Below are 54,275 nucleotides of genomic sequence, written 5' to 3'. Positions count from 1 at the left end.
GGCTTCACGATATGTCGCGAGTGGGGAGAACTCAAGATATGTCGCGTAGTTTCGGGGGTGGTTCAGGGAGGGACCGGGGTTCACCCCGAGTCGGCCCCCCCCCCCGGCCCGGGGGGGCGGGGGCCCACCGCACGGGATTCCACCAGCCCTGTGAGACCCTCCCGAGGGGGTGTCACAGGGCCTCCCAGTCCCGTGCCACCATCCCTAACCTGGGGGTATGGACAAGAAGACCGTGCGCGAGTTCCTGGTCAGCAGGAGAGCACGCGTGACACCGGAACAGGCCGGCATCCCCGCCTACGGCGACGACCGCCGGGTCCCCGGGCTGCGCCGTGAAGAGGTCGCGATGCTCGCCGGGGTCAGCATCGACTACTACACCCGCCTGGAGCGCGGCAACATCGGCGGCGCCTCCGAGAGCGTCCTGGACGCGATCGCCCGGGCCCTGGAGCTGGACGACGTCGAACGCACCCACCTGTTCGACCTCGCCCGCGCAGCCGCCCGGCCCCGCACACGCCGTCCGGCGCCCCCGGTCGGCGCGGTTCGCCCCTCGGTCCAGCGGATGCTCGATTCGATGGACACCCCCGCGATCGTCCACAACGCCCGCCAGGACCTGGTCGCGGCCAACCGGTTGGGCCGGGCCCTGTACGCGCCGCACTTCGACACCGACCGGCGTCCGCCCAACATGGCGCGGTTCATCTTTCTGGACCCCCGTGCCCGGGACTACTACGTCGACTGGCCCCTGGCCCGCCGCACCACCGCGGCGATGATGCGCCTGGAGGCCGGGCGAAACCCACTGGACGGCGATCTCACCGCGCTGATCGGGGAGCTGTCGGCGTGCAGCACCGTCTTCGCCCAGGACTGGGCCCGCCACAACGTCCACAGCCACCGCACCGGCGTCAAGTCCTTCCGGCACCCGGACGTGGGCCTCGTGGAGGTCAGCTTCGACGTCTTCGAGCCGTCCGGCGAGGAGAGGTTGTGGTTCGTCACCTACACCGTCGAACCGGGCACGGCCTCGGCGGACGCCCTCGCCCTGCTCGGCACCCTCGCCGCCACACAGGAGGGGACGGCCCCCGAGCGGGACGGCGACACCGACACTGACCCCGCACGGGCGCGGGACCGCCGGACCGACCACGGTTGACGAGGGTGTGCCGGCGGCTCCGATCGGGTCCGTGAGGCCCCGGACCTCCCGTCGCGGAAGACGGAGGTCGCCGTCGCGCCGGTCGGTCCGGGCGACGCCCTCCCGGCCCCCGGCCCCCGTCGTGGAGCTTCCGCATGAATGAGCGGCGACGCCGCCACAGGCAGCGGAAGCTCCCCCCGACGGCACGGCAGAGTGCGGGGTGGGGCGGCCCGGTAGGCGCCCCACCCCCGTGCGGGCGTCGCGCGGACCTCGTCCGCGCCGTGCTCAGAGGGCCATGTCCTCGGCGAAGACCCGGAACCCGGTGCGGTCGGTGTGCATCCGCCACAGCGTGTCCGCCAGCACACCGGGGTCGTGGGTGGGGTGCCCGGGCGTGATCGCCCCGGGGATGATGAGCTGCCCGACGTGGATGTCCTCCGCTTCCAGCACCTCGTTCATCATCCGCGCGTAGGCGCCCTCCCCGGCGAAGGCGATCGAGGTGCCGGCCACGTTCGGGTTGGGCCGGGCGCCGCTGCCGCCGTTGACGAACAGCACCGTGCCACGCCCCAGGAACCGCATCCCCTGGAGGACCTGGTGGACGGCGGTGAGCGGACCGTAGATCGAGAACTCCACGGCTCCGGCCAGGTCGGCGGCGGTGGTCTCCAGTACCGGCCGCAGGAACTCCTTCTGCGGCAGCGGACTGTAGGCCAGGACCTCGACGGGTCCCAGCTCCTGCCCGGCCCGGTCCAGCGCCGACGCGAGCGCGGCCGGATCCCGGACGTCGGCCGCGTATCCGCGGGTCGTCAACCCCTCACCGGCCAGGTCCGACGCGAGCGCGTCGACCCGCTGCTGGTTGCGGGAGATGAGGGCGATGTCGAAACCCCCCGAGCCGAACCGGCGGGCGACGGCCGCGCCGAGTCCGCGGCCGGCTCCGACGATGGCGATGGTGGTCATGGTTCGTCCTTCCAGGTGTTCTGGTGCCGTGTGTCTGTGCATGCGGGACGGGCGCCCCCCGATGGTGGGAGCGCCGTGGCGCGGGGTTGTGGGTGGCCGTTCGTCGCGCGGTGATCCCGCGCCGTTCCGCACCGACCCCCGACGCGCGGCGGTGGGCCGGGTCCCGTGCGGGCTCTGACCGGTGGACCCCGCAGCGGGGTCACAGCGTCAGGAGCGTCTTGACGGCGCGCCGTTCGTCCATCGCCCGGTAGCCCTCGGCGGCCTGGTCGAGGGGCAGGCTGAGGTCGAAGACCCTGCCGGGGTCGATCTCGCGGTCCCACACGCGCCTGATCAGGTCGGGCAGGAACCGGCGCACCGGGGCGGGACCGCCGTGCAGGTGCACGGCGGAGAAGAACAGTTCCTCGCCGGGCAGTTCCACGTCGTGCGCGACACCGACGTACCCCACGTAACCTCCGGGGCGGGTCGAACGGACGGCCTGCATCATCGACTCCTGCGTGCCGACGGCCTCGATCACGCTGTGGGCGCCCAGCCCCTCCGTGAGTTCCCGGACCCTCTCCACGCCCTCCTCGCCGCGTTCGGCGACGATGTCCGTGGCCCCGTAGAAGCGGGCGAGGTCCTGCCGGTCGGCGTGGCGTGACATCGCGATGATCCGCTCCGCGCCGAGCTCTCGGGCGGCGAGCACCCCCATGAGGCCGACCGCCCCGTCCCCGACGACCGCCACGGTCCTCCCCGGGCCCGCCTGGGCGGCGTCGGCGGCGAACCAGCCGGTGCCGAGCACGTCCGACGTGGCGAGCAGCGAGGGGATCAGCTCCGGACCCGGTTGCCCGGGCGTGGCGACCAGGGTGCCGTCCGCGTGGGGGATGCGGGCCCGCTCGGCCTGGGTGCCGATCGACTGGGCCACGAACGACGCGTGCACGCACTTGGACTGGTAGCCCGACCTGCAGATCTCGCAGGTGTTGTCGGAGATGACGAACGAACCGACGACGAAGTCACCGACCCCGACGTTCCTCACGGCCGAGCCGACCTCCTCGACCACGCCGACGTACTCGTGGCCCATCACCTGGCGGTCGACCGGTTCGACCCCTCGGTAGGGCCACAGGTCCGAACCGCAGACGCAGGTCGCGGAGAGCCGTATGACCGCGTCGGTCGGCTCGATGATCTCCGGGTCCTCGCGGTCCTCGACCCGAACGTCCCCGGGCGCGTACATCACGACACCGCGCATGGTTCCCCCTTCGTCCAGAGCCTGCGCGGCGGGCTCCCTCTCCGAGGGACGGGCCGCCCCTGGGGACCCGCCGTCCGACCACGGTAGGCACCCGACCCCGGGTTGTGGGAGGTTCTGCCACAACCCCTGACCGTCCATTGGGGCACTCGGCGCGCCCTGTTGGCGTGCCCGTGCCCGGCGCGAGCCACCGGCCTCTCTCACGGGCCACGGGCGTTCCGGTGCTTGGGGCGCCACCTCGGGGGAAGGACGAGGAGCGTCACCGAACCCCCCGGACGGCCCGTATGCGCGCTCGCGCTCTCCCCTCCCGGCTTCTCGGCGCCGTCGACCTCCTGGTCGCCGCGGCGATCCCCTTCCTCGTCCTCGCGGTGCTGTGCGCGAGCTCCTGGCTGGACGCCTACGGCGAGGGGACGCCGACCCGCGTCCTGGGCCTCCTGCTGGGACTCGTGGGGTTCTTCGGCGGTTTCTTCTCGCTGATGCTCTACCTGCGCTTCGCATCGATGGTGGAGTTCTTCTTCGCGGGCCTGGTCAGTTTCATGGTGCTCGGGGGCGCCTACGCGATCGCGGACCGGATCACCGAGGACGCCCTGCTCAACCGCGGGGTCGCGGTGACCTGTGAACTGCTCGACGTCGCGTCCCGCACGATCACGACCACCACCCACGACGCCGACGGCACCACCTCGAGCAGCACCCGCACCGTGTACGACCACACCCTGGACTGCCCCGGAGACGGACCCACGGCGATGACCCTGGGGTACGGGGCGGGAGCCGAGGGAGAGTCCGTGGAGGTCGCCTACGACCCGCGCGCCCGTATCGACCCGGTCCCCTCGGACTCCCTGCCGACCGGGGCCCCGTCCCCGTGGCCCTGGTGGGTCCTGTCGGCCGCCGCGGTCCTGCGCGTCGGCCACGTGGCGGCGTTCCTCGTCCTGTCCCCCCGCTCCCGTCGCCGCTGACACGCGGGAACGTCCCCGCCCACCTGGGCGGGGACGTCCGTCGGGGGCGGTACGAGCCGCCGCCGAACCGCCGCCGTGGCCGGGCTCCGGAGAACGGGAGGGCGGCGGCTCCCGGGGGCGGGAACGGGCTGGACGCCCTAACGGCCCTCACCCGTGCGCGCGGGGCGGGTACGTGTCATCGCATCACGCTCTTGATGAACGAGGACAGGATCTGCTTGCCCGCGGCACCGGTGATCGACGTTCCGGAGGTCGCGTTCGAGCCCTCGCTCCGCCGGCAGGCGAGAACCGCACGGGAGGTCGAGGGCCCGTAGAAGCCGTCGATCCCGGAGGTGCCGACCGGGAAGCCCGCGGCCACGAGCAGTTCCTGGAGGAACTTCACGCGTTCCCCGGAGTCGCCTTCCCTGAGTCCGATCATGTCCATCTCCTTCTCCTTCGGTGGGGGGCGGGGGAGCCCCGCGGTGTGGTGTTGTCGCAGGTGTGGGTTGCCCGGGGGCACGCGCCCCCGGATCCGGGCGGCTCGTGGTCGGGGGTGTGCGCGTGGGCCGTGCCGCCGATGGGGCCGTCGTCGTCCGTCCCGGCGCGGTTCGGCGCGGCCGTGTCGACCTCGTCACGCGGCGTCTCCCGGCCGCGCGCGAGTCTGTGGGACATGGGACCTCCGTGGGGGAGTGGGAGAAGGAGAGAGGGCACCGCGTGTCGCGACCGGTGACCTGGCGTTCTCGTACCCCGCCCGGTGCGTCGGGGCACAAGCGGGTGGCCTGGTGAGAGGCACCGGGTGGCCAGGTCACGGGCAGGGGTGAGGCGTCGGTGCCGCCGCCGAGCCGCGGGTCCCCTCTGCGAGCGTCCGCTCCGGGGCGGCCCCGCGGGGCCGCCCCGGAGCGAGGGGGCACCGGTCCCGGAAACCCGTTCAAGATCCGATCAACACCGGTCCGGGACGGCCGCTGTCAGAGCGGCCCGCACGGTGCCAGTCCCGGCGTTTCGACCGTCACCCCTGTGCGGAGGACCTTCGGACCCCGGCCGACGGGACCGCCGCACCCGGCGAGTGGCGTGCCCGGAACCCCCGTCAGCGCCGTGCCCGCCTCCGGCTCGCTCACCGCACGCGACCCGCGTCCGCCCTGTCAGAACCGCGCCACCCCGCTGTCAGCCCCGCCTCCTTTCGTGGTCCCGTCCCGATCACCCACGAAGGGGAGACACACCATGTGGACCGGACCGCTGCGCGCCGCCGAGCGTGAGTTCCTGCGACTGGACCTGGACCTGCGCGAGCTCGTCGCACTGCTCGAACCCTGCACCGACATCCGCCCCTCGACCCTGCTGGAGGTACGGGAGCTCCTGCTCTCGGGCACGGTCGCCCGCCAGGTGTGCGACGGGCTCTGGCGGCGGGTGCTCACGGACGCGCGCCGGTCGGAGGAGTGGATGCTCGCCGCCATCGGCCTGGCCATGCCCGGGTTGAAGGCGTGCGCGCGCCGACTGTGCGAGGGACTGGACAGCCGGGGGAGCGAGGACGTCCAGGCGGAGGTCCTGGCGGGCTTCATCGGCGCCGTGCGCGAGATCGACACCACCTGGTACCGGCTGCCGTGGATGCTGCGCTGCCGGGCCCGGCGTTCGGGGCTGCGCGCCCGCAAGGACGCTCTCGCGCACGCGGTGGCGGGGCCCGGGCGGGACGTCTGCGCCGACCGCCCGTCCGGCCACCCCGACCTGGTACTCCAGGACGCCGTCCGCCAGGGCGTGATCAGTGAGCGGGAGGCGTCCGTCATCGGCCGCACCCGACTGGAGGGGGTGCCGCTGACCCGGGTCGCCCTGGAAGGCGGAGCACCCTACTGGAAGCTCGCCAAACGGCGCTCCCGCGCCGAGAAACGGCTGGCGGACGCGGTGCGCTCCGGTCAGGTCGCCTCCCGATCACCGGTCCCGGCACCGGCCTGAAGGCCCCGCCCGGGTCAAGGAACCCGGGCCCCGGTCCCATCCCGCCCCTCCGTCGGCTTCCTTCCCAGTGGAGCACCGGACAGGAGGGCCGGGAGGGCGACTCCGCGGAGAACGGCCCGGAGAAGGCGCCCTCCGAGGACAGGGCCCGGCGCCCTCGCCCCGGGCGGCCGTGGTGGCCGTCGCCCTCCCCGGCGACCCCGCCACGGCCGACCAGGCCGACGTGAGCGCGTACACCGCCCACACCGACGGGGTGTGCCCGCCGCTTCGCCCCGCCCACGACCCTCACCCGCCGAGACGACCCGAGCCGCCAGGAGGCGACCCGCTGATGGCCACCATCGAACTCACCGCACGCGACCTGCGCATCCTGGAAACCCTGCACCTCCACCGGGTCCTGACCACCCCGCAGGTGGGGGAGCTGTTCTTCTCCGGCACCGCCTCGCGCGCAGCCCAGCGCCGCCTCCTCGGTTTCGTCCGGAACGACCTCGCCGAGCGCTTCACACCCCGCCACGTCGGCTGGAACGCCCCCTGCCACTGGGTCCTCGGACCGGAGGGCGCCCGTGTGGTCGCCGCACAGTACGGCCTCACCCCGCAGCAGATCGGCTACCTGCCCGACGCACACCTGCGCCTGGGAGCCTCCTGTCAGCTCGGCCACGCCACCGGCCTGTCCCAGACCTACGTCCGCTTCGCCACCACCGCCCGCGCCACACGGGGCGCCACGCTCCAACGCTGGTGGTCCGGGGCCCGGTGCCGCACCGTCTGGGGGCACCGCGTCCACCCCGACGGCCACCTGCGCTGGAGGCAGGACGGGACCACCCTGGACGCCTTCGTGGAGTACGACACCGGAACGGAGACCCTCCTCCGCCTCACCGAGAAGATCAGCCGCTACCGGGACCTCGCCGTGGAGACCCGGCTGGCGTCCCCCGTCCTGTTCGTCGTCCCCGGACCGGGACGCCTGACCGCCCTGTGCCGCACACTGGACGGCGGCCCGCGGGTCCCGATCCACGTGACCACGCACAGCCAACTCGCCTACCCCGGCCCCACCCGACCCGTCTGGCGCAGGGCAGGCGACCTCACAGGTGCCGTCCGCCCGCTCATCGACCTCACCTGACCGATGATCGCGCTGAACACCGGGATCACGGTGCTCCTGAAGGCCCAGGTGTCGGTGATCGGCGCGGTCGGCACGGACGACGAGGAACGCGCATCGGGCGGAGTCCGACCACGCGGCCGGCCACGCCATCGCGGCGGACGGGACGAGAGCCGGGAACGACCCGAACGCCCACACGAACAGTGACAAGGGGCGTTGGGGCGGTGACACGGAGTACGAAGCCGTGCTCGGGGTATCCCCACTACTGTCCCCCTGGTGGGCCGAGCACGGCGTGGACGGCGACGACGACGGTGAAGCCGACCCGCACAACGCCCACGACACCACCTCCTCCACAGCCGTCGAACCGTGCACCGGCCACCCCCGGGCCACGGTGGACTTCCGCGACGAAGAACAGCTCGCCGACGCGCTCTCGCGCCACAACCCCTGGGACACCACGTTGAGAACGTCCTGGTCGACATCGCCGAACACGAGGAGTACGCCACCACCGCGAGCGGAGGGCACACCGTGAGCGGATCCGGCAGCACCAAGGGCAGGACCGCCGCACAATGGGCCCTCGAACAGGTGGGCAAGCCCTACGTCTGGGGCGGGGAGGGCCCGGACGGGTTCGACTGCTCCGGCCTGACCATGAAGGCCTGGCACGCCGCCGGGGTGACCATCCCGCGCGTCACCACCGACCAGGTCGACGCCGGGACCGAGACCTCCCCGGACGCACTCGCCCCGGGGGACCTGCTCTTCTACGACACCGGAAGCGGCCCGGCCCCCTCCCACGTCACGATCTACGTCGGCGGCGGAAGGATGGTCAACGCCCCGAGCGCCGGAAAGAACATCCGCGTCGAACCCGTCGACGGCCCGTACTACTCCGCCCGCTTCATGTCCGCCACCCGCCCCGGCTAGGTCGTGTTTTTTGCCTCCTTCCGGGCTCGTGTCCGCCAGGCTTCCTCTCGCTACGCCTCTGCGCTCGTGAAGCACAACCAGGCTGAACATCGCACATCGTCTTGCGAGAGATCGCCCGGACGGCCGCTCGCCGACCCGGAAGCCTCCTAAAAAACACTCCCTAGCGGAACAGCCCCCTGCCGACCCGCGGTGGACCCGCCCTCCCGAGGGGTGCGGAGCGTCGAGCCGGTCGGGGCGCTCCTGGTCAGCCGTGGTCCGCGCGTCCCCCAAGGTGCTGCGCGAGGAAGCGCACGGCGGCGCTGAACAGGGTGATCTGGTTCTCCGGGTTCACGAAGCCGTGCCCCTCGTCATGGAAGAGGAGGTACTCGACGTCGACGCCGCGGGCACGCAGGGACTCCACGATGTTGTCGGACTCGGCCTGTACCACGAGCGGGTCGTTGGCGCCCTGGGCCACCAGCAGCGGAGTGCGGATCCGGTCGATCCGGGTGATCGGCGAACGGGCGAGCATGTCCGCCTCCTGTTCGGGGACCTCGGGGTCCCCGACGTAGCGGTACCAGTTGTTGACCAGGCCGGGCCGGACGAACTCCGGCTGGGTCCGCAGGTAGTTCGCCAGGTCGGAGATGCCGACGACGTCGACGGCCGCGGCGAAGCGGTCTGGAGTGAAGGCCGCCCCGACCAGCGCCGCGTAGCCGCCGTAGGAGCCGCCGACGATCGCCACACGGTCGGGGTCGGCGTAGCCCTGCGCCACCGCCCAGTCCACGGCGTCGATGAGGTCGTCGTGCATCTTGCCCGCGAACTCCCCGATCGCGGCCCTGGCATGGGCCTTGCCGTAGCCGGTCGAGCCGCGGAAGTCGACCTGGAGAACCGCGTACCCGCGGTTGGCGAACAGTTGGACGGCCGGGCTGAACCCCCAGGCGTCCCGGGTCCACGGGCCGCCGTGGACCAGCAGCACCAGCGGCAGACCGGAGGGGTCGATGCCCACGGGCAACGTCAGGTACGACGGCAGCGCCAACCCGTCCCGCGCGGTGACCGTCACCGGTGTCATGGGCGCCATCGAGGCCGGATCCAGGTGCGGGAAGGGCCGGAACAGCAACCGGGACTCCCCGGTGGAGTGGTCGTAGAACCAGGTCGCCCCCGGATCGCGGTCGTGGTTGAAGGAGACGACCCACCGCCGGCCGTGCTCGTCGCAGGACACATCGGCCGGCTCTCCGTCGGACAGCTTCTCCAGGTTCGCCAGGACCTCGGCGAAATGCGGGTCCAGGGCGTGGATGACCTGTCGTTCGCCGAGGTAGCGCACCCCCAGCAGTTCGCCCCGGTGGTCACGGATCAGCGGTTCGGGCCGGGCGGGATCGACCTGGGACCGGGTGTCGAGGTCGAAGGCCGGATGGCTGTCGACCTCGGTCTCCTCACCGGTGTTCAGATCCAGTCGGGCCAGGCGGGTGCGGTCGGTGCCACGGTTGGAGCCGATCCACATACCGGTCCCGTCCGGTGTGATCTGGAACGGGTAGACGCCCATCGGGTAGTCGGCGCCCTCCCACACCACCACCTGTCGCAGATCCCCGGTCGCGGGGTCCGACCGGGAGAGGTCCATGTCGCCCTCGGTGGTCATCCGGGCGGAGAACCAGTCACCTTCACCGGCCTGGAACCACACCTTCCCCGGGCCGGGGCTCTCGACCAGTGTCGAGAGCTCACCGGTGGCCACGTCCAGCTCGTGGATGTCGAACTCCCCGGCCACGCGGGCGTTGAGCGACAGGGTCACCTTCCCCGGTCGGCCGAGGGACGCCTCGAACCCCAGGACCTTCGCTCCGGGGAAGGGGGTGAGATCGACCGCCGCGGCGCTCAGATCGTCCAGGTCGACCCGGTGCAGGTGCCAGTTCTCGTCACCGGCGTCGTCCTGGGTGTAGAGCAGCCGGCGCGGGTCGTCGGTCCACGCGTAGCTCATGACGCTGCGGGTCTCGTCGGCGGTCACGCACCGCGGCTCGGAACCGGGGTCGAGGTCCTGGACCCAGACGTTGAGCCGGTTCCTCCACGGCGCCAGAAAGGCGATCCGGGCGCCGTCCGGCGAGATCGACGCGCGGCTGCGCGCCGGCGGGTCGAAGAAGTCCTTGACCGTGTGGAGGTCGGGCAGCGCCATGTCGTGCCTCTTGTTCGTGTTCGGGGACGCGGGCCGGCGCGTGGTCCGGGTGGGGCCCCGTCGTCACGGCACACTCGGGATGCGGGCGCTGTGAGGCAGGCCCCGCGGCCCCACCGGGTTCGCAGGGGACGGGCCCGGCGGTGTCGCGCGTTGTCGGTCGATTCAAGCCGTCGACGCGCTCATCGGTCAGTGGCGTCGCGTCACCACTCCGCGATGACATCCCTCCGTGGCAGGTCATGACGTGGTGTCACTGGTGGCCGGATCCATCTGGGCGGACCGTCGTCGGGGGACACGGCCGTACGCCCCGAACGCCGGGCGCGGACCGCGTGGGGGCGGCGGAGGGACCTGGAAGGGCCCTCCGCCGCGAAACCGCCGTGCCCGCCGCCGGCGGTCAGCTCATGAGCCCGGTCGTCCGGCGACGGCGGAAGCGGTCCGGCACCGACGGTTCGCCGCGTCTGCCCGCGGACGGGGCGGCCTGCAGAGGCCTCACCGCGTCCCGACGTCGTGGGCGGTGCCGTCGGCGACGGCCCGGAGCTTGTCCGGGTTGGCCACGTTGTGGACGGCCGTGATGCGGCCGTCCGCGTCGAAGTCGAAGGTGACAGTGGCGATCACCCTGCCCGAACCGCTGAACACCATGCCCGGACCGCCGTTGACCTCGACGAGGTCCGCGTGCATGTCGGCGGGTTCGACGCCCTGGTAGGTGACCGTGCCGATGGCCGCGAACCAGGACGCCACTGTCCGTGCCCCCACGACCGGACGCATGGCCTGGCGGACCTTCCCCCCGCCGTCGGTCCACAGGGTGACGTCCGGGGACAGCAGGTCCATCAGGGTGTTGACGTCACCGCCCGTCGCGGCGGCGAGGAACCGCTCGGTGACCTCGCGCTGCCGCGACCGGTCGGCGGTGAAGCGCGGCCGCCTGGCCCGCACGTGCTCGCGGGCACGGTGTGCGGCCTGCCGGACCGCGGCTTCGGAACGCTCCACCGTCTCCGCGATCTCGGCGTGGCTGAAGTCGAAGACCTCCTTCAGCACGAACACCGCGCGCTCGAGCGGACTCAGCGTCTCCAGAACCACCAGCACGGCCATCGACACCGACTCGGCGTTCGTCAGCGCGTCGTCGGTGTCGCCGGTGGTGAGGATGGGCTCCGGAAGCCACGGCCCCACATAGGTCTCACGCTTGTGGCGGGTGGAGCGCAGCCGTTCCAGCGCCAGGTTCGACACGATCCGCGCCAGGTACGCCTTGGGGTCGGCCACCTGCGAGCGGTCGGCGGCCGACCACTTGATCCAGGCGTCCTGGACCGCGTCCTCGGCGTCGGCCGCGGTGCCCAGGAGGCGGTAGGCCACCGAGAACAACAGCTTCCGGTGCTGGTGGAACACCTGCTGGTCGAGGTCGGACAGGTGGGTCACAGCGCCTCCCCGCTCCGGGTGAAACGGCCGCCGCGGGGCCAGAACGCGCCCGAGACGGGCATCTTCCTCATACGTCCGTACGTCGGCCAGGGGGAGGCGGTCACCGTCTCCTTGTACCAGGCCGCCGTACGGCCGGTCAGGTGCAGGCGTCGGGGGCTGTCGTCGGGGCGCGTGAACTGCACGACCGCGTCATGGCGTCCCAGGCTCACCGGTGTGTGGTAGTAGCCGAAGCGGAACGGCTTGGGCGGCCTTCCCTCCAGCGAGCGGACGATCGACACCGCGGCGTGCACACCGGTCGGCATGCCGCCCTGGCAGGTGCCGTGCATGACGCCGTAGCCCTGGCGGATCGCGGCCGCGTCGCCGACGGCGTAGACCTCCGGATGCGACACCGACCGCAGTGCGGCGTCGGTGGCGATGCGGCCGTGCCCGTCGACGGTCAGCCCGGCGGCGGCCGCCAGCGGCGACACCCGCGTGCCGCTGGTCCACAGGACCACGTCGGCGCCGATGGTCTCGCCGCCCGCCTGCTCGACCGCCCCGGGCAGCACCTTCACGACCTCGACCCCGCTGAGCACCCGGACACCCAGCCGGTCGAGCGCGCCCTGAAGATACGCCCGGGCCTTCGCGTTCATGGCCGCACCGGGCTCATAGCGGCCCAGCAGCACGACGTCCAACTCCGGGTGCCGTTCAGCGATCTCGGCGGCCGACTCGACGCCGGTCAGGCCGCTGCCGCCGACCACCACCGTGCCGCTGCCGAGCCGCGCCAGCCGGTCGGCCAGCATTTCGGCGTCCTGGGCGCTGTTCAGGGTGTACGCGTGGTCCTCGACGCCCGGAACCGCCGCCGTGTCGGCCACGCTGCCCAACCCGTAGACCAGCGTGTCGTAGTGCAGGACCCGGTCGTCGTCGATCCGCACCGTCCTCGCGTCCGCGTCCACCGCTGTCACCCAGCCGCGCACGAACCGCGCGCCCGTGCCCTTCAGCAGCTCCGGGACGGTCAGCTCGGCGAGCTGCTGACCGGTCGCCGCCATGTGCAGCCGCAACCGCTCGGTGAACCGCTCCTGCGCGTTCACCAGGGTCACCTCCACATCCTGGCGCTGCCCGACCCGGGCCGCGCACTGGATCGCTGCGGCCGTCCCCGCGTAACCCGCCCCCAGGATCAGAACGCGGTGGGTGGTCGCCGTGTCGGCCTCGTGCCGTGCGCTCATCGCTGCGCCTTCCTTCGTTCTCCGTTGACGACCACCAGATGCAAGCTGCCCCCGTCTCCGTGACATCAGATCGATGTGATGCGCGACACGGTTGAGGTCGGTGGGATCGCCGACGGCCGCCGAAGGGGCCGCGGGCCGGGAGAAAATGGGCCTCGGGCGGTCCCGCTCGACCACGTCGACCACGTCGACCGCGGCGAGGTGTGCGAGGCGGTCGGACGGCACCTTGTCCGACAGTGTCGGCAGGGCCTGGCGGAGCTCGCTGTAGGAGCGGTCGCCGCGCAGCAGTTCGCGCACCACCAGCGCAACGGCCCTGGACAGCCGAGGGCGTGATCTCCACGGGGCAGGTGGGGGTGGGCTCCACGACGGCCGCACGCGGATCCTCGCGACCGCGGCGATGCCGTCGCCACCGTGTGATCGGGGGGGGTCAGCCGTTCGGGCCGGCGCTCCCGGTGCCGGGGCGGATCGCGTCGACCAGCATGCGCACGAGTTGCTCCCCGCCGACCGTCCACTTCTCCTTCGCCAGGTGACCACTGAGCTCCAGTCCCGCGATCCCGTGCGCGCTCGCCATCACCAGGGCGCCGAAGCGGCGGGCGTCGGGTTCACCGACCAGGTCGGCGACGATGGTGAGGAACTGGTTCTCGAGGCGGCTCGCGGCCTCGGCGGCCTCCGGATCGTCCGCCGGAGTGCTGAACATCAGCGCGTACAGGTGCGGTTGACGGCGGCCCACCCCGATGAGCGTCAGCAGGGCGCTCTCGAGCCGTGCGCCCGGAGTCGCGTCCAGGTCGGCCCGCAGCTGTTCCACCTCGTCCGCCGCCGAGTTCCAGGCGTCGACGGCGAGTTCGGTCAGCAGATGCGCCTTGTCCCGGAAGTGCCCGTACGGTGCGCCGCGCGAGACTCCGGCACGGGCACCCACCGCGCGGAGCGTCACCGCGTCGGGTCCCCCCTCGTCGAGTAGCTCGGATGCGGCACGCACGAGGGCGGCCCGGGTCGCTGCAGCTGCTTCAGTTCGCGTCACCACGGCACGATTCTAGTTGACAGTGTCATGTGAGTGCCCCACAGTGGTTCATATGACACTGTCACATAAGAATGAGATCATGGTCGTCTCCGGCACTTCGACGGGCATGGGCGCCGCAACGGCCCGCGAGCTCGCCGCTCGCGGCTACCATGTCCTCGCCGGCGTCCGCCGCACACCCGACGCGGACGCGATCCGGGCCGACGGCATCGAACCGGTGATCCTCGACATCACCCGGCCCGACCACGTCGAGGCCCTCGTCGACCGCGTCGCCTCCGACCCGGGCCGCCGCCCGCTGCGCGCCCTCGTCAACAACGCGGGCATCTCGGTCAACGCACCGGTCGAAACCCTGCCCCTGGACGAGTGGCGACGCCTGTTCGACGTCAACCTGTTCGGGCACGTCGCCGTCACCCAGGCGTTACTGCCTTTCCTGCATCGGAGCCGCGGCAGGGTCGTCAACATCAGCTCGGTCGGCGGACATGTCGCGATGGCCGCCTACGGCCCCTACGCCGCCACGAAGTTCGCGCTCGAAGCGGTCAGCGACTCGCTCCGCCGTGAACTCGCCCCGCACGGCGTGCAGGTCGTCGTCGTGGAGCCCGGCGCCGTGAAGACCGACATGGCCGACCGCGGTGCAGCCTCCACCACCGGTGCCGCCGAGACGATGAACCCCGAACAGCAACAGCGCTACGGCGCACTCGTGAGAGCCGTCCTCGCCCATACCGCAGCGCACATCGGGACCGGCTTGTCGGCAGACGAGGCCGGGGCTGTCATCGCGGGGGCCGCCACCGCCCGGCGACCGCGCACGCGGTACACCGTCGGCCGCGACGCCGCCCTGCTGACCCGCCTCACACGCGTCCTCCCCGATCGCGTGCTCGATCGGGTCCTCGCAGCGAGCCTCCGGCGCTACTTCCCCGCAGGCAGCGCCTAGGAATCCGTTCGCCGGGCCGTCCGGGAGCCGACCGTTCGCGGTGCATCACCAGGTGTGGACTCTGCGGGGCGGGCGGCCGTCCAGCCCCGTACCCCCGTTTCCCACCCGCGTCGACAGCGAGGAGGGCCAGGCGGATCGGTCCGATCGAACGGGCGGACCCGGGCCTCGGCAACGCCTGGGGGAACTCGTCGGGAAGACCTCGGTGGGTCACCGCGGACGTCACCAGTCGTCACCGTACGGTGGCCTTCTGTTGGTCAGTCACTCGGGCCTTGTTCAGCGATATCCAGAAAGGTTGCTTCCCGCCGGTCCCCCCGACCGTTCTTGACTCCCCCGCATATCCGGAGGCAACCGCATGCCAACGACACATCCACGACATGCGCGGACGCGGCGTGCCCTCAGGGCACGCCGCTCCTTTCGCGCCGCGCTGACGGCTTCGATGGCCGTCGTCATCGCCGGCACCGTGACCACGGTTCCCCCCTCGGCTTCGGCAGCGCCGTCGGAGAGCTGGGACGACACCGCCTACCGCGGCGGGATCGAGGTCGTCCGCACTCCGGAGGGCGCCGCCGACGACTCGGTGGTGACCGGCCGGGTGTTCGTGGACGCCGACCGGAACAGCGCCGACGACAGAGGCGAGGCCGGCCTGGCCGGCGTCGTGGTCACCAACGGCCGCGAGGTGGTGCGGACCGACGACCAGGGCCGCTACTCGCTGCCGGCGTTCGACAACATGACCGTGTCCATCACGCAGCCCTCCGGCTACCAGGTGCCGCTGGACGAGTACAACATCCCGCAGTTCCACTACAACCACCTCCCCGAGGGGTCCCCGGAACTGCGCTACGGCGGTATCGAGCCGACCGGCCCGCTGCCCTCCGCGATCAACTTCCCGATCGTCGAGAGCGACGAGACCTCCGCCGCCGAGCAGAGCTGCGTCATCGCCGGAGACCTGCAGACCTACACCGAGCAGGAGGTGGAGTACGCGCGCGCCGGAGCCATCAAGGACCTCTCCGAGCGCCACGACTACGCCGGCTGCGGCACCCTGTTCGTCGGCGACGTCGTCGGTGACGACCTGTCGCTCTACCCCGACATCAAGGACCTGGTCAGCGAGACCAACGGCCCGGCCCGCTTCCTGCCGGGCAACCACGACCTCGACTTCGACGCCCCGAGCGCCGAGCACTCCTTCGACACCTTCCGCGCGCAGCTGGCACCGGAGTACTACTCCTTCGACGTCGGCGACGTGCACGTCATCGCGCTGAACACCGTCGACTACCCGTGCACCGCGGCCGAGGACAGCCCCGAGGGCATCGAGGAGCACTGCGCCGACCCCGAGGGCTCACCGTCCTACAACGGCCGCATGGACGACGACCAGCTCACCTGGCTCCAGCACGACCTGGACAACGTCGACCGCGACAAGCTCGTCGTCGTCGCCGGCCACATCGGCCTGCTCAACTACGCCGACGAGAGCTCCCCGGTGCACCAGGTCGACCAGGTCGACCGCGTCCACCAGCTGCTGCGGGACCGGCGCGCCGTGGCGCTGTCCGGCCACAGCCACAGCATCGAGAACCTCAAGACCGGCGACGACGTCGCAGGCTGGCGCGAGCTCTTCGGCGTCGAGGGCCTGCCGTTCCCCCACATCACCGCGGGCGCGATCTCGGGTGACTGGTACTCCGGCGAGGTCGGCGAGGACGGCTACCCGACGGCCATCGGCCGCGACGGCGGCCGTCCCGGCGTGGTGACGCTGGACATCGACGGCAACGAGTTCCAGGAGCGCTACACCGTCACCGGTGAGTCCGACGACGTGCAGACGCAGCTGGGCATCAACAGCCCGACCTACCGCGAGTGGTTCGACGAGCGCCGGGAGTGGAACGGCAACCCGGTCGGAGAGGCCCCCGAGCTGGACGAGCCCCTGGTGGTCGACCGCTCCGACCTGGCCGGCGGCAGCTGGCTGACGACCAACTTCTTCTTCGGCTCCACCGGATCGACGGTCGAGGTCAGTGTCGACGGCGGACCCGCCGAGGAGGCCACGCGCACCCAGCAGATGGAGGGTGAGGCCGTCAACGTCGGCGCCGAGTACTCCGACCCGTACGCGGTCTCGCAGCAGCTGGTCCACGGCGGCACCCTCGGGGACCGGACGATGCACCTGTGGCGGTTCGACCTGCCCAGGAACCTCCGCACGGGGCAGCACACCGCCGAGGTGACCGCGACCGACTCCTACGGCCGCGAGTTCACCGACGTCCTGGAGTTCGAGGTCGTGGGACGGAGGTAACCGCACTGCTCCGCCCCTCCCGGCCCACGACCGTTGTCAGGGGCGCCCGGCCCCGGACGCGTGAGCAGCGCCGGTTCGTCGCGGAGGATCGGCCGCGGTGCGTGGGCGGACGGATTCCGGGAAGTTCCCCGTGGGCCCCCAGGAGGTGGTCCATGCTGGTGGACATGAGTCATTCCCCGTCTTCCGGCCTGCCCGGTCTGGTGCGGAACACCGCTGTGACCGTCGCCGTGCTGGTCGGCTGCGCCTGCTCCCCGTCCCAGGAGGAACAGAACGCGGCCGTCGCCGAGCCGGAGCCCTCCGCCAGTGCGAGCGAGACCCCCTCCCGGTTCACCGAGCTGACCCCCGACGCCACCACACGGGCTCAACTCGACGAAGGGCTCAGCGTGGCCGTGCAGAACTTCGAGCGCACCCACGACGCCCGAGGGAACCCTGCCCTGGTCTTCGACGTCACCCTCACCAACACCACCGGCCAGGAGTTCGACTCCTCTCGCGTCGCCGTGCACGCCTTTCACGGCCCCGAGAGCGAGGAGGGGTCCCCGGCGATCATGGAGTTCGACGACAACGGCGCGGGCCGCTCGGCCTACTTCGAGCAACTGATCCCCGACGGGCAGGAGGAGACCGTCACCTACGGGTTCGTCGTGGACGCCGACCATGAGGAGTTGATGGTCCTGGTCGCCCCCGAAGGCATCGACCCGGTGTTCCTCAGCGGTCTCCTCCCCACCTGAGCAGTCACGGACGTGAGCCGGGTTCCGGCTGGCCGACGCCGGTGCCGGTGCTGTGTCGCGGTCGTTCGGGACCGGGCAGGACAGCTACTGCGCGGTCTGCCGTTCGACCGATTCGAGCCCCGAACCCCTGAATCGCCAGCCCCACCAGGGTGTCCGCCTCGGCCGTTCTCCGGGTGAACTTTTCCGGCCACCTCCACGACCAGGGGCATGGACGTGACCTTCTCGTGAAGAACCGCATTGGCTCGACGCGGAACAAGGTCAGCTCAGGTGTGCGCCGGACGTGGAATTCCAGGCCTCTTCGCAACATCAGGACCAACATCCGCCAGCGCACGACCAACTTCTCCAACAAGACCTACAACACGGTCCGCAGCATCTACCGGCGAGTCCCCCACCGCGACAAGATCCTCAACTTCGCCACAGGTGCTCAAAGAACCGTCAGAATATATGTACCGCCAGTCCTGGTAACCGAATGGGTGTTCACAAAGGTCGGTCTTCCTTCGATGGAGGAAGCTGCTGCCCGGGCAGGCGTCGATTCGGAGTCCGGGGTGTTCGGGGTCTTCTCGGCGGTCTTCGGGAGGACAGCAAGGACGACGCTGTTTCGTGTGCCTCGGGCAACAGCTTCGTCAGGGGCACACGGGTCCTGATGGCCGACGGCTCCCAAAAGCCGATCGAGGACATCAGGATCGGTGACCTGGTATGGGCCTCCGACCCCGAAACAGCTGAGGAAGGGCCGCGTACGGTTCTGGCCACCATCGTCGGCGAGGGGGTTAAGACCCTGGTCGAGATCACCGTGGACACCACCACGCAGATCGACGCCGCAACCCTGGATCAGGCGGACCTGCCCGACGTCCCGTCTCAACCTGGGCCGACAGTGCTGGGCGACGCAATCATCGCCACCGACGGCCATCCCTTCTGGGTGCCTCTTTTGGGTGAGTGGGTCGATGCCGTCGACCTTGTTCCCGGGATGTGGTTCCTCTCCTCCGAGGGAACTCTGGTCCAGGTCACCAGTACCCGGGTCTGGACCGAGCCGGAACGGGTCCACAACCTCACGGTCCAAGACCTCCACACCTACTATGTGCTGGCAGAGACCACGCCAGTCCTTGTTCACAACTGTGGTGAGCGGATATATGAGGCGGGTGGTAAGCATGGTTCTGTATCTCGGGGGAGTTCTCGTGGTGAGAACAGTGCCGAACCTCGAGACGGTCAAGGGTCGCTGAATAACTCCGCGCAGATTAAGCCCACAGCCCCGCGCCGAGTGGGGATCGATCCATCCAATGGGGATCCTGTTATTCTAGACCGGACACGCGAGGTGCCTTGTGGTTGCACTACGCCTGGCGGAACGAATGAGGTATATCATGGCCACGTGCGAACGAATATCTCCACGGATCCAGGCATGGCAAGGGCGCAGTCGGTACTGCGAAGGGCAATCAAGTCGGGGTTGATTGATAGGCCATGATGACTAGTGAAGAACAGGATTTGGAAAATTGGCGTTTGGCCATGATGACTGACCTCGAAAGCTCGGATATTGAACTGGCCACCAGGGCGCTGCTTGCGCTCGCGTATGACGATTCTGACCGCAGGCGGGTTGAGGTTGTTTTGCTTGACTGTCTCTCTCGTGATGCAGATTTCCAGATTCAGGCCCTGGCTGTAACCTGCATGGGGCACCTGGGGAGAATTCATCGCGCCATAAGTGTGGATGTGGTCCATCGCCTGGAAGGGTTGCTTGAAGATTCCGCGCTTGGTGGTCGGGCGGAAGATGCGCTTGATGATATTCGAGCGTTCGTGAAAATGGGGAATGTCTAGATTTCGGCTTGGTTGGTTTCGATGGGTGAACTGGTGGTGTTGAATGGGTTGTGTTAATTGATTTGGTAGGTGGTGTCGAAGCGTTCGCTCGGAATAGGTCTCTTGGATGCCGCGGACATGGTGGCCGCTGAATGCTGATTGCGGTTGTTTTTCCGGCCACGACCGGCTGTATCTGAGCTCTGTGGGTTCGCTGGGCATCGTCGTGAGGGCGGGTGGGGCTGGCTATCGCCGGTGCTGTTGCGGGGGCGGGGCGAGGCCGGTGTGGGCGGCGCAGAAGGCCAGGACGTCTGTCTGCAAGTCGAGTGAGCGGTCCAGGGAGCGCGGCCCGTGGCCGACACCGTCCTCGCACCGCAGCACCACCGGTCGGTCCGAGGCGGTGGCGTGCTGCAGAGCCGCGGTCATCTTGCGGACATGCATGGAGTCCACCCGCGGATCGGTGCGGGGGCATGTCAGCAGCACGGCCGGGTAGTCCGTGCCCGGCCGGACCCGGTGGTAGGGCGAGTAGCCGAGCAGGGCGGCGCACTCGTCGGGGTCCTCGGCGGTGCCGAACTCCTGCCGCCACAGGTGGCCGATCCCGAAGCGGTCGTAGCGGAGCATGTCGGTGACCGCGTCGGAGCACACGGCGGCGGCGAACAGTTCCGGGGCGCGGGTCAGGGCCGCGGCGACCAGGAAGCCGCTGTGCGAGGAGCCGCGGATCGCGAGCCGGTCGGAGTCCGTGTGCCCCTGGTCGATGAGCCAGCGTGCGGCGGCGAGGAAGTCGGCGATGGCGTTGGGTTTGTCGGCACCGCTCCCGGCGGCGTGCCAGGCGGTCCCTCCCTCGCCCCCGCCGCGCACGCTCGCGATCGCGTAGGCCCCGCCGGCCGCGACCCAGGCGGTGATGGCGGGGGAGTACGCGGGCGGGGTGGAGGCGCCGAAACCCCCGTAGGCGGTCAGCAGGGTGGGCAGCGGACCGGTGCGGCCTGGCGGGGTGATCAGGTGCATGCGGACCGGGGTGCGGTCGAAGGAGGGGTAGCCGACCTGCGCGACCCGGGGATGTTCCCGGACCCCCGTCCGAACCTCCGCCCGGCCTGCCGACCGAGCGGCAGACGGTGTGCCCCGGGTGTCGCACTCCGGCGGGGTGTCGGGGACGCAGCGCCGTGTTGCGAGGTCGAAGCGGTGCACGCAGGGCGGCGTCGTGAAGTCGGTGTAGGTGAACCAGGCGCTGGAGGCTCCCTCCGGGGGCGCGGTGAGGCGTGCGACGTGGCCGTTGCCCGGGGCGGCCACCTCCGCGAGCAGGTCGCCGTCGCCGGTGTGCAGGCGTAGTCCGCTCACCCCGTGGCGGGAGTGCGCGGTGAGCAGGCGCAGCCGGCCTGTGCCGGGCTCGGTGAGCGTCACGCAGGCGGAGAGGACGCTGCCGGGTTCCTCCGCGACGACCGTTGTCCATGCTCGCAGGTGCGGGTCGGCGGGGTCGACCGCGCACAGGCGTCCGAAGGGGGCGCCGTGGTCGGTGACGGCGTAGACGCGTCCGTCGGGTGCGAACTTGAGCACCGCGCGGCTCGCGTCCCCGGTGCCGTCGAAGACCAGTGCGGGCCGCAGGTCCTGTTCAGGGTGGTGCGGTGCCCGCGCCAGCCACAGGCGGTTGCCCGACGTCGCCCCGGGTGAGGCCGACAGCATCAGGTGGCGCCCGTCGGGGCTGGTGGTGACCGAGAGCTGGGGCAGGTCGGTGGTGAACAGGACGGGGTCCCGCCCGGGTGCGGTGCCGACGCGGTGCAGACGCAGTTGTCGTCCTGTTCCGCCGCGGGGGGTGTGGACGTAGAGGAAGGCGGTGTCGTCCGCCAGCCAGGCCACGGGGGTCTGGCGTCCCGGATCCAGGGGTCCGTCGACCACGTGGCCGGTGGACACGTCGACGACTCCCAGTCGCGGGCGCTCGTCCCCCTGGTACGACATCTGGTAGGCCACCAGTTCCCCGCTGGGGGAGGGGCGCCAGGCGTCCAGGGTCGTCGACCCGCTCGGGTCTCCCGCGAGGGGGTCCAGCAGCGTGCGCGCGGGGCCGCCCGGTTCGGCGGTCATCAGCACGGGCAGGGGCCGGCCTGGTGGGTGCCGGAGGAAGAACCGTCGCCCGCGGCGCCAGACCGGGGGTGAGACCGCGGACAGGGCGTCGGTCCGAGCCGTGGCCGAGCGCAGAAGTGCCTGCCAGGCAGAACGGTGGGGCCAGGTCGCCGCGCGCGAGGTGTACAGCCGAGCCTGGTGCTCCAGCCAGGCCTCGCACTCGGGGCCGTTGCCGTCCTCCAGCCACCGGTAGGGGTCGGCCACGGCGTGCCCGTGCAGGTGCTCGACGGCGGTGTCCCGGCGGGTCGGCGGAAAGCCGGGGGAGGGGAGGGCGGATGCGCTGGTCATGGGGACGCCGACTTCCGAGGGAGAAGCCAAGGGCTCCCGGTGCGTCCCGGGGCCTCTACGGTGCGGAACCGGAAGCCCTCGTCCTGCACGCCCTCCATCAGCTCCGGGCGCCAGTCCTCGATGTCGATGATCTCGTCGGTCAGGAGTGGGGGCAGCAAGGATCCGGGAAGTTCACTCATGAGACACCTCTCCACTCGTGGTGGCTGTCGCCACTCGGAGTATGGGGAGAGGTGTCACCCGTCACCAAGGGGGCGCGCCGACTCGGACGGTTCGGGGTCGAGGAGCATCGGGACAGGAATCCGGGCCAGGGATCCCAGGTCTGCTCACCACCGACCGATGCAGGTGAGGACCTGCCGCCACATCCTGGAGCGAACCTCCCGCCCCCCCAAGGTCCCGCCCCGTACCGTCGTTGTCGAACCTGACCACGGAGACAGGGCGCCTGCCTGCTTCTAGACAGTCGTCTGTTCAGTCCTCCCCAGCGAGGGCCAGGCCACCACCGCGAGGAGCCCCACTGCGCCGGCCGCGATCCAGAACGGGACCAGCAGCCCCACGTACTCCGCCAGGAACCCGCCCGCGAGAGCCCCCAGTGCAACACCCCCCAGGTCGGCCACCATGTAGGCGCTGCCCACCCGGCCCAACAGGTGGTCGGGGGTGAGGCGCTGGCGCACCGTCGTGGCGGCGATGCCCCACACCATGGTGTGCACACCGAACAACCCCATGATCCCCCCTGCCACGACACCGTCGGTGGCCAGGGCCAGAGCGGCGTAGGTCCCGGACTCCACCAGCAGTCCCACACGCAGGATCCATCCACGGCCCACGCGCTGTTCCAGCCATCCGTACATCCACGAGCCCGCGATGCCGCCCACCGCGCCGGCGGAGATGAAGAACCCGAATCCCGTGTCGGACAGTCCGAGGTGTTCGCGCGCGTAGAGCACCCAGATCGCGAAGGCCCCCACCCCGGTGAGGTTCATGACCAGGATGCACCCGCACAGGGTGCGCAGCCCGGGCGTGGTCCAGACGAAGACCAGCCCGCGCGTGATCTGCGCCCGGAGTGTGGCCTGCTCGACCTCCTCTGTTTCGGGGGTGGGCGTGCTTACCTGGGAGATGCGGGCGGTGAGCAGACCCGCGAGCGCGAAGGCCATCGCGTCGAAGGCGAAGGGCAGGGCCCACAACACGGCGAAGGCCAGTGCACCCAGGGGCGGGCCGAGGAGCTGGTTGTTCAGGGAGAACGTCAGCGCCAGGCGGGTGTTGGCACGCCCCAGCGACGCGCGGTCGACCGCGCAGACCAGGATCGCCCCGTAGGCGGTGTCGGCCAGGCTCTCGCCCACTCCCATGAGGAACAGAGCGGAGTAGAACAGGCCCCGGTGCACGTCACCGGTCAGCACGGTCAGGGCCAGAACGCCCAGGACCGCTGAGCGTGCGAGGTTGGCCGCCACGAGCACGGCCCGGCGGGGAAGGCGGTCGACCAGCGCTCCGGCGAAAAGCGCGAACAGCAGCTTGGGCAGCTGCTGGACCACGACGGCGGCCGAGACCGCGACTGCGGAGGACGACAGGCAGGCGGCGAGGAGCGGGCCTGCTGCGAGCAGGGCCCCGTCGCCGAGGTTGGTGATGGCCGAGGCGGACCACAGGCGGGTGAAGTCCGGCCCCAGCGGGGGCAGGTGCCTGCGGCGGGCACGACGGAGAAGGGACATGGAGGTGACTCCCCAAGGCATGACGAAGGCGCCGATCGGCGCATGGACGGGACAGCACGATCAGGTGCTGTTCGGCCTGCCTCGGCGGGGGAGCCGCGTGATGTGGAGGTGGAGGGCCTGAGGCCTACAGGGAGGGCTCCCGGTGCCGGGCGGGCTGAGCGATCGGGCGCGTGGCGGTGATGCGCATCGGGGTCCTTTCAGGAGTCGGTCGTGCCCTGCCGCGGACGGGGGCGCATGTCCGGTGAGGAGCACGTTAGGAGAAAACCGCTGGGGGAGCGACGGGTTTTCCAACGGCTCTTCGGAGCGTGGTGCGCAAGCGGCCCCACCCCACGTCGGTCCAGAACGGAGGACGCGCCCCTGACCCGGCGCGACATGCGACGAAAGGCCGCTGAAAGCACAGTCGGTGATGCTGTGAACGCACCGAGGAGTCGGAGATCCACCCCCACAGAGTCGGAGATCCACCCCCACAGCAGAGTGCCCAGGAGGGACGCGGTGATCAGATCCGAGTTCAACACCGACGACCTGCCCGCCGAGGATCGCTTCGATATCTGGCGTCACCACGTGGTTCGGGCTCCGACCCCCATGGACGCGACCAGTGACCGGATCGTCGACTTCCATGTCTCCCAGCGCGACCTGCACCTGGACGCCGCGCGTGTGTGGATGATGGGGCTTCGCGCGCTGACCCTCCACCGGACGCCGCACCTGATCAAGCGCTCCGACCCGGAGGCGTACAACATCTGCCTGATTCGGAGCGGCTCGCTCGACCGTGGTTGGGGAGGGCAGGAAGCGACCTATGGCCCGTACGACATCCACGTGAACGACTCCTCCAGGCCCTTCGACCTCCAGGCGCCGGGCGGCAAGGGGCTCGTCATGAGTGTGGGGGTCGACATTCCCAAGAGAATGCTGTCCCTGCCCCAACGGCAGGCCGACCGGATGGACGGTCTTCGGCTGTCGGGACGTGAGGGAATCGGCGCCCTCCTCGGCGTCTTCCTGACCCAGTTGACCGAGAACCCCCGGGCCTACACCGCCTCTGACGGGCCCCGGCTGGCACTGCCCCTGGGCGACCTGGTGTCGGCGCTGTTCGCCCACACACTGGAGGCCGAGAAGACCCTCGTCCCCGAAAGCCGCACACGAAGCCTCCTGCTACGCATCCGGGCGTTCGTTCACGAACACCTGCACGAACCGCACCTGACGCCGAGCACCATCGCCGCAGCACACCACATTTCCGTCAGCTACTTGCACCGCCTCTTCCAGCAGGACGACATCACGGTCTCCGCCTGGATCCGGCAGCAGCGCCTGGAACGCACCCGCCGAAACCTGGCCGATCCCACGCTGTCCGAGGTGCCGATCCACCTCATCGCGGCACGCTGGGGCTTCAGCCATCCCGCCGCGTTCAGCCGAGCCTTCCGTGCGGCCTACGGGATCGCTCCGAGGGACTACCGGCACCGGTTTCACGGCTCGGAGGGGCGCATCGAGTAGAGGGACAAGGTGAGCCGGGCGACGCCGGTGTTCCCCGGTGGCCAGAGCTTCCGAGCACCCGTGAGGCCGGGGGGTGAGAAGGGCTGCTCCAGGTGGGGTGGAGTTCTGGGCAGGCCACCGGCTCCGACGCGACGCTCGCGGCTCAGCCGCGCCCCGGGGCTCAGCACTGTCTGAACTGGCCCCGGTGAGAGGAACGCATGTCCGTGTCCGCCGCCCGCCCGGCCGTCACGGACGACCGGGCGGCCAGGTCGCTAGGAGGGTTCGGCAGCGGTGGTGCTGCGCACCTTCACGGCGGTGATGGTGCGCCCGCTGGTCTCGGCGACCTCGGCCTCCCAGCCGCCGAAGGAGATCTTCTCCCCGGGGGCGGTGGGGATGTGGCCCAGGATCGCGATGAGCAGACCGGCGACGGTGACGTAGTCGCCCTCGGGGGGATCGCTCAGCTGCAGGTCCAGGTCGGACAGGTCGTGGACCGGGTAGGTGCCCGGCAGCGTCATGGTGCCGTCGTCGTTGGAGACCACGGTACGGATGTCGGAGTCGGTCTCGTCGTAGATCTCGCCGACGATCTCCTCCAGGAGGTCCTCCAGGCTGACGATGCCGTCGATGCCGCCCACCTCGTTGACCACCACGGCCAGCTGCTGGTGCTCAGCGGTCATCCGGCGCAGGGCCAGGGAGACGACCAGGGAGTCGGGCAGCAGCATCGGCTCCCGGGCCAGCTCGCCGGCGGCGCCCTCACCGCGGACCAGGTCGGACCAGTGCACGACGCCGACGACCTCGTCGAGGTCGTCGTCGGCGACGACGGGGGCCCGGGAGTGGCCGTGCTCGGCGAGCATGCGGGCGGCCTCCTCGGTCGGGGTGCGGGCCGGGATGGTGAAGACGTCGCCGCGCGGGACGACGACCTGGCGCAGCCGCCTGTCGTCGATCTCGAAGGCGCCCGAGATGATGGTGCGCTGCTCGCGGGTCATGCCGCGCTGGGTGGCGAGCATCTCGCGCAGTTCCTCCTCGCTGACCTCCTCCTTGGCGGCGGTGGGGTCGCCGCCGGTCAGGCGCACGACCAGGTCGGTGGAGGCGCTCAGCAGCCACACCACGGGGCGCGAGAGCATGGCCAGCAGGTTCAGGGGGCGCGAGACGGCCAGGGCCCAGGTCTCGGCGCGCTGCATGGCGATGCGCTTGGGCGCGAGCTCTCCGAAGACCAGGGTGACGAAGGTCAGGACGACGGTGACCAGGACGATCGAGACGGGTCCGGCCGCGGAGCCGAGGAAGCCGAGTGGTTCGACCAGGGGTTGGGCCAGGGCCACGGCCGCGGTGGCCGAGGCCAGGAAGCCGGCGAGGGTGATGCCGATCTGGATGGTGGCGAGGAAACGGTTGGGGTCCCGGGCCAGGCGGGCCACGGCCCTGCCGCCGGGTCCCCGCTCGGCCAGCTGCTTGATCTGCCCCTCGCGCAGGGTGATCAGGGCGATCTCGCTGCCGGCGAAGATGGCGTTGGCCAGCACGAGGACCAGGACGAGGCCGATTTGAACCCCGTAGTTCTCCATAACTGCTGTTGTCTCCGATGCTGGTGATGTTGTGCTTACCCGGATTCGGGTCGCACCAGCCTCCCACAACCGGTCGCCGAACCCCAGGGACGGACCGCGCGCACCGCACACGGCCGCTCCCGGGGCCCTCCTCGAACAGGTGCCGTGCGCAGACCGGGTCCGGTGCCGGGCCCGCCGGGCCCAGCCCGCCGTCGACCGGGCCGCGGCCCCCGGACGCTCAGGGGGTCAGGTGCGCGGCGAAGTGCGCGCGGAGTTCCTCGAAGTGCCGTTCGGCCGCCTGCGGGTCGTACATGGAGGTGTCCGCCATGGAGTACCCGTGCGGGGCCCCGCGGTAGACATCCTGGTCGAAGTCCAGCCCGGCGGCACGGGCCGCGTCGGCGAGGACGTCCATCTGCTCGGGCGTCATGGAACGGTCCTGGTCGGCGTGGCGCAGCAGCAGGTGCGCCTTCGCGGAGCCGAGCCACAGGTGGGGGCTGTCCGCGTCGTCGGTGACGAGCCCTCCTCCGTGGAAGCCGCCGACCGCGGCCACGGAGTCCGGGTGGTCCCCGGCGGCACGCAGTGCGAGGCGAACGCCCATGCAGTAGCCGACGACACCGACGGGTCCGTCGACCACCCCGTCCGCGGACTTGAGGGCGTCGAGGTAGGCCGCGGTGTCCGAGCGGGAGAGATCGCTGGTCAGGGCGTTCATCCGGGGAACAGCTCCGGCGAAGAACCTCTCGCGGGCACCCGGTTCGCGCAGGTCCTCGTGGGGGGACGTCTCGTCGGCGCTCCCGGATCGGTGGAACGTGTTGGGGGCGAGCACCGTGTAACCCCAACTCGCGATGCGGTCCGCCATCTGGCGGATCTGCGGGCGCAGGCCGATGGCGTCCATGTAGAGAAGGACCCCGGGGAACTCCCCTCCCGCGCCGTCGGGGCGTGCCAGCCAGGCCTCGACCTCTCCCGCTTCGGTGGCCACCGTCGTGTTCGTCATGTTCAGGCCTTCGTTCGTCGGTCTTCCGCCGCTCGCCGGGCGCGACTGACAGCGTATGTTCTGGTCCCGTTCCCGGGGCGCCTGGTCGGTCGCGGGCACGGAGGAGCCGGACGGCAGGGCCCCGGCGGGCGGTGATTCCGCGCGCCGGGGCCCTGCGGTGCCGGGTTCGGCCGCCGGGCGGTCAGGTCCTCCAGGCCCCCGCCGCCGCGGACCGCACGACGTAGTCCTCGAACGTTCGGGGTGCGCGCCCCAGCACGGTGGCGACACCGTCCGACGTCTCGGCGATCTCCCCGCGCTCCATCAGCACGAACATCTCGGCGACGTGGCGGGCGTCGCCCTCGTCCCATCCCGCCTCGACCATCGCCGCGGTGTACTCGGCGGGGGAGACCTGCTTGTAGGCGATGGGCAGTCCGGACGCCCGGGAGATCAACTCGACGGCCTCGGCGAACGTCAGACCGCGGGGCCCGGTCAGCTCGTAGATCCGGCCGGCGTGCCGGCCCGGCTCGGACAGCACCGCGGCCGCGACGTCGGCGACGTCCTCCAGGTCGATGAACGCCTCGGGGACCGTCCCGGCCGGGAGCGCGAGCTCACCTGCGACCAGCGGGGCGTGGAAGAGGTCCTCGTCGAAGTTCTGGTTGAAGTTGGACGGCCGCAGCACGGTCCACTCCAGCGCCGAGCCGCGCACGGCGTCCTCGGCGGAGCGCATGTCCAGACCGAACGAGGAGTCGCCCCAGGTGTCGGCGCCGTGCCCGGAGAGCAGGACCAGGCGTCGCACGCCGGAGGCCTCCGCCCGCGCCACGAACTCGTGCACCGGTCCGGGCACGGACGGGGGCACCACGTAGACGGTGGTGACGCCCCGCAGAACAGAGTCCCAGCCGCCGGGGTCGGACCAGTCGAAGCGGGCCCTGCTGGACCGGGAGGCGGCGCGCACCTGCGTGCCGCGCAGCCGCATGCGGGCGGCGACCCGTCGGCCGGTCTTGCCGGTGGCGCCGAGGACGAGAGTGGTGTCGTTGCTCATGGAAGTGATTCAACGGCACCTGCTCGGACGAATCCATGGGTGAGAAACCGGATCGCCTTTGTCATCGTCTAACCTCGGTGGGATGGACGCATTCGGTGACCTCTTCCGCGGGCTCCGGGCCCAGGGCTCGTTGTTCGGCAACACGATCCTGTCCCCGCCCTGGGCGCTGCACTTCGTGGACGGCGCACCGCTGACGCTGTGCACCGTCCTCGGCGGATCGGGCTGGATCGTGCCCGAGAACCGCCCGCCCGAACTGCTCCGGGCCGGCGAGACGGTCATCGTGCGGGGCCCCGAGCCGTTCACCTTCGTCGACGAGGTCGGTACCCGGGCCGAACCGATCGAGTGCGGAGAGCACTGCGCGACGCCCGACCAGGGCGGGACCCGGTACCGTCTCGGCTGGAACGACAGCACCTGCGGCGACCCCGGTGACGGCGCGACGACGCTGATCGTCGGCGCCTACCCGGTGCGCGGCGAGATCAGCCGCAGGCTGCTGGACGCGCTGCCCGTCGTGCTGCGCGTGGCCTCCGGCGGCGGGACCGACGCCGTCCTGGACCACCTGGCCGCCGAGGTCGCCGCCGACACCCCCGGCCAGCAGGTGGTCCTGGACCGGCTGCTGGACTGGATGCTGGTCTGCGCGGTGCGCGAGTACTTCGACCGGCCCGGAGGCGAGCCCCCGGCCTGGTACGCGGCCCAGCGGGACCCGGTGGTCGGTGACGCGCTGCGCCTGCTGCACGCCGAACCGGCGGCGCCCTGGAAGGTCTCCTCGCTGGCCGACCGGACCGGGGTGTCGCGTTCCACGCTGGCGAAGCGGTTCGCCCACTTCGTGGCCGAACCGCCGCTGACCTACCTCACACGCTGGCGGATGACGCTCGCCGCGGACCTGCTGGTCGAGCGCGAGGGGGCGACCGTCGCCGAGGTCGCCCGCGCCGTCGGCTACACGGACGCGTTCGCGTTCAGTGTGGCGTTCAAGCGGATCCGGGGCGTCAGCCCGAGCGGGTTCCGGCGCCCGGGCACTGTCGTCCCCGAGCAGCCCGTCGGCCCGCCGCTGCGGCCTCCGGGCGCCGTGCCGGCCGCCGTTCCCGTGGTCGGTGCGCGGTCCTGATCGCCTCCGGCGGCGGTTCCCGGTAGCCCGGACGCGCGAGGTCCCCCGGGGATCGGGTCGGCGGGACCGCGCCTGCCCAGGAGTGCCGCACCGGGGATGACGGCGGCCTGGTTGCGCGGGCGGGGCGGAGCGAGACTTCGTGCGAGGCGGTGGGGGCGTCCCCACCGCGCCGCACGAACGGGAGGACCGCCATGGGCTCCGCGTCCATCGCACAGAACGCTGACGGGGCACGCACGCTGGAGGAGATACGCCGCCGGTCCGACGACCCGCGCAGGCGCATTCTGTTCACCGGCGCCACCGTGGTCACCATGGATCCCGGGATCGGGATCCTGGAACGTGCCGACGTCCTGGTCGAGGGGAACACGATCGCCGCCGTGGGCTCCGGGCTGGAGGCGGGCGACGCGGTCGTGGTGGACGCCGCGGGAACGGTCGTCACCCCCGGGTTCGTCGACACCCACCGGCACGCCTGGCAGTCGCAGCTGCGCCGCTCCATCCCGGACGTGGACGACCTCGCGTCCTACGTCACCACCGCCCTGGCCGGGTACGCCCCCGTCTACGAGCCCGAGGACATGTACGTCGGCACCAGGCTCGCGGCACTGTCCGCGATCGACAGCGGCATCACCTGCATGCTCGACTTCTCGCACAACTCCCGCACCCGCGAGCACTCCGACGCCGCCGTCCGGGCCCTGCTCGACACCGGCATCCGCGGGGTCCACGCCGCCATGGGGCCGCACTTCGGCGCCTGGGACCGGCAGTGGCCGGAGGACCTGACCCGGCTCCGGGAGCAGTTCACGGACGGCTCGGGCCGGATGCTGACCCTGCGGGCGGGGGCGCTCGCCACCGGCGACATCGGCGGACCCGCCCTGGCCCACGGGCCGGACCTCGCCCGGATCGCCCGGGACCTGGACATCGGCGTCAGCGTGGACGCGGTCTTCGGAACCCCCTCCTCCCAGGCGGTCCTGGAGTGGGAGGAACAGGGCCTCCTCGGTCCGCACCTCACCCTCATCCACGCCACCGGCCTGACCGACCGGGCGTGGAAGGCGATCGGCGCCACCGGGACCACGGTCTCCCTCGCGCCGACCTCCGACGCGCAGATCGGCCTGGAGACGGCGGTTCCCGCGATCGACGAGGCCCTTGCGGCGGGCGTGCGCCCGGGTCTGAGCATCGACGTCGAGGTGGCCCTCGCCGGGGACATGTTCACGCAGATGCGCACCCTGCACACCGTCCAGCGCATGCGGGCGGTCAACGCCGCCTACGGCACCGACGCCGAACCGGCACGGATCGGCGTCCACGACGTGCTGGACTTCGCCACCCTCCAGGGCGCGCGCACCAACGCCCTGGAGGAGGTGACCGGCTCGCTCACCCCCGGCAAGCGGGCCGACCTGCTGGTGATCCGTGCGGAGGACCTGAACAACATGCCGCTCAACGACCCGGTCGGCACGGTCGTCCTGGGCTCGGACGCCCGCAACGTCACCGCCGTCCTGATCGACGGCGAGCCCCGCAAGTGGGACGGACAGGTCCTGGACGTGGACCTGGCGGCTCTGCGCGCCCAGGTCCGGGACTCGCGCGACCGCCTGCGCGAGCGGATCGGGCACTGACCCCGCCCCCTCACCGACTTCCCACCGCCCGACGAGGACAGAAGGACAGAACATGGAGAACACCGTGAGCACCACCGCCCCGGCACACCCGAGCAGGGACGACGCGACGCTGGCCCAGGTGCGCGCCCCCGGAGGCCGACCGCTGCTGCTGACCGGCGGTACCGTCATCACGCACGATCCGCAGATCGGCGACTGGGAGCGTGCCGACGTCCTGATCGGGGCGGACCTGATCGTCGGCGTCGGCCCCGGCCTGCTCACGGCGGCCGAGGACGACGGGATGATCGTCCTGGACTGCGAGGGAACGGTCGTGCTCCCCGCCTCCGTCGACCTGACGGGGGACGGAGGGAGCGGCACACTCGCACCGGGCACGCCCGCGGACGTCGCCGTGATCCGGATCGCGGACGCGCCCGGCACTGCCAGGGGAGCCGTTCCGGCCCGGGGCGGCCACCTCGACCTGCTGATCACCGCGGGCAGGGTCCGCCGCTGGAACGGGCTCGACCTGGAGGGAACCGACCCGGCTCCGACCACCGAGGGGGAACCCGCCCACGACTCCGACCACCCCTACGCGGGCCTGTGGGTCGATGAGAACGGGTTCATCCGCCAGGAGCTGCTCCCCGACGGGCGCTACGACGAGGCACGAGGCGCCCGCGAGAGCGCCTACGGCGGCCGGTACTGGATCAGCGGATCCAGGATCGACTACCTGGACGACCTGGGCTTCTGGGCCTTCGGTGAGTTCCGCGACGGCGTGCTCCACCACGCCGGGTACCGGTTCACCCGGCGCTGACCGGGCCGGCCGGCACGCGGGCCCGGCCCGGGGTCACGCACATCGCAGCCCCGGGCCCTTCCCCGCCACGCGCGAAGGTCCCATCCGGGCACCGGGTGGGACCTTCGTTCGCGGGGACGGTCCGCAGAGGGGAGTGGTGCGGAGGACGTGTCCGCGACAGCCGCCGGATCACCGGGCACCGGGCCGTGACCCGGTCCGCGGGGAGCCCCTGATTCCGGAGCGGTGCCGCGACGCCGTGGGCGTCGGCCGCGGTGGGGTCGCCGTCGACCCGGGGGCCGTGATCACGGGGACGGTGAGGCTCGGGCTTCGTGTGGGTGACGACACGACGGGCTTCCGAGGTCGGCACGCACTCGTAAGGTTACGGCTGTAAGTTCAAGCCGTGCGGGCGGGGCGGTGTCCGGGTGCGGAGCGGGGTCGGTCCTACGCGTCGGGGACGAGCACGACCTTGCCGACGACGGTGCGGGACTCGGCGAGAATCATCGCCTCCGCGGCGTCCGAGAGGGGGACCCGGGCGCCGACCTGTGGTGACAGGGCGCCCTCGGCGAGCAGGCCGAGCACCTGGGTAAGGTCCTCGCGCAGCCGGGCACGGAAGGCGTCGGCGCGGCGCAGTCCGGCCCAGAAGTTGTAGAAGCGTGCACTGCGGCCGTTGGGCAGGGCGTGCCACAGGCCGAGCCGGCCGAACAGCTTGAGCACGGGCAGCTGGGAGCTGCCCTCGACGTCCCTGGTCGACGCGGTTCCGTAGGAGACGAGCGTGCCGCCGCGTCGCAGCAGGCGCCAGGACCGGACCAGGCCGTCGCCGCCGACGTGGTCGAACACCGCGTCCACGCCGTTCGGTGCCAGAGTGCGGATCTTCTCGTACATGCCGTCGTCGTGGGAGTCGACGGGGGTGGCGCCGAGCTCGCGCACGGCCTCGTGGTGGCGCTGCGCCGCGGTGCCGATCACGGTGATCCCCGCGTGCCGGGCGAGCTGGAGCAGCGTCGTGCCCACTCCGCCGTTGGCGCCGAGGACGACGATCGTGCCGCCGCGCGGCACGGCGGCCATGCGGTGCAGCATCTGCCAGGCGGTGATGCCGTTGACGAGCAGCGTCTCGACGGCGGCGGGGTCCGTGCCGTCCGGCACGGCGACGAGGTCGCGGGCGTCGAGGTGCAGGTGGCTGGCCCAGGCGCCGGTCTTCGTGACGGCGGCGAACCTCCCTCCGACGAGTGCGGTGTCCACGCCCGGCCCCGCGGCGGCGACGGTGCCGACGACGTCGTAGCCCGGGACGAACGGGAACGGCGGCTGGTCGAAGTACTTGCCCCGGCGCATCTGCTGCTCGGCGAACGACACCCCGGTCGCCTCCATGCGGAGCAGGACCTGGCCGGCTCCGGGGGCGGCCAGGTCCTGTGTGCGCACCTGCAGGCCGGCGGGCTCGACCTTCCCCGGCAGGAGGATCTGGGTGGCCTGGGTGGTGGCGGTGTCGGGGTTCATCGGGGCTCCTCGCGGGAAATTCTTGCTAACGACTGTAACCTTACGACTGTAACTCTGTTGGTGCAAGCGGCCCCCAGAAAAACTCACAGCTGTAAGGTGACACCATGAAGGATGCGAAGGATGCAGTGGCGCCCCGCACGCGGAACCGCCGTGGCGAGGGCGGACGCCTGCGCGAGGACATCGTCGACGCCGCGGTCGCCCTGCTCGACGAGACGGGCGACGAGCGCACCATCACCCTGCGGTCCATCGCGCGCCGTGTCGGGATCGCGGCGCCGTCCATCTACCCGCACTTCTCCGACCAGCCCTCCATCATGCTGGCCGTGGTCCGACGGGCGTTCGCCGAGCTCGAAGTGGTGCTGCGCGCGGCCGTGCGCGACGCGGGCGAGGGGCCCCGCGAGCGCCTGTACGCCGTGTGCCACGCCTACCTCGACTTCGCACGCGCGCACCCCGAGCGGTACCGCACCATGTTCGGCGGCCTGTGGATGCCGACGCTCGCGGACACCGCGGTGACCGAGAAGGACCTCGTGACGCTCGGCGACGCCAACCTGCGGATCCTCAGCGAGGTCCTGACCGAGTGCGCGGAGTCCGGGATCTCCACGAGCACCGACCCGGGGACCGACACGTTCGCTCTGTGGCTCGGCTTGCACGGGCTCGCCCACCAGCGGTCCGTCTCCCGCGTGTTCCCCGGCCCGGACGACATCGGCGACCGCATGATCCCGGCGTTGGCCCGCCTGCGCGAGGCCTGACCCCGGGCCCCCGTCGGAGCGTGTGCGGAGCAGCTCCGTGTACGGGGTCCGCCCCGGCGGGAGCGCGGTCCGGGCGGACCCTCTACCCCTGTTCCGGGGCGTCCGGGGCGCTCTCCTGCTCGCCCGCGACGCCGCCGAGAAGCCCCGACACCCGTTCGGCCTCGGCGGCGAGGAGCCCCCACCTCGGTGATCCTGTCCCCGCCCAGGCGGAACGAGGGTCCGACGATGCTGAGGGCGGCGATGATCCCGGTGGCCGCGAGGATCGGGGAGCGCGGGGGAGCCCGACTGGCGCTCGGACGACTATGCGGGCGCAGGTCGCAGGGTTGACGGGATCGGTCGAACGTGGTGCCCCGTGCTGAGGCCGACCCGAGCACGGAGGTGCCCCGGTTTTCCGGGGTCCGGGCGGCGGTGACGCGGCGGACGGTGCCGCCGATGCTGGAACAGCCCGCCGCGCCCGCCGCCGTCAGTCCGGCGGGTCCAGCGGTGACATCGCGGGGGAGTAGTTGAACAGCCGCAGCCTGGCCGCCCCCGGCTCGGTGAGCGAACCGGCCCGGGGATCGAGGTCGACGATGCTGAGACTCGCCGGGTGGCTCGGTACCGTGCGCGCCGGGTCGAGTCCGACGGCGGCCGTGAGGAAGGCCCGCGCCGGCCCGCCGTGGGTGACGGCCATGACCTGCTCGTGCCCGTGGGCCGCAGCCTCGCGCACCGCGGCGTCGATCCCGGCGAGTACGCGCTCGGTGAGCTCGGAGAAGCTCTCGGCCCCCGGGGGGTGGAACCGGCCCGCGCGCCACGCGGCGTACACGCCGTCGTCCTCCTCCCTGATCTGCGCCGAGTACCGTCCCTCCCATCCGGCCAGGTAGGCCTCGTTCAACCGGGGGTCGCGCGCGTCCGCCCGGACGCCGAGCACCTCGGCGGTCTCCCGCGTGCGGCGCAGGCCCGAGGTGACGACGTACCCGGGGGCCAGGTAGCCGACCGTCTCCGCCAGCGCGGAGACCTGCCGCCGTCCGGCCTCGGACAGCCCGACGTCCTGCTGTCCCTGGAGGCGGCGCTCCTCGTTCCACGTGGTCTCGCCGTGACGGACCAGAAGCAGGCGCGTCATCGGTTCTCCCCTGTGTCCAGCCGCTCGCCGGCGGCGTCGAAGTACGCGTCGGGCTCCGACGGCAGGCGCACACCGAGCCCGTCGCCGGGCAGCAGACCGACCGGGGTGTCACGGGACACGTGTGCCCGCGTCCCGTCGGGGAGGTCGACGCCGATGACCCACCTGTCGGCCATCGGGACCTGGTCGGCGAACGTCGCCGCCACGACCCCGGGGCCCGTCGCCTCCTCGGAGGCCGCGAGCGAACTCGCCCGGTACATCGCCCTGACGACCCCGTCCCCGTCCCCGTCCGCGGCCACGGACGGCGCGGCGCCGCAGTCGACGCCGTACGCCCGCAGCCGCCCGTCGTGGACACGGCACTCGACGATGTTGGCCGGGGGAGTGCCGATGAACGTCGCGGCGAACGCCGTGCGCGGGCTCTCCAGCAGTTCCCGCGGAGTGCCGAACTGCTCGATCCGGCCGTCCTTCATGAGGGCGATGTGCGTGGCCATGGTCATCGCCTCGACCTGGTCGTGCGTGACGTAGACGCTCGTGGCCCCGGTGGAGCGGTGGACGCGCATGAGCTCCCCGCGCGTCTCGACCCGCAGCCTCGCGTCGAGGTTGGACAGCGGTTCGTCGAACAGCAGCACCTTGGGCTGCGGCGCGATCATGCGGGCGATCGCCACACGCTGCTGCTGCCCGCCGCTGATCTCCCCCGGATACCGGTCGGCGAGCTCCGCGATCGCCAGCAGCGACAGCACCTCGTCGCCGCGGGACCGGCGGTCGGCCCTCGACCACTTCGCCACCGTCAGCGGCCACTCGATGTTCTGGCGCACCGTCTTGTGCGGCCACAGGGCGTAGGACTGGAAGACCAGCCCCGCCTCCCGCTCGGCGGGGGCGACGAGCTCGGTGCCGTCCCCCCGGGCGATGACGCGGTCCCCGAACCGGATCTCGCCCCCGGTCGGGTTCTCCAGGCCCGCGAGCATCCGCAGGGTCGTCGTCTTCCCGCAGCCGGAGGGACCGAGCAGGACGAGGAAGGAGCCCGCCGGGACGTCGATCGAGATGCCGTCGACGGCGGTGGTGCCGCCGAAGTCCTTCCTGAGGTCGGTGATGGCCAGGGAGGCCGAGGACGCTCCGGAGCGCATGCCGGTCCTTTCCGCTCGGTCGGTGTCGGTCGTGGGGGTCATGAGTTCGAGTTCCAGGGCTGGGCTGCGCCTTCGAAGCGCCGCGCGAGGATGGTCGCCGACACGGAGATCACCGCGATGACGACGGTGACCGCGTTGGCCGACTGGGTGAAGTTTTCCGAGGAGTACTGGTAGGTGAGGACGGCCAGGACCGGCATCGCCGGGGTCGCCAGCAGCACGACCAGGGAGAGGTCGCGCACCATCTGGACGAACACGAGCACCCCGCCGGTGAACAGGCCGCGGGCCGTCAGCGGTGCGATGACGGCGCCGATCCGGCGGAACAGCCCGGCCCCGGCCAGCACCGCCGACTCCTCGACGTCCCTCGACACCTGGCTCAGGGCCGAGGTGCCCGACCGGACGGAGAACGGGATCGTCGCCGCGACCCCGGCCAGCACGAGGATCGCGAACGTCCCGTACAGGCTCGGGAGCGGGCCGATGGGTGCCCCGAACTGCGCGATGAACGCGGCGCCCAGCGCGATGCCGGGGATGAGGAACGGGACGAACGAGACGACGCCCAGCGTCCCCGGCAGCCACCTCGGGCCGTTGGACCGGGTGATGACGTAGGAGACGAGCAGGCCGAGGACGCCCGCGCAGACCGCCACGGTCACCCCCAGGAGCACGGTGTTCCAGGTGGCCTGGAGGATCTGCGGGTTGTTCAGGATGCCCCGCTGCCCCTGGGCGAGCGCGGGGTCGGAGTCGCCGATCCAGTAGTGGAGGGTCAGCCCGGACGCGAAGTCGTTGGTGCGGCGGGTCAGCGAGCTGAGGACGAGTACCAGCCCGGGGACGACCGTGGTGAAGGTGACCAGCACCCACGCCGCCGCGGCCACCGGCCGCCCCCACACCCCCAGTTCGATGCCCCGGCGGCGTCCGCCCTTGCCGGTGATCGTCGCGAAACTGCGCCTTCCTCCGGTGATCCGCGTCGAGGCGTACATGATCATCGCGGCGACGAGGATGAGCACGATCGACAGCACGTAGCCGCGTGAGACGTCGCCGGTGGAGATCGCCCCGTAGAGCCGGGTCGAGAGCGTGTGGAACCGGACCGGCAGGCCGAGCAGGGCGGGCGTGACGAAGTTGGAGACCCCCTCGGCGAAGGCGAGCAGTGCGCCGGAGACCACCGCCGGGGCCACGACCGGCAGGGCGATGTCGCGGGCCACGCGCAGGGTGGAGGCCCCCGTCAGTTCGGCGGCCTCCATGAGGTCCCCGTTGACACTGGCCAGGGCCGCCGCGATGAGCATGAACGACAGTGAGAAGTAGTGCGCCGTCAGGGTCGCCGCGATCGGGACGGGACCCCAGGCCAACCAGTCGGGGACGCCGATCCCGAGGTTCACGAGGATGCCGGTGGAGCCGCCGATGAGGTCGTTGCGGAAGACCGACTCCCACGCCAGCGCCAGGGCGAAGCTCGGCAGCGCGAACGGGATCGTCGCCAGCAGGCCGAGGACTCCGCGCCCCGGGATGCGGGTCATCACGACGACCCAGGCGAGGAACCCGCCGATCACCGTGGAGCCGACGGCGGTGGCGGTGCCCAGGAGCACCGAGTTGCCCATCGGCCTCCACAGGAGGTTCTCCGACATCGGGCTCGCGAAGACGTCCGTCCACGCCTCGCGGTTGCCGTCCATCAGGGTCGTGTTGACCAACCCGGCGAGCGGCGCGACCACGAGGACGGCGAGGACGAGCAGGGTTCCGGCTCCCAGCACCACGGTGGGCTGCCGGAGGGTGGTCCGCACACGGGCCGCCGTGCGGCCGACCGTGGTGCGGCGGGGGGCGGGTGCCGTCGTCATGGCGTCCTTTCGCTGACGGGGGTGTCGGTCGTCGGCTCTACAGGGTCAGGAGGAAGTCGGACACGTCGTCGCGGATCTGCGCCGTCTCCTCGGGGTCGATGTCCCAGGCGGAGAGCTCTTCGAGGGAGACCGCGCCCTCGGGCGCCGTCATGTCGGTGCGCACCGGGTAGTCGCCGGGCACGTAGAAGGGGTCGAAGGCCGCGCCCCCGGTCTCCGAGTCGTCACCCATGAGGAAGTCCGCGACCAGGCGGCTCGCGGCGGGGCTGCCGGAGCCGTTCACCATGCCGATGTAGGCCGGGAAGGTGATGCCCGGCGACGGGGCCGTCTCCAGGGAGGCCTGGAGCGCCCACCCCTCCTCCTCGTTGTCCCGGCGGTCGGAGTACGAGGTGAAACCGACCGGCGGGTCGTCCTGGCCGGTCGCGCCCACCGCCGCGTTGACGTTGTCGGTGTCGTCGACCAGGACCAGCCCGTTGGCGTAGAGGTCCTTGATGAACTGCTGTCCGGCGTTCTCGACGCCGTCGTCGAGGACGACCTCGGACCCGAAGAGCTCCAGGTGGGCCTCCGCCATCGCGTCGGACCGGCGGACGATCTCCGTCACGAGGTCGAGGTAGTCGCCGCGCACGCCGGGGTCGACCATGACGACCCTGCCGTTCCACTCCTCCTCGGTCAGCTGCCACAGGTTCTCGACCGGGGTGCCGTCGGGGTGGGCGTCCTCGTTGTACATGAGGATCTTGGTGGAGAGCCGGTTGGCGAGCAGCGGCTCGCGGTACTCCTCGGGCACCGTCTCCGCGACGCGCTGCGGGACGTAGTTCTGCAGGATGCCGCCCGCGACGAGTTCGGTGATGACGACCGGGGCGTCGGAGATGTAGGCGACGTCCGCCGACGGCGTCCCCGCCTGGGCCTCGGCCAGCAGTCGGGTGATCTGCTCGGAGGAGGAGATGTCGTGGCCGATCAGGTCGATCCCGGGGTAGGCCGCCTCGAACTCCGCCTCGACGGAGGCGATGCGCGAGGTGAAGGAGTAGACGGTGACCGTCCCCTCCTCCACGGCGAGTTCGACCAGTTCGTCGTGGGTGGCGCCGTCGAGTTCGTGGGGGCCGGACGCCGCGTCGGTGGCGGGAGCCTCGGGGGCGCCGCCGCCGCAGGCGGCGAGGGTCGCGGTGAGGGTGAGGACGGCGGAGGCCTTGAGCATTCCGGGGAAGCGCATGACAGGTCCTTTGTGTCAGTTCTCGCGCAGGTGGGGGGAGGGGGACGAACCGGGCCGCGGCGGTGCGGCGGCCGGTGGCGTCAGTCGAACTCGGTGAGGAGGTCGTCGAGGCGGTCGAGGGCGGAGAGGACGGTGTCCGGGTGGCGCTGGGCGATGGTGAGCACGATGGCGTTCGCGATCATCATCGGGACGCTCAGGGAGGAGAAGCCCTCCTGGTGGCCGCGCGGGGCGGACAGCACGGTGGTCGGCGCCGGGTCGAGGGTGTGGAGGGTGTCCGTGACGAGGACGGACCGGGCGCCCGCGGCGGACGCGCGGGCGTAGAGGTCCGTGAGGTTGCGCGGGGCACGGCGGAAGGCGAAGGACACGACGACGTCGGACTCCGACATCGCCAGGACCCGTTCGGCCACCTCGCGTCCGGGGCCGACGAGGTTGACGGCGTGCATGCCGAACCGCCGCAGCCGGCCGTCGAGCAGTTCGGCCAGGACCCCCGCGTTGCCGCGCGCGAAGAGGTAGACCACCCGCGCGCCGACCAGGAGGTCCGCGACCTCGTCGATCTGTGACTGGTCCACGTGCCTGCCGACCGCCGCGAGCGATTCCAGCTCGGTGGCCAGGAGGGTGTCCAGGACGCGACCCTGTCCGCGCAGCTCAGCGCGGAACCGGTCGCCGGCGCCCTGGAGGCTGGCCTCGTGGGCCTCCCGCAGGTCCTCCCGCAGGTCCAGGTAGCCCTGGTAGCCCAGGCGCTGTGCCAGACGGGTGGCAGCCGCCGGGTGGACGCCCGCCCGCTGGGCGACGTCGCCGCCGCGCCACAGCGGAGCCTCCGCCGGGTGGGCGAGAAGCTCGTCGAGGAGGACCCGGTCCGACCTGGTCAGCTGGTCGCGGTGCTCGTTCACACGCTCGTGGAAGTTCACACCGGTCACGCTACAGCAAGATTAATTGCACAGACAGACTGCTGTGCAATTTAAGTTGCAGTTCATGGGCCCTTCATTCCCCGGCCGGGCGCCGTCCGCCGATGGCGTGGCGGTGACGTGCGGCAACGTCTGTCCGGGGGCGTTCTGCCGCGTGCGGGGCCGCCTTCCTGGCCGGCGCGCCGGCGGTCGAGCCCCTGGAGGTGGGCGGCCTCCAGGGGTGCGGCGGCGTCAGGAGCCGGACGTCGAGGAGCGCAGGGCCTCCGCGAACCAGGCGAGGTAGGGCAGCGGGTCGGTCTCCTCGGCCGCGTTCCCGTTGATCACGGCCACCAGGGACAGGTACCGGCCGTGCGTCTCGTCGTACCAGGCGTGCCCGGCCGCGTACGGGCCTTCCTCCTCCCTCATGAACTCGTCCGCGAGGAGGAAGGCCGCGGCCAGCCGATCGCGCAACCGCGCGGTGTCCTGCCCGTCGGCGAGGGTGGCGGTCACCGCGACGAAACGCTCCGTGATCCCCTGCACCCGCGGGGACCGGGCGGCCTCGCCGGCGTGGTGGGCGGCGATGAGTTCCTCCGAGATCGCCGCCCCGTCCGTGTGGATGAGCTCCTGCGCCGGTTCGGACGCGATGAACCGCCCGGGGCCCGTGGAGTAGCCGTCCCTCAGGTAGGCGCGGACCGCGTCGCGGAACTTCGCGTCGCGCAGCAGGTCGGCCAGCTCGATCCACGCCTGGAGCTGTGCGGCCGTGGGGTCCTCGTGCAGGCGCGGCCGCATGGTCCGCAACCGGTCGACGAAACCGTCCGGCACGTCCAGGCCCTCGCCCACCTCGTTCCAGAAGTCCTCGACGGTCCGTTCGCGTTCCTCGTCCGGCATCGACACGAGCCGGTGCATCAGGTCGGCCTGTGCGGTCGTGCCGCCCTGCTTGATCAGCGCTCGCAGTACCGCCTGCCTGGCCCGCAGGACGTGCTCCTGGCGCTGGACCACCTCCAGGTGCGTGGTGAGCAGGTCCTGCAGGTTCGTGCCGCCCCGGAGCAGTCGGCGGATCTCGTCCAGGCCCGTGTCCAGGTCCCGCAGGGTGCGGACGAGTTCCAGCCGGGCGATGGCGTGGACGTCGTACAGGCGGTGGCCCGATTCCGTCGTGCCCGTGGCCTCGACGACCCCCTCGTCGGAGTAGAACCGGACGGTGCCGACACTCAGGCCGCTGCGGTGCGCGGCGTCTCCGATGGAGTACAGCTCTTCTTCGTTCATGGGGCAACTATGGGATCTCGAGCGACTGGAGATTCAAGTCGTCGGTGCCGTCGACACCGCTCGTGCGTGTCGTCGACGAGATCGGCCGTCGGGGCGAGACTGTCGCCCCTGGTCTTCGTCCCGCTCGCGGTGATCCCCTCCAACCTGGGCCACCACCGCCCGCCCCGGTCCCGCGTCGGTCCGGCCACGCCGGCCGGCGGTGCGGACGGCGCCCCGGGTACACCTGCGACTCACCTCCCGGCGCCGTTGGCCGGCCGCAGCGACTTGATCGCCTTCATGGGGAAGCGCGAGGAGACCCGCTGGATGAGGGGGATCGTCAGGACGTGCTCGGTGAGGAAGGACTCGTAGGCCGACACGTCGGTCACGGCGATCCTGGCGAAGTAGTCGGGCGATCCGAACAGGCGGTACAGCTCCAGGACCTCCTCGAAGGAGGCCATGGCCTCCTCGAACCCCTCGACACCGGCCCGGTCGAACCTGGTGAGCTCGATGTCCAGGAGCACCTCGAACCCCTGGTCGAGCGCGGCGGGGGAGATGTCGGCGCGGTAGCCGAGGATGACCCCCTCGCCCTCCAGACGCTGCACGCGCCGCAGGCACGGGCCCGGCGTGAGGCCCACCCGGTCGGCCAGGACGACGTTCGGCAGCCGGGCGTCCTGGCGAAGCTCGGCGATGATTGCGTGATCTATCTCATCCATGGCCAATGATTGCATGTATGTAAGGGATTCCGCTCGGAGCGGCAATCGCGTGCCAGTAACTCTGTGACAACGTTGCCTCATGACCGAACACGTGCTGACAAGCGCCGAGCCGTCGCGGCGCACCGAGGTCGCCGCGGGGGTCCACGCCTCGTTGGCGGCCGGACTGGGGATGTTCCCGCTGGGAGTGGCCTTCGGGCTGATGGTGGTCCAGGCGGGTCTGCCCTGGTGGGTGGCCCCGGCGTTGTCGATCGCGGGTTTCGCCGGGTCGTTGGAGCTGCTCCTGGTCGGCATGATGGCCGCGGCCGCGCCGTTGGCCGTGATCGCCCTGACCACGTTCCTGGTCAACTTCCGCCACGTGTTCTACGCGTTCTCCTTCCCGTTGAACGTGGTGCGCCACCCGCTGGCCAGGGCGTACTCGGTGTACTCGCTCGTCGACGAGGCCTACGCGGTCACGGCGGCGTCCCCCGGGCGCTGGACCTCCTGGCGGCTGCTGTCGATGCAGATCGCCTTCCACGCCTACTGGGTCGGCGGCGGGCTCGCGGGGGTGCTGCTCGCCTCCCTGCTGCCCGGCTCGGTCGAAGGGCTCGAGTTCGCGCTGTGCGCCCTGTTCGTCACCCTGACCCTGGACGCGTGCCGGACCCGCGCCCAGGTCCCCTCCCTGCTGCTGGCCGGTGCGGCCTTCAGCGCGGCCTCGGTCCTGGCGCCCGGTTCGGCCCTGTTCGTCGGGCTGGTTCTGTTCGTGGCCGCTCTGGCCGTGCGCTACGCACTGACCGTCGGGAAGAGAGGGTCCGATGCCTGAGACCTGGTACATCCTCGCGGTCCTGGCGATCGTGTTCACCATCACCCTGGCGTTGCGGGCGGTGCCCTTCGCCGTTCTGGGGCCGCTGCGCGACTCGGCCTTCGTGGCGACCATGGCGCTCTGGATGCCCGCGGGCATCCTCGGCATCCTCGCCGCGAGCACCCTGCTCAGCGCCTCCGGCCCCGAGGGCGGGCACGTCTTCCAGGCCTTGGCCGCGGTGGGGGTCACCGCCGGGGTGCACCTGGCCTTCGGGCGGCGCACGCTGCTCAGTGTTGGACTGGGGACCCTCACGTTCATCGCCCTGGTGAACCTTCTCTGACCAGGTCGGTGTTCTGCTCTCCCCTTGCCCCCGGGACGCTCCTGCCGATGGACGGGGCCCGGGCCGTGGTGTCACGGGGGCCGGGGCCGCCCGGGCTCCTCACACCTGCTCGGCCAGGATCTCGGCGAACAGGTCCGGGCGCTGGAGGGGGATGCCGTGACCGCACCCCGGAACGGAGATCATCCGGCTGCCCGGGAGAGCGTCGTGTATGTCCCGGGCGGAATCGCGCATCAGCGTGCGCTCCCGTTCCCCGACCATCACCAGCGCCGGGTTCTCGAAGCGTGACCAGCCGGCGGGGAGGGTGAAGCGGATGTTCTCTCCCACGGAGGCGAGCAGGGTCGCACGGCTCACGAGGGCGCTGTCGCGGACGTAGTCGTCCAGGAGTTCGGCGGGGACGAACAGCTCCTTCGCCTGGAGCCTCGCGAACCACCGCTGCCGTGCGAGCGGCGCGGCAGCGGAGAGGAGGCCCAGGGTCGTCCCCGGGAATCGGAGAGGCCTGGCCTGGGCGCTCACGACGACCGCACCGGTGACCAGGTCCGGCCTGGTCGCCGCGAGGAGGGTCGTGAGCTGCGCCCCCAGGGAGAACCCCGCGACCAGCGCGCCCCGGGGCGCCCGCTCCTCCAGGACCTCTGCCAGGGCCCGGGCGGTCTCCGCGTGCGACCGGTATGTCTCGCCCGCGCTGTTCCCGTGCCCGGGGAGGTCGGGGACGATCACGCGGGCCGCGCCCCCGAGCCGGTCCAGCGTCGGACGCCACATCCACCCCGCGACACCGCCGCCGTGTAGAAGTAGGACGGGAGGGGCCTGGGGGTCGCCGTTCTCGAGGACGTACATGGCCACATCCTTCCAAACGTTCCCCGCTCGCCGGTACCCGGTGCTCCGCCCCTGCCGACCGCGAGACCCGGCTCAGGTCCGGGTTTCCTCCACCCGGTGGGGGAGGGGGCCGGTGGGCGTCATCGAGGACTCCCCTCGGGGGAGGCCTGCGCGGTGATCCTGTCGTGGTGGGCGCCCCTGGCCAGGATCGACAGCACGGCGGCGACCACGCAGATCGCCGCTCCGCCCCACCAGGCGTAGGTGTAGGCCCCGAAGACGTCGCGGACGACGCCGGCGCCGAACGCCGCCGCGGCGGCCCCGATCTGGTGGGCGGCGAACACCCAGCCGAAGACGATCGTGCCGCGCTCGCCGAAGATCTCCCGGCACAGTGCCGCGGTGGGGGGAACGGTGGCCACCCAGTCCAGGCCGTAGATGACGACGAACAGGATCATGCTCGCGTGCACCTGGTCCGACAGCAGCCAGGGAAGCAGGAGCAGGCTGACGCCTCGGAAGGCGTAGTAGGCGACCAGGAGTTTGCGCGGGTCGAACTTGTCGGTCAGCCATCCGGAGGCGATCGTGCCCGCGATGTCGAAGACGCCCACGGCGGCCAGGAGGCCCGCGGCGGTGGTGGTGGCCATCCCGTGGTCGTGGGCGGAGGGGATGAAGTGGATGCCGATGAGCCCGTTCGTGGTCGCACCGCAGATCGCGAACGCGATCGCCAGTGCCCAGAAGGCTCGGTGGCGGGACGCGAAGGCCAGCCCTTCGAGGGTGCGCCGGACCGCGCCGCCCACCGCGCGCGGCGGGGGGTCGTAGGTCCTGGGATCGGCACCGAAGGGCAGGACGCCGCGGTCCTGCGGGTGGTCGCGGATGACCCACCACACCAGCGGCACGGTGACGAGCGCTGCCCCGGCGATGACCAGGGACCGGCCGCCAGCCGATGCTCTCGGCCAGGGCGGCCACGGGGGGCAGGATCACCAGCTGCCCGGTCGCCGACCCCGCGGTGAGCACGCCCATGACGAGGCCGCGGCGTCTGACGAACCACCGGTTGGCGATGGTCGCGGCGAGCACCAGCGCCATGGCCCCGGTTCCTGTGCCGATCAGCAGTCCCCAGAAGACGAGCAGTTGCCAGGAGGCCGTCATGAGGACGCTGCCGCCGGCGCCGAGGGCCACGAGGAACAGGGCGGCCGAGACGACCCGGCGCATGCCGAAACGGTCCATCAGCGCGGCGGCGAAGGGCGCGACGAGCCCGTAGAGCACCAGGTTGATGCTCACGGCCAGCGACATCACGCTCATCGACCAGCCGAATTCGAGGTGCAGCGGCACCATCAGCGCACCGGGTGCGGCGCGGAATCCCGCGGCCCCCAGCAGTGCAAGGAAGGCCACGGCCGCGACCCACCATGCGGGGTGGACACGGGGCAGGCGGGGCGAGCGGGCGCGCTCGGGGGAGGGCGGCGGCATGGAGGCAGACTTTCTTGAAGGAAGTTATAGGGTGGTGGGCACCCTACAGGAGTGGTGAGGTGACGGAGAAGACGATGCCTCTGCGATCCGACTGGTCCGATGACCTGTGCCCGATCCGCCGGTCACTCGACGTGCTCGGCGACCCGTGGGTGCTGCTGATCGTCCGCGACGTGCTGCACGGCCGTGGCAGGTTCGACTCGCTGCGCAGGAACCTCGGCATCTCCGAGGCGGTGCTCAGCCGTCGCCTGAACGCCATGGTCGAGGCCGGCCTGCTGGTCCGTGTCGACTACGACAGCGGCGGACGCACCCGTCAGGGGTACGCGGCGACCGAGGCCGCGGCGGAGCTGCTGCCCGTGCTCCAGCAACTCGCCCTGTGGGGCGAGCGGCACACGTCGATGCCCGCGAGCGGCGGGCACATGGCCATGATCCACCGGGAGTGCGGCAACGAGACCACGCACGGGGAGGTGTGCAGCTCCTGCGGCGAGGTCCTCGTGCCGGAGCGGATGACCTGGGTCAAGCCCTGGAGGAACGGGCAGGACAAGCTGGTTCCCGCCGGTGTCCTGGGCGAGCCCTGACGGGAGGCTGCGCCGGTCCCGACCGCTCGGAGCGGTGCAGGGAGAACCGTACGGACAGGTGTCAGGCGGCTCCGTCCTCCGAGAGGACCACGCTCTCGGGGCGCATGCCGTCGTCGCTGAGCCGGTGCTCCGGCCACGGGGGAGCCGGACCGGGCGGGGAGGGGCCGAGCACGGCCGCCCGGCGTCATCGGCGGGAGTTGAGCCGGGCGGCCTCGCGTGTCAGGTGGTCGCGCTCGGCCAGGTCGGGTGCCTTGAGGGCCGCCTCGGCGTACAACCGGGCCGCCGTCACCAGGTCGCCGTCGCGCTCGTGGAGGTACGCCGCCACCGCGGAGTGGCGGGGCAGTGAGTCGTCCAGCGTCGCGAGCGCCGCCAGACCGGCGCGGGGGCCGTCGGCCTCACCGACGGCCACCGCGCGGTTGAGCCGGACGACCGGGCTGTCGGTCAGGCGCGCGAGCTCGTCGTACCACTCGACGATCTGCACCCAGTCGGTCTCCCCGGCGGTGGGCGCGTCGGCATGGAGTGCCGCGACGGCGGCCTGGGCCTGGAACTCGCCCAGCCGGTCGCGGGCGAGGGCCGCCTGCAGGATCTCGACGCCCTCGGCGATCGCCCCGGTGTCCCACCGGCCGCGGTCCTGCGCCGCGAGCGGGACCAGGCTGCCGTCGGGCGCGGTCCGGGCGGCCCGGCGGGCGTGGTGGAGCAGCATGAGGGCGAGCAGTCCCGCCACCTCGGGGTGGTCGATCGCGTCGGCGAGCTGCCGTGTGAGGCGGATGGCCTCGGCTGCGAGGTCCACGTCGCCGGAGTAGCCCTCGTTGAAGACCAGGTAGAGGACGCGCAGCACGGTGGCGACGTCGCCGGGCCGGTCGAACCGAACCCCGGAGACGGTGCGCTTGGCCCGGCTGATGCGCTGCGCCATGGTCGCCTCCGGCACCAGGTAGGCCCGGGCGATCTGGCGGGTGGTCAGCCCGCCGACGGCGCGCAGCGTGAGGGCGACGGCGGACGCCTGCGTCAGCGACGGGTGTGCGCACAGGAAGTAGAGCTGGAGCGTGTCGTCCACCGCGGCCGAGGGGCCGGGCGCCGGCTCCTCGTCGATGCGGTCCTCACGCCGCCGGCGGGCGGTGTCCGAGCGGGTCGCGTCGAGGAACCGGCGCCAGGCCACGGTGACCATCCAACCCTTCGGGTCCCGCGGCGGGTCGGTCGGCCAGGTGCGGACCGCCTCCACGAGCGCGTCCTGCACGGCGTCCTCGGCCGCCGCGAAGTCGGCTCCGCGGCGGACGAGGATTCCGAGCACGCTCGGTGTGAGGCTCCGGAGGAGGACCTCGTTCACGGGGTCACTCCGTGATGGTGGGCGGCGCGGCCAGGAACGGGCGGACTTCGAGCCACTCGTGGATCGGCGCCCCGCCCGCCCCGGGGGCGGCCGACAGTTCCCCGGCCAGCTCGACGGCGCGCTCGTAGCCGTCGACGTCGATCACCATCCAGCCGGCGATGAGGTCCTTGGTCTCGGCGAACGGGCCGTCGGTGATGGGCGGGCGCTCCTCGCCGTCGTAGCGGACGAACGTCCCCTCGGGGGAGAGCGCCTGGCCGTCGACGAACTCGCCGCTCTCCTCGAGCCGGGCCGCGAAGTCGCTCATGTACTGCATGTGGGCCGAGATCTCCTGCGGCGTCCACTGGTCCATGGGTACGTCGTTGACCGGAGCCGGGGCGCCCCGGTAGTGCTTGAGCAGCAGGTACTTGGCCATGGTGGTTCTCCTCGGTGCTGGTGCGACCCATTGTGGTCGCGTTCACCCCGGGGACGGAGCCACCGACGGCTTCTCGACATCGTCGGCCGAAGTTTTTTGGTTCTCGTGAACGAGCCGGTCGAGCCGTCCCGGTCTCCGCGGCCATGCCGCACGCACCGCATCGCACTGCGCGGTGCGATGCGGTGACGGGAGGGGGCCTCCGATCAGGGGTGGCGGCTGGAGAGGACGCAGAACTCGTTCCCCTCCGGGTCGGTGAGGACGACCCAGCTCTGGTCGCCCTGGCCGACGTCGGCGCGACGGGCGCCCAGGTCGAGCAGGCGACGGACCTCCTCGTCCTGATCCCTGTCGGTCGGGTTGACGTCGATGTGGAGCCGGTTCTTGACGGTCTTGCCCTCGGGCACGCGCGCGAAGGTCAGAGCCGGTGGCACCGGGCCCGGTCGGTTCCTGCCCTCGGGCTCGGCAGGGGAGCCGATCATGACGGATCCGTCGTGCTCGTCCTTGCCCAGCACCTCGTAGTCGAGGACCGAGCACCAGAACCGGGCGAGACCGTCGGGATCGGCGCAGTCGATCGCGAGCTCGGTGAACTTGCTGGCCATGTCAGGACCTCCGGGTCGGGTATCGGGTCCGCCGAAGGCCGCGCGGTGACCGCGGTGCTCGGCAGGGCGTCGCCGATCGTAGCGCGGTGGAGGAGTCCGGCCCTCTGTGCGCCGGGAAATCCCGGGGCACGTGCCCCAGGCACCGTCGCGACCGGGGTCGTACGCGAGCACGGTCGGGAGCGTGTGGTCAGCGACCTCGGCGACGGGAGCGGACACGGTCCCTTCGCCCTGAGGCCCTGAACGCGGCCCCGCACAGGACGGTCCTCTCCCGCGCCGGGGCGCCGTCCGGCACCCGGTGCGATCCGGGCGCCGGACGCGGGCCCTACTCCTCCGCCGGTTCGGGCTTGCCCGGCACCAGCTTCAGGCCGACGACCGCGGCGATGATCCCAGCGAGGAAGACGATCTTGAGCGCCGAGACGCTCTCACCGCCGGTGGCCATCGCGTAGAACACGGTCAGGGCGGCGCCGACGCCGACCCAGACCGCGTAGGCGGTGCCGATGGGGATGTGCTTGGCGGCCCAGCCCAGGCCGACCATGCTGATCGCCAGGGCCACGAGGAAGACGACAGCGGGGCCGGGGCGGGTGAAGCCCTCCGACAGGCCCAGGGCGGTGGCCCACACGGCCTCGAACACCGCGCTGACGAGCAGGACGATCCACGGCATGTCAGCTCACCGCCTTGAGGCCGATGATGGAACCGATGAGCAGGACCAGCAGCAGGGACTTGCCCCAGGTGGCACGGTCCTTGCCGGTGAGGAAGCCCCACAGGACGGTGAGGGTGGCGCCGATGCCCACCCACACGGCGTAGGCGGTGCCGGTCGGCAGGGAGGTCATGGCCCAGGCCAGACCGGTCATGCTCAGGGTCAGGGCCACGAAGAACAGCAGGGTGGGGCGCCAGCGGGAGAAACCCTGGGAGGCGCCCAGCGCGGTGGCCCAGACGGCCTCCAGAACGCCGGATACGACGAGTACGAACCACGCCATGGACAAAGGCCCCTTTCAGAGGCCGTCTTGTCGTGGTGCGGGTACGGCTCCCTCGTCCGCGGACCCGTTCCCGGGGTCCCGACCCCAGGGTACGACATCGTCGCAGGCGGGCCCGGTGGGGTTCGTCACGACACGCGACACCGCCCGCTTCCCCCGGTCCACGGCGTCCGGCCTGCGCCCGTTCCCGTCCCGGCCGGGGGAGTGCCGGGAGGGCCCCGGCCTCCCGGACACGCTCCGGTGCCGGGAGCCGGACGCCCGGTGGGAGGGGCCTGTCCCTCCCACCGGGCGGTTCACGGCCGGTCCCGTCCCGGTGGCCTCACCCGTCGCGGCGCTCCCGGTGCGATCGCACCATCTCCCGGTACCAGTGGTAGCTGTCCTTGGGCGTGCGCGTCAGCGTCTCGTAGTCGACCGCCACGATGCCGAACCTGCGGTCGTACCCGTAGGCCCACTCGAAGTTGTCGAGCAGGGACCAGACGAAATAGCCCCGCACGTCCACTCCGGCCGCGATGGCGTCGGCGAGGGCGGACAGGTGGTCCCGCAGGTAGGCGACCCGGTCCTCGTCGTGGACGCGCCCGTCCGCCGCGGGCACGTCCGGCTCCGCCGAGCCGTTCTCGGTGATGTGGACCGGGGGCAGTTCCGGATACTGGCGGTGCAGGTGGAGCAGGAGGTCGGTGAAGGACTCCGGGACCACGGGCCACCCCATGGTCGTGTGGCGCACGCCCTCGACCGGTACCTGCTCCACCCCGATGTCGACGGCCGTGCGCGTCGCCGCGTCGGGCAGCGGTGCGTGGCGCACGTGCACCGGGCGGTAGTAGTTGATCCCGACGAAGTCCAGGGGCTGCGCGATGGTCGCCGCGTCCTCGGGGGACCGGTAGCTTCCGTCGGCCATGGGCCCCCAGGTGGCGGCCTCGTTCTCGGGGTAGTGGCCGCGCAGCAGCGGGTCCAGCCACACCCGGTTGTGCAGCGTCTCGGCGCGGTCCACGGCCGCCGCGTCCTCGGCCGAGTCCGTGGCGGGAACCAGCCGCTCCGGGTTGAGGGTGATGCCGACCTCCGCCGGGCGACCGTGCCGTGCCGCCGAGTCCCGCAGTTCCCGGGCGGCGAGCCCGTGGGCCAGCAGCAGGTGGTGCGCGGCGGCCAGGGCGGGCGTGCCCTCCCGGGTCCCCGGTGCGTGGCGCCCCACCGCGTGCCCGACGAACGCCGCGCAGTGCGGCTCGTTGAGGGTGATCCAGCGCCGAACGCGGTCGCCCAGCCGGTCCGCCACCACCCGCGCGTACTCGGCGAAGTGCTCGGCGGTGGAGCGGACGCGCCAGCCCCCCTCGTCCTCCAGCGCCTGGGGGAGGTCCCAGTGGTAGAGCGTGGCCACGGGCTCGATCCCGGCCTCGCAGACGGCGTCGACGAGGCGGTCGTAGAAGGCCAGCCCCTCGGGGTTGACCTCTCCCTTCCCGGTCGGCAGGACACGCGGCCACGCGATCGAGAACCGGTAGGCGTCCACCCCCAGCTCCTGGAGGAGGGCCACGTCCTCCGGGTACCGGTGGTAGTGGTCGCAGGCGACGTCGCCGCTCTCACCGCGGGCTACGCGGCCGGGCGTGCGGCAGTAGGTGTCCCAGATGGACGGCCCGCGGCCGCCCTCGTCGGCGGCGCCCTCGATCTGGTAGGCCGCGGTCGCGGCCCCGAAGAGGAATCCCGGCGGGAGGACGGGCAGCTCTGGCGTGGTCATGGTGTCTCTCCGATGGCTGTGTGCGGTGGGCGGCGTCGTGTCCGCGGTGTCGTACGGGGGAGGCGGGCGGGTCAGTAGCCGGCGGACTTGTCGACGACGTTCGCCAGCGGCCGGCCCTGGACGTGGCGCTCCAGGTTGTCGACGAAGATGTCCACCCCGCGGCGCCGTGTCGCGGCGGTCGTCGCCCCGTTGTGCGGGGTGACGATGACCTGGGGGAGGTCCCAGAAGGGACTGGCCCCGGGCAGCGGTTCCTCGCCGTGGGCGTCGAGTCCGGCCCCGGCGATCCACCCCTCGGTGAGGGCCCGCAGCAGCGCCCGGTCGTCCACGATCCCGCCTCGCGAGACCACGACGACGAACGCCGACTCCTTCATCGCCCGGAACTCCGCCTCGCCGACGAGGTGCTCGGTGGCGGGGGTGTCGGGGGCCGTGACCACCACGAAGTCGGCCTCGCCCAGCATCCGGTGCAGGTCCTCCGGTGCGTAGACGGCGTCCACGCCCGGGGAGGGGCGGTCGGTGCGTCGCCGCACCCCCACGACCCGCATGTGGAAGGCCCGGGCCTTGGCGGCCAGGTCGAGGCCGGAGTGCCCGAGGCCGATGATCCCGCAGGTGAGGCCGTTGAGCTCACCGTGCTGGAAGCGCTCCCAGCGATGATCTGCCTGGGCCCGCGCCCATCGGGCGGCGTCGCGGTTCAGCATCAGCATGAGCATCATGGCGTGTTCGGCCAGGGGGATCGCACCGTTGCCCGCGGAGGAGGTCAGGGTCGCAGGGTGCTCGTCCAGCCCGCCCGCGAGGTCGGCGTTCACGCCCGCCGCCCAGCTGTGGATCCATCGCACGGCGGACGCCGCGGCCAGTTCCTCCCCGCTGAGGGTCCCGGCGATGACGGTCGCCGAGCCCAGGAGGTCGGCGCGGTCCCCCGGCCTCTCCACGAACTCGACCGGGGCTCCCGCGGCGGCCGCGCGGATCCGCTCGCGCTCCTCGGGCTCGAACCGCCCGCTCACGAGTACTGGTCCGTACTCGGGCACGCACATCACGTCCTTCGTTCGCTCTGGTAATTTTGGCCATGATTGGTCTGACCGGTCCGGTGAGTATAGGGAAGGCGTGTGTCGGATGCCACAGGAGGGTCGTCCGGTCTTCCGGGCCGTCGAGAGGTCCAAGGTCTATTCGGCGGTCGCCGACCAGATCCTCGCCGGGGTGCGGTCGGGCGCTTTTCCGCCCGGATCGCCGCTGCCCGCCGAGCGCGTGCTGGCCGAGAGGTTCGAGGTCGGGCGCGGGTCGGTCCGCGAGGCCATCCGCGTCCTGGAGCACGCGGGTGTGCTCGACGTGCGCGTGGGCAGCGGCACCTACGTGGTCGGTGACGGGGGCTCCGAGGAGAACGTCCTGAGGGCCCGCGCCGCGGTCGCCGGGGAGCACAGCCCGTTGGACCTGATCGTCGCCAGGGCCTCGCTCGAACCGGTGTGCGCCGAGCACGCGGCGACCGCGCGGACCTCCAACGACCTGCGGGTACTGGAAGATCTGGTGCTCCAGCAGGAGCGCGTGATCCGTGAGGGGGGAGACCCCTCGACGGTCGACGCGGACTTCCACCTGGCGGTGGCGGCGGCCTCGCACAACAGCGTGCTCTTCGCCCTGGAGCGGACCCTGGTCGACCTCATGCGCGAACGCATGTGGAGCGAGCTCAAGGACCGGTCGCGCAGCAGGGAGAACCAGGCGGAGCACTACCTCGAACACCACCGCCAGGTCTTCCGGGCCATCGAGCGGCGCGACCACCGCCGGGCGCGGCAGCTGATGGCCGTGCACATGAGCGAGATCGAGACGGGCCTGCTGAGTGAGCTGGGCTCCTCTCAGGAGGAGGGGCCGGCGGAGCGCCCCTGAGCGCTTGACACGGCGTGCGGCTCCCACTTAGCTTCACCATCGGTCAGGTGGTCGGACCAGTTGTACGGGTCCGGCCCGCATCGACGCCGAAGGAGAGCACCGTGGAGACACCGCGCTACGCCGTGAACTGTTCGATCATGATGAAGGACCGGCCGCCCGAGCAGAGGCTCGCGGCGGTGCGGGAGGCCGGGTTCGAGGCGGTGGAGTTCTGGTGGCCCTTCGCTGAGTCCACGCCCCCGGAGCACGAGGTCGAGGGCTTCGTCGACACCGTCCGCGCCTCGGGGCTGAGCCTGGTCGGACTCAACCTCTACGCCGGCGACATGCCCGGCGGCGACCGGGGCGTCGTCTCCTGGCCCGACCACGCCGACGAGCTGCGCGCCCACACGGCCGTGGTGCGCCGCATCGCGGAGGCCCTCGGCTGCCGTTCGTTCAACGCCCTGTACGGCAACCGCCGCGCCGACGTCCCCGACGCCGAGCAGGACGCCGCGGCCGTCCTCGCCCTGGGCGCGGTCGCGGGCGAACTCGCGAAGATCGGGGGCACGGTCCTGATCGAGCCGGTCAGCGGCGCCCCGGACTACCCGTTGCTCACGGCGGACGACGCCGTGGCGGTGATCGACCGGGTCGGGGACGAGACGGGCGCGGACAACCTCGGCCTCCTCCTCGACGTGTACCACCTCGCGGTCAACGGCGACGACGTCCCGGCCGTCCTCGCCCGCCACCGTGACCGGGTGAGCCACGTCCAGGTGGCCGACGCCCCCGGTCGGGGAGCACCGGGAACGGGTGCGCTCCCGCTGCGCGACTGGGTGCTCGACCTGACCGCGGGCGGCTATGACGGCTGGACCGCCCTGGAGCACGCGGGTGAGGGACCCGGCCCCCTGGCCTGGGCGCGCTCCTCCGACCTGCCGGGCCTTCCCGGAGCGCGGACGGCGTGAGGCCGGCGCGGGGGGGCGCCCCC

Annotated in this window: 52 protein-coding genes, 1 pseudogene and 1 riboswitch; of the genes and pseudogenes, 22 read left to right on the top strand and 31 right to left on the bottom strand. The window is 71.7% G+C overall.

All coding sequences use genetic code 11. The features are described from left to right. The first annotated feature begins 217 nt into the window (after nt 1-217). Nucleotides 218-1,135, top strand: a complete 918-nt coding sequence (locus tag Q8791_RS27840; RefSeq protein ID WP_330094802.1) for a helix-turn-helix transcriptional regulator — start codon at nt 218-220, stop codon at nt 1,133-1,135. Nucleotides 1,136-1,399: 264 nt separating this feature from the next. Here Q8791_RS27840 and Q8791_RS27835 read toward each other — a convergent pair whose 3' ends face one another. Beyond that, a complete protein-coding gene (locus Q8791_RS27835) occupies nt 1,400-2,065 on the bottom strand; it encodes an SDR family NAD(P)-dependent oxidoreductase (RefSeq protein ID WP_330094801.1) in 666 nt (221 codons plus the stop codon). Between the two features lie 199 nt (nt 2,066-2,264). Further along, complete coding sequence (locus Q8791_RS27830; RefSeq protein ID WP_330094800.1) at nt 2,265-3,287, bottom strand: zinc-dependent alcohol dehydrogenase family protein; 1,023 nt, start codon at nt 3,285-3,287, stop codon at nt 2,265-2,267. A gap of 281 nt (nt 3,288-3,568) precedes the next feature. Here Q8791_RS27830 and Q8791_RS27825 point away from each other — a divergent pair, with 281 nt between their 5' ends. Next, a complete protein-coding gene (locus tag Q8791_RS27825) occupies nt 3,569-4,237 on the top strand; it encodes a hypothetical protein (protein ID WP_330094799.1) in 669 nt (222 codons plus the stop codon). A gap of 175 nt (nt 4,238-4,412) precedes the next feature. On the opposite strand, the gene Q8791_RS27820 is transcribed toward Q8791_RS27825, so the two are convergent. Beyond that, entirely contained in the window at nt 4,413-4,652 is a 240-nt protein-coding gene (locus Q8791_RS27820; protein WP_330094798.1) for a peptidoglycan-binding domain-containing protein, read from the bottom strand. A 779-nt stretch (nt 4,653-5,431) separates the two neighbouring features. Here Q8791_RS27820 and Q8791_RS27815 point away from each other — a divergent pair. The 5 genes from Q8791_RS27815 (at nt 5,432) to Q8791_RS27795 (ending at nt 8,153) form a co-directional block, all read left to right on the top strand. Then, nucleotides 5,432-6,154 carry a hypothetical protein gene (locus tag Q8791_RS27815; protein ID WP_330094797.1) on the top strand — a complete coding sequence of 241 codons (723 nt, stop codon included), beginning with the start codon at nt 5,432-5,434 and terminating at the stop codon, nt 6,152-6,154. 325 nt (nt 6,155-6,479) lie between these two features. Beyond that, nucleotides 6,480-7,262 (top strand): replication-relaxation family protein, encoded by a 783-nt coding sequence (locus tag Q8791_RS27810; protein ID WP_330094796.1) that lies wholly within the window; start codon nt 6,480-6,482, stop codon nt 7,260-7,262. Nucleotides 7,263-7,265: 3 nt separating this feature from the next. Further along, on the top strand, nt 7,266-7,445 hold the full coding sequence (locus Q8791_RS27805; protein WP_330094795.1) for a hypothetical protein: 180 nt from the start codon (nt 7,266-7,268) through the stop codon (nt 7,443-7,445). Nucleotides 7,446-7,482: 37 nt separating this feature from the next. Further along, nucleotides 7,483-7,767: a lysozyme family protein gene (locus Q8791_RS27800; protein WP_330094794.1), complete on the top strand. Its 285-nt coding sequence runs from the start codon at nt 7,483-7,485 to the stop codon at nt 7,765-7,767. After that, the gene (locus tag Q8791_RS27795) at nt 7,764-8,153 is read left to right on the top strand and encodes a C40 family peptidase (protein ID WP_330094793.1); all 390 of its coding nucleotides are present in this window, start codon (nt 7,764-7,766) and stop codon (nt 8,151-8,153) included. The genes Q8791_RS27800 and Q8791_RS27795 overlap by 4 nt, the downstream gene beginning before the upstream one ends. Before the next feature lie 244 nt (nt 8,154-8,397). Here the strand turns inward: Q8791_RS27795 and Q8791_RS27790 are convergent, their stop codons facing one another. From Q8791_RS27790 to Q8791_RS27775, 4 genes are all read right to left on the bottom strand, one after another. After that, nucleotides 8,398-10,287 carry a S9 family peptidase gene (locus Q8791_RS27790; RefSeq protein WP_330094792.1) on the bottom strand — a complete coding sequence of 630 codons (1,890 nt, stop codon included), beginning with the start codon at nt 10,285-10,287 and terminating at the stop codon, nt 8,398-8,400. 486 nt (nt 10,288-10,773) lie between these two features. Beyond that, the gene (locus tag Q8791_RS27785) at nt 10,774-11,691 is read right to left on the bottom strand and encodes an RNA polymerase sigma-70 factor (RefSeq protein WP_330094791.1); all 918 of its coding nucleotides are present in this window, start codon (nt 11,689-11,691) and stop codon (nt 10,774-10,776) included. Next, nucleotides 11,688-12,893 carry an NAD(P)/FAD-dependent oxidoreductase gene (locus Q8791_RS27780; protein WP_330094790.1) on the bottom strand — a complete coding sequence of 402 codons (1,206 nt, stop codon included), beginning with the start codon at nt 12,891-12,893 and terminating at the stop codon, nt 11,688-11,690. Before Q8791_RS27780 ends, Q8791_RS27785 begins: the two co-directional genes overlap by 4 nt. A gap of 424 nt (nt 12,894-13,317) precedes the next feature. Then, nucleotides 13,318-13,911, bottom strand: a complete 594-nt coding sequence (locus Q8791_RS27775) for a TetR/AcrR family transcriptional regulator (protein ID WP_330094789.1) — start codon at nt 13,909-13,911, stop codon at nt 13,318-13,320. A gap of 49 nt (nt 13,912-13,960) precedes the next feature. Between Q8791_RS27775 and Q8791_RS27770 the strand changes: the two genes are divergently transcribed. The 5 genes from Q8791_RS27770 (at nt 13,961) to Q8791_RS27750 (ending at nt 19,621) form a co-directional block, all read left to right on the top strand. Beyond that, nucleotides 13,961-14,833, top strand: a complete 873-nt coding sequence (locus Q8791_RS27770) for an SDR family oxidoreductase (RefSeq protein WP_330094788.1) — start codon at nt 13,961-13,963, stop codon at nt 14,831-14,833. A gap of 436 nt (nt 14,834-15,269) precedes the next feature. Next, complete coding sequence (locus tag Q8791_RS27765; RefSeq protein ID WP_330094787.1) at nt 15,270-17,093, top strand: calcineurin-like phosphoesterase family protein; 1,824 nt, start codon at nt 15,270-15,272, stop codon at nt 17,091-17,093. Nucleotides 17,094-17,257: 164 nt separating this feature from the next. Beyond that, nucleotides 17,258-17,818, top strand: coding sequence for a hypothetical protein (locus Q8791_RS27760; RefSeq protein WP_330094786.1), 561 nt, complete (start codon nt 17,258-17,260; stop codon nt 17,816-17,818). A gap of 469 nt (nt 17,819-18,287) precedes the next feature. Next, nucleotides 18,288-19,274: a polymorphic toxin-type HINT domain-containing protein gene (locus Q8791_RS27755; RefSeq protein WP_330094785.1), complete on the top strand. Its 987-nt coding sequence runs from the start codon at nt 18,288-18,290 to the stop codon at nt 19,272-19,274. After that, nucleotides 19,271-19,621, top strand: coding sequence for a hypothetical protein (locus Q8791_RS27750; RefSeq protein WP_330094784.1), 351 nt, complete (start codon nt 19,271-19,273; stop codon nt 19,619-19,621). Before Q8791_RS27755 ends, Q8791_RS27750 begins: the two co-directional genes overlap by 4 nt. Nucleotides 19,622-19,843: 222 nt before the next feature. Here the strand turns inward: Q8791_RS27750 and Q8791_RS27745 are convergent, their stop codons facing one another. The 3 genes from Q8791_RS27745 to Q8791_RS27735 form a co-directional block, all read right to left on the bottom strand. Beyond that, nucleotides 19,844-21,997: a prolyl oligopeptidase family serine peptidase gene (locus Q8791_RS27745; protein ID WP_330094783.1), complete on the bottom strand. Its 2,154-nt coding sequence runs from the start codon at nt 21,995-21,997 to the stop codon at nt 19,844-19,846. After that, complete coding sequence (locus Q8791_RS27740; protein WP_330094782.1) at nt 21,994-22,176, bottom strand: hypothetical protein; 183 nt, start codon at nt 22,174-22,176, stop codon at nt 21,994-21,996. Before Q8791_RS27740 ends, Q8791_RS27745 begins: the two co-directional genes overlap by 4 nt. Before the next feature lie 270 nt (nt 22,177-22,446). Next, nucleotides 22,447-23,688 carry an MFS transporter gene (locus tag Q8791_RS27735; protein ID WP_330094781.1) on the bottom strand — a complete coding sequence of 414 codons (1,242 nt, stop codon included), beginning with the start codon at nt 23,686-23,688 and terminating at the stop codon, nt 22,447-22,449. A 492-nt stretch (nt 23,689-24,180) separates the two neighbouring features. On the opposite strand from Q8791_RS27735, the gene Q8791_RS27730 reads away from it, so the two are divergent. Continuing rightward, nucleotides 24,181-25,167 (top strand): helix-turn-helix domain-containing protein, encoded by a 987-nt coding sequence (locus Q8791_RS27730; RefSeq protein ID WP_330094780.1) that lies wholly within the window; start codon nt 24,181-24,183, stop codon nt 25,165-25,167. A gap of 251 nt (nt 25,168-25,418) precedes the next feature. On the opposite strand, the gene Q8791_RS27725 is transcribed toward Q8791_RS27730, so the two are convergent. The 3 genes from Q8791_RS27725 to Q8791_RS27715 form a co-directional block, all read right to left on the bottom strand. Then, nucleotides 25,419-26,699 carry a hemolysin family protein gene (locus Q8791_RS27725; protein ID WP_330094779.1) on the bottom strand — a complete coding sequence of 427 codons (1,281 nt, stop codon included), beginning with the start codon at nt 26,697-26,699 and terminating at the stop codon, nt 25,419-25,421. Between the two features lie 217 nt (nt 26,700-26,916). After that, nucleotides 26,917-27,669 (bottom strand): dienelactone hydrolase family protein, encoded by a 753-nt coding sequence (locus tag Q8791_RS27720; protein ID WP_330094778.1) that lies wholly within the window; start codon nt 27,667-27,669, stop codon nt 26,917-26,919. 181 nt (nt 27,670-27,850) lie between these two features. Further along, on the bottom strand, nt 27,851-28,687 hold the full coding sequence (locus Q8791_RS27715; RefSeq protein WP_330094777.1) for an NAD(P)H-binding protein: 837 nt from the start codon (nt 28,685-28,687) through the stop codon (nt 27,851-27,853). An 82-nt stretch (nt 28,688-28,769) separates the two neighbouring features. Between Q8791_RS27715 and Q8791_RS27710 the strand changes: the two genes are divergently transcribed. From Q8791_RS27710 to Q8791_RS27700, 3 genes are all read left to right on the top strand, one after another. Beyond that, entirely contained in the window at nt 28,770-29,789 is a 1,020-nt protein-coding gene (locus Q8791_RS27710; RefSeq protein ID WP_330094776.1) for an AraC family transcriptional regulator, read from the top strand. A 191-nt stretch (nt 29,790-29,980) separates the two neighbouring features. After that, the gene (locus tag Q8791_RS27705; RefSeq protein WP_330094775.1) at nt 29,981-31,387 is read left to right on the top strand and encodes an amidohydrolase family protein; all 1,407 of its coding nucleotides are present in this window, start codon (nt 29,981-29,983) and stop codon (nt 31,385-31,387) included. A gap of 52 nt (nt 31,388-31,439) precedes the next feature. Further along, a complete protein-coding gene (locus Q8791_RS27700) occupies nt 31,440-32,171 on the top strand; it encodes an Atu4866 domain-containing protein (RefSeq protein ID WP_330094774.1) in 732 nt (243 codons plus the stop codon). A gap of 420 nt (nt 32,172-32,591) precedes the next feature. Here the strand turns inward: Q8791_RS27700 and Q8791_RS27695 are convergent, their stop codons facing one another. Continuing rightward, entirely contained in the window at nt 32,592-33,638 is a 1,047-nt protein-coding gene (locus Q8791_RS27695; protein ID WP_330094773.1) for a medium chain dehydrogenase/reductase family protein, read from the bottom strand. A gap of 104 nt (nt 33,639-33,742) precedes the next feature. On the opposite strand from Q8791_RS27695, the gene Q8791_RS27690 reads away from it, so the two are divergent. Continuing rightward, nucleotides 33,743-34,384, top strand: a complete 642-nt coding sequence (locus Q8791_RS27690; RefSeq protein WP_330094772.1) for a TetR/AcrR family transcriptional regulator — start codon at nt 33,743-33,745, stop codon at nt 34,382-34,384. A gap of 463 nt (nt 34,385-34,847) precedes the next feature. Here Q8791_RS27690 and Q8791_RS27685 read toward each other — a convergent pair whose 3' ends face one another. The 7 genes from Q8791_RS27685 to Q8791_RS27655 form a co-directional block, all read right to left on the bottom strand. After that, nucleotides 34,848-35,483: a histidine phosphatase family protein gene (locus Q8791_RS27685; RefSeq protein ID WP_330094771.1), complete on the bottom strand. Its 636-nt coding sequence runs from the start codon at nt 35,481-35,483 to the stop codon at nt 34,848-34,850. After that, complete coding sequence (locus Q8791_RS27680) at nt 35,480-36,646, bottom strand: ABC transporter ATP-binding protein (RefSeq protein WP_330094770.1); 1,167 nt, start codon at nt 36,644-36,646, stop codon at nt 35,480-35,482. The genes Q8791_RS27685 and Q8791_RS27680 overlap by 4 nt, the downstream gene beginning before the upstream one ends. Beyond that, on the bottom strand, nt 36,643-38,421 hold the full coding sequence (locus tag Q8791_RS27675) for an ABC transporter permease (RefSeq protein WP_330094769.1): 1,779 nt from the start codon (nt 38,419-38,421) through the stop codon (nt 36,643-36,645). Before Q8791_RS27675 ends, Q8791_RS27680 begins: the two co-directional genes overlap by 4 nt. A gap of 37 nt (nt 38,422-38,458) precedes the next feature. Next, entirely contained in the window at nt 38,459-39,625 is a 1,167-nt protein-coding gene (locus tag Q8791_RS27670; RefSeq protein WP_330094768.1) for an extracellular solute-binding protein, read from the bottom strand. A gap of 80 nt (nt 39,626-39,705) precedes the next feature. Beyond that, nucleotides 39,706-40,533, bottom strand: a complete 828-nt coding sequence (locus Q8791_RS27665) for a MurR/RpiR family transcriptional regulator (RefSeq protein WP_330094767.1) — start codon at nt 40,531-40,533, stop codon at nt 39,706-39,708. Between the two features lie 228 nt (nt 40,534-40,761). Then, a complete protein-coding gene (locus Q8791_RS27660) occupies nt 40,762-41,772 on the bottom strand; it encodes a MerR family transcriptional regulator (RefSeq protein ID WP_330094766.1) in 1,011 nt (336 codons plus the stop codon). A 230-nt stretch (nt 41,773-42,002) separates the two neighbouring features. Next, nucleotides 42,003-42,464: an Lrp/AsnC family transcriptional regulator gene (locus Q8791_RS27655; RefSeq protein WP_330094765.1), complete on the bottom strand. Its 462-nt coding sequence runs from the start codon at nt 42,462-42,464 to the stop codon at nt 42,003-42,005. A gap of 79 nt (nt 42,465-42,543) precedes the next feature. On the opposite strand from Q8791_RS27655, the gene Q8791_RS27650 reads away from it, so the two are divergent. Both Q8791_RS27650 and Q8791_RS27645 read left to right on the top strand, forming a co-directional pair. Next, complete coding sequence (locus Q8791_RS27650) at nt 42,544-43,263, top strand: AzlC family ABC transporter permease (protein WP_330094764.1); 720 nt, start codon at nt 42,544-42,546, stop codon at nt 43,261-43,263. Next, a complete protein-coding gene (locus Q8791_RS27645) occupies nt 43,256-43,582 on the top strand; it encodes a branched-chain amino acid transporter permease (protein ID WP_330094763.1) in 327 nt (108 codons plus the stop codon). Before Q8791_RS27650 ends, Q8791_RS27645 begins: the two co-directional genes overlap by 8 nt. A 99-nt stretch (nt 43,583-43,681) precedes the next feature. Here the strand turns inward: Q8791_RS27645 and Q8791_RS27640 are convergent, their stop codons facing one another. The 3 genes and pseudogenes from Q8791_RS27640 to Q8791_RS27630 form a co-directional block, all read right to left on the bottom strand. Further along, nucleotides 43,682-44,413 carry an alpha/beta fold hydrolase gene (locus Q8791_RS27640; protein WP_330094762.1) on the bottom strand — a complete coding sequence of 244 codons (732 nt, stop codon included), beginning with the start codon at nt 44,411-44,413 and terminating at the stop codon, nt 43,682-43,684. A gap of 119 nt (nt 44,414-44,532) precedes the next feature. After that, the gene (locus tag Q8791_RS27635; RefSeq protein WP_330094761.1) at nt 44,533-45,273 is read right to left on the bottom strand and encodes an MFS transporter; all 741 of its coding nucleotides are present in this window, start codon (nt 45,271-45,273) and stop codon (nt 44,533-44,535) included. A gap of 103 nt (nt 45,274-45,376) precedes the next feature. Then, nucleotides 45,377-45,718 (bottom strand): annotated as a pseudogene (locus Q8791_RS27630) (MFS transporter); the annotation flags it as partial. A 206-nt stretch (nt 45,719-45,924) separates the two neighbouring features. Between Q8791_RS27630 and Q8791_RS27625 the strand changes: the two are divergent. After that, nucleotides 45,925-46,425, top strand: coding sequence for a winged helix-turn-helix transcriptional regulator (locus Q8791_RS27625; protein ID WP_330094760.1), 501 nt, complete (start codon nt 45,925-45,927; stop codon nt 46,423-46,425). A 184-nt stretch (nt 46,426-46,609) separates the two neighbouring features. On the opposite strand, the gene Q8791_RS27620 is transcribed toward Q8791_RS27625, so the two are convergent. From Q8791_RS27620 to Q8791_RS27590, 7 genes are all read right to left on the bottom strand, one after another. Next, the gene (locus tag Q8791_RS27620; RefSeq protein WP_330094759.1) at nt 46,610-47,749 is read right to left on the bottom strand and encodes an RNA polymerase sigma factor; all 1,140 of its coding nucleotides are present in this window, start codon (nt 47,747-47,749) and stop codon (nt 46,610-46,612) included. Between the two features lie 4 nt (nt 47,750-47,753). Beyond that, nucleotides 47,754-48,161, bottom strand: coding sequence for a YciI family protein (locus tag Q8791_RS27615; protein WP_330094758.1), 408 nt, complete (start codon nt 48,159-48,161; stop codon nt 47,754-47,756). Between the two features lie 203 nt (nt 48,162-48,364). Further along, nucleotides 48,365-48,757: a VOC family protein gene (locus Q8791_RS27610; protein WP_330094757.1), complete on the bottom strand. Its 393-nt coding sequence runs from the start codon at nt 48,755-48,757 to the stop codon at nt 48,365-48,367. Between the two features lie 322 nt (nt 48,758-49,079). Further along, a complete protein-coding gene (locus Q8791_RS27605) occupies nt 49,080-49,418 on the bottom strand; it encodes a DMT family transporter (protein WP_330094756.1) in 339 nt (112 codons plus the stop codon). Nucleotide 49,419: 1 nt separating this feature from the next. After that, on the bottom strand, nt 49,420-49,734 hold the full coding sequence (locus tag Q8791_RS27600; protein ID WP_330094755.1) for a DMT family transporter: 315 nt from the start codon (nt 49,732-49,734) through the stop codon (nt 49,420-49,422). Between the two features lie 16 nt (nt 49,735-49,750). After that, a riboswitch (guanidine-III (ykkC-III) riboswitch) is annotated at nt 49,751-49,817 on the bottom strand. A 233-nt stretch (nt 49,818-50,050) separates the two neighbouring features. Further along, nucleotides 50,051-51,451, bottom strand: coding sequence for a GH1 family beta-glucosidase (locus tag Q8791_RS27595; protein ID WP_330094754.1), 1,401 nt, complete (start codon nt 51,449-51,451; stop codon nt 50,051-50,053). 71 nt (nt 51,452-51,522) lie between these two features. Next, the gene (locus Q8791_RS27590) at nt 51,523-52,479 is read right to left on the bottom strand and encodes a D-2-hydroxyacid dehydrogenase (RefSeq protein ID WP_330094753.1); all 957 of its coding nucleotides are present in this window, start codon (nt 52,477-52,479) and stop codon (nt 51,523-51,525) included. A 79-nt stretch (nt 52,480-52,558) separates the two neighbouring features. On the opposite strand from Q8791_RS27590, the gene Q8791_RS27585 reads away from it, so the two are divergent. Then, nucleotides 52,559-53,320, top strand: a complete 762-nt coding sequence (locus tag Q8791_RS27585; RefSeq protein ID WP_330094752.1) for a FadR/GntR family transcriptional regulator — start codon at nt 52,559-52,561, stop codon at nt 53,318-53,320. A 101-nt stretch (nt 53,321-53,421) separates the two neighbouring features. Further along, a complete protein-coding gene (locus tag Q8791_RS27580; RefSeq protein WP_330094751.1) occupies nt 53,422-54,252 on the top strand; it encodes a hydroxypyruvate isomerase family protein in 831 nt (276 codons plus the stop codon). Nucleotides 54,253-54,275: the final 23 nt, after the last annotated feature.

The sequence above is a fragment of the Nocardiopsis codii genome, from assembly GCF_036327455.1.
GTDB classification, from domain to species: Bacteria; Actinomycetota; Actinomycetes; order Streptosporangiales; family Streptosporangiaceae; genus Nocardiopsis; species Nocardiopsis codii.
Note: the sequence above shows the minus strand (reverse complement) of the source record. Positions and strands in the feature narration are given on the sequence as shown.

Bases quoted from the DNA above. Each gene is read 5' to 3' on its own strand.
- Q8791_RS27700 (WP_330094774.1), top strand. From the start codon at position 31,440: ATGGAGAACACCGTGAGCACCACCGCCCCGGCACACCCGAGCAGGGAC.
- Q8791_RS27735 (WP_330094781.1), bottom strand. From the start codon at position 23,688: ATGTCCCTTCTCCGTCGTGCCCGCCGCAGGCACCTGCCCCCGCTGGGG.
- Q8791_RS27710 (WP_330094776.1), top strand. From the start codon at position 28,770: ATGGACGCATTCGGTGACCTCTTCCGCGGGCTCCGGGCCCAGGGCTCG.
- Q8791_RS27780 (WP_330094790.1), bottom strand. From the start codon at position 12,893: ATGAGCGCACGGCACGAGGCCGACACGGCGACCACCCACCGCGTTCTG.
- Q8791_RS27685 (WP_330094771.1), bottom strand. From the start codon at position 35,483: ATGACGCGCCTGCTTCTGGTCCGTCACGGCGAGACCACGTGGAACGAG.
- Q8791_RS27715 (WP_330094777.1), bottom strand. From the start codon at position 28,687: ATGAGCAACGACACCACTCTCGTCCTCGGCGCCACCGGCAAGACCGGC.
- Q8791_RS27720 (WP_330094778.1), bottom strand. From the start codon at position 27,669: ATGACGAACACGACGGTGGCCACCGAAGCGGGAGAGGTCGAGGCCTGG.
- Q8791_RS27770 (WP_330094788.1), top strand. From the start codon at position 13,961: ATGACACTGTCACATAAGAATGAGATCATGGTCGTCTCCGGCACTTCG.
- Q8791_RS27825 (WP_330094799.1), top strand. From the start codon at position 3,569: ATGCGCGCTCGCGCTCTCCCCTCCCGGCTTCTCGGCGCCGTCGACCTC.
- Q8791_RS27705 (WP_330094775.1), top strand. From the start codon at position 29,981: ATGGGCTCCGCGTCCATCGCACAGAACGCTGACGGGGCACGCACGCTG.
- Q8791_RS27815 (WP_330094797.1), top strand. From the start codon at position 5,432: ATGTGGACCGGACCGCTGCGCGCCGCCGAGCGTGAGTTCCTGCGACTG.
- Q8791_RS27805 (WP_330094795.1), top strand. From the start codon at position 7,266: ATGATCGCGCTGAACACCGGGATCACGGTGCTCCTGAAGGCCCAGGTG.
- Q8791_RS27690 (WP_330094772.1), top strand. From the start codon at position 33,743: ATGAAGGATGCGAAGGATGCAGTGGCGCCCCGCACGCGGAACCGCCGT.
- Q8791_RS27830 (WP_330094800.1), bottom strand. From the start codon at position 3,287: ATGCGCGGTGTCGTGATGTACGCGCCCGGGGACGTTCGGGTCGAGGAC.
- Q8791_RS27625 (WP_330094760.1), top strand. From the start codon at position 45,925: ATGCCTCTGCGATCCGACTGGTCCGATGACCTGTGCCCGATCCGCCGG.
- Q8791_RS27585 (WP_330094752.1), top strand. From the start codon at position 52,559: ATGCCACAGGAGGGTCGTCCGGTCTTCCGGGCCGTCGAGAGGTCCAAG.
- Q8791_RS27750 (WP_330094784.1), top strand. From the start codon at position 19,271: ATGATGACTAGTGAAGAACAGGATTTGGAAAATTGGCGTTTGGCCATG.
- Q8791_RS27680 (WP_330094770.1), bottom strand. From the start codon at position 36,646: ATGACCCCCACGACCGACACCGACCGAGCGGAAAGGACCGGCATGCGC.
- Q8791_RS27600 (WP_330094755.1), bottom strand. From the start codon at position 49,734: ATGGCGTGGTTCGTACTCGTCGTATCCGGCGTTCTGGAGGCCGTCTGG.
- Q8791_RS27660 (WP_330094766.1), bottom strand. From the start codon at position 41,772: ATGAACGAAGAAGAGCTGTACTCCATCGGAGACGCCGCGCACCGCAGC.
- Q8791_RS27695 (WP_330094773.1), bottom strand. From the start codon at position 33,638: ATGAACCCCGACACCGCCACCACCCAGGCCACCCAGATCCTCCTGCCG.
- Q8791_RS27670 (WP_330094768.1), bottom strand. From the start codon at position 39,625: ATGCGCTTCCCCGGAATGCTCAAGGCCTCCGCCGTCCTCACCCTCACC.
- Q8791_RS27590 (WP_330094753.1), bottom strand. From the start codon at position 52,479: ATGTGCGTGCCCGAGTACGGACCAGTACTCGTGAGCGGGCGGTTCGAG.
- Q8791_RS27755 (WP_330094785.1), top strand. From the start codon at position 18,288: ATGGGTGTTCACAAAGGTCGGTCTTCCTTCGATGGAGGAAGCTGCTGC.
- Q8791_RS27725 (WP_330094779.1), bottom strand. From the start codon at position 26,699: ATGGAGAACTACGGGGTTCAAATCGGCCTCGTCCTGGTCCTCGTGCTG.
- Q8791_RS27605 (WP_330094756.1), bottom strand. From the start codon at position 49,418: ATGCCGTGGATCGTCCTGCTCGTCAGCGCGGTGTTCGAGGCCGTGTGG.
- Q8791_RS27835 (WP_330094801.1), bottom strand. From the start codon at position 2,065: ATGACCACCATCGCCATCGTCGGAGCCGGCCGCGGACTCGGCGCGGCC.
- Q8791_RS27820 (WP_330094798.1), bottom strand. From the start codon at position 4,652: ATGATCGGACTCAGGGAAGGCGACTCCGGGGAACGCGTGAAGTTCCTC.
- Q8791_RS27640 (WP_330094762.1), bottom strand. From the start codon at position 44,413: ATGTACGTCCTCGAGAACGGCGACCCCCAGGCCCCTCCCGTCCTACTT.
- Q8791_RS27610 (WP_330094757.1), bottom strand. From the start codon at position 48,757: ATGGCCAGCAAGTTCACCGAGCTCGCGATCGACTGCGCCGATCCCGAC.
- Q8791_RS27810 (WP_330094796.1), top strand. From the start codon at position 6,480: ATGGCCACCATCGAACTCACCGCACGCGACCTGCGCATCCTGGAAACC.
- Q8791_RS27745 (WP_330094783.1), bottom strand. From the start codon at position 21,997: ATGACCAGCGCATCCGCCCTCCCCTCCCCCGGCTTTCCGCCGACCCGC.
- Q8791_RS27655 (WP_330094765.1), bottom strand. From the start codon at position 42,464: ATGGATGAGATAGATCACGCAATCATCGCCGAGCTTCGCCAGGACGCC.
- Q8791_RS27645 (WP_330094763.1), top strand. From the start codon at position 43,256: ATGCCTGAGACCTGGTACATCCTCGCGGTCCTGGCGATCGTGTTCACC.
- Q8791_RS27595 (WP_330094754.1), bottom strand. From the start codon at position 51,451: ATGACCACGCCAGAGCTGCCCGTCCTCCCGCCGGGATTCCTCTTCGGG.
- Q8791_RS27615 (WP_330094758.1), bottom strand. From the start codon at position 48,161: ATGGCCAAGTACCTGCTGCTCAAGCACTACCGGGGCGCCCCGGCTCCG.
- Q8791_RS27740 (WP_330094782.1), bottom strand. From the start codon at position 22,176: ATGAGTGAACTTCCCGGATCCTTGCTGCCCCCACTCCTGACCGACGAG.
- Q8791_RS27790 (WP_330094792.1), bottom strand. From the start codon at position 10,287: ATGGCGCTGCCCGACCTCCACACGGTCAAGGACTTCTTCGACCCGCCG.
- Q8791_RS27765 (WP_330094787.1), top strand. From the start codon at position 15,270: ATGGCCGTCGTCATCGCCGGCACCGTGACCACGGTTCCCCCCTCGGCT.
- Q8791_RS27650 (WP_330094764.1), top strand. From the start codon at position 42,544: ATGACCGAACACGTGCTGACAAGCGCCGAGCCGTCGCGGCGCACCGAG.
- Q8791_RS27760 (WP_330094786.1), top strand. From the start codon at position 17,258: ATGAGTCATTCCCCGTCTTCCGGCCTGCCCGGTCTGGTGCGGAACACC.
- Q8791_RS27840 (WP_330094802.1), top strand. From the start codon at position 218: ATGGACAAGAAGACCGTGCGCGAGTTCCTGGTCAGCAGGAGAGCACGC.
- Q8791_RS27675 (WP_330094769.1), bottom strand. From the start codon at position 38,421: ATGACGACGGCACCCGCCCCCCGCCGCACCACGGTCGGCCGCACGGCG.